Origin of the sequence: Pseudomonas sp. WSY_20 (assembly GCF_043104335.1) — a bacterium.
Lineage (GTDB): Bacteria > Pseudomonadota > Gammaproteobacteria > Pseudomonadales > Pseudomonadaceae > Aquipseudomonas > Aquipseudomonas parafulva_B.
The window spans coordinates 1-57,671 of sequence record NZ_JBICKP010000017.1 but is presented as its reverse complement, the minus strand read 5'-3'; the positions used below and the strand labels follow the sequence as shown (position 1 = coordinate 57,671).

General features: G+C 63.0%; 37 protein-coding genes and 3 pseudogenes (1 of these 40 running past the window's edge). 25 read left to right on the top strand and 15 right to left on the bottom strand.

Translation table 11 applies throughout. The features are described from left to right. The 5 genes and pseudogenes from treZ to glgX form a co-directional block, all read left to right on the top strand. Positions 1-1,589, top strand: a pseudogene (gene treZ / locus ACF8E5_RS03355) (malto-oligosyltrehalose trehalohydrolase); its annotated part reaches 145 nt to the left of the window's first position; the annotation flags it as partial. A 6-nt stretch (positions 1,590-1,595) separates the two neighbouring features. Continuing rightward, entirely contained in the window at positions 1,596-3,665 is a 2,070-nt protein-coding gene (malQ, locus tag ACF8E5_RS03350) for a 4-alpha-glucanotransferase (RefSeq protein ID WP_145254942.1), read from the top strand. Then, the gene (locus ACF8E5_RS03345; protein WP_392474909.1) at positions 3,662-6,436 is read left to right on the top strand and encodes a malto-oligosyltrehalose synthase; all 2,775 of its coding nucleotides are present in this window, start codon (positions 3,662-3,664) and stop codon (positions 6,434-6,436) included. Before malQ ends, ACF8E5_RS03345 begins: the two co-directional genes overlap by 4 nt. 16 nt (positions 6,437-6,452) lie before the next feature. Then, a complete protein-coding gene (locus tag ACF8E5_RS03340) occupies positions 6,453-6,746 on the top strand; it encodes a DUF2934 domain-containing protein (protein WP_058605048.1) in 294 nt (97 codons plus the stop codon). A 127-nt stretch (positions 6,747-6,873) separates the two neighbouring features. After that, positions 6,874-9,027: a glycogen debranching protein GlgX gene (glgX, locus tag ACF8E5_RS03335; protein ID WP_392474908.1), complete on the top strand. Its 2,154-nt coding sequence runs from the start codon at positions 6,874-6,876 to the stop codon at positions 9,025-9,027. A 213-nt stretch (positions 9,028-9,240) separates the two neighbouring features. Here the strand turns inward: glgX and glgB are convergent, their stop codons facing one another. From glgB to ACF8E5_RS03315, 4 genes are all read right to left on the bottom strand, one after another. After that, on the bottom strand, positions 9,241-11,451 hold the full coding sequence (gene glgB, locus ACF8E5_RS03330; protein ID WP_326384186.1) for a 1,4-alpha-glucan branching protein GlgB: 2,211 nt from the start codon (positions 11,449-11,451) through the stop codon (positions 9,241-9,243). Then, positions 11,448-14,768, bottom strand: coding sequence for a maltose alpha-D-glucosyltransferase (gene treS / locus ACF8E5_RS03325; protein ID WP_392474907.1), 3,321 nt, complete (start codon positions 14,766-14,768; stop codon positions 11,448-11,450). Before treS ends, glgB begins: the two co-directional genes overlap by 4 nt. Positions 14,769-14,838: 70 nt before the next feature. Next, the gene (locus ACF8E5_RS03320) at positions 14,839-16,857 is read right to left on the bottom strand and encodes an alpha-1,4-glucan--maltose-1-phosphate maltosyltransferase (RefSeq protein WP_392474906.1); all 2,019 of its coding nucleotides are present in this window, start codon (positions 16,855-16,857) and stop codon (positions 14,839-14,841) included. 454 nt (positions 16,858-17,311) lie between these two features. Further along, positions 17,312-18,988 (bottom strand): AMP-binding protein, encoded by a 1,677-nt coding sequence (locus tag ACF8E5_RS03315; RefSeq protein WP_392474904.1) that lies wholly within the window; start codon positions 18,986-18,988, stop codon positions 17,312-17,314. Positions 18,989-19,221: 233 nt separating this feature from the next. Here ACF8E5_RS03315 and ACF8E5_RS03310 point away from each other — a divergent pair, with 233 nt between their 5' ends. From ACF8E5_RS03310 to ACF8E5_RS03295, 4 genes are all read left to right on the top strand, one after another. Next, positions 19,222-20,385: an isovaleryl-CoA dehydrogenase gene (locus tag ACF8E5_RS03310; protein ID WP_196125888.1), complete on the top strand. Its 1,164-nt coding sequence runs from the start codon at positions 19,222-19,224 to the stop codon at positions 20,383-20,385. 95 nt (positions 20,386-20,480) lie between these two features. Next, the gene (locus ACF8E5_RS03305) at positions 20,481-22,088 is read left to right on the top strand and encodes a carboxyl transferase domain-containing protein (RefSeq protein ID WP_392474903.1); all 1,608 of its coding nucleotides are present in this window, start codon (positions 20,481-20,483) and stop codon (positions 22,086-22,088) included. Between the two features lie 4 nt (positions 22,089-22,092). Continuing rightward, a complete protein-coding gene (locus ACF8E5_RS03300; RefSeq protein ID WP_182138873.1) occupies positions 22,093-22,908 on the top strand; it encodes a gamma-carboxygeranoyl-CoA hydratase in 816 nt (271 codons plus the stop codon). Then, a complete protein-coding gene (locus tag ACF8E5_RS03295; protein ID WP_392474902.1) occupies positions 22,905-24,857 on the top strand; it encodes an acetyl/propionyl/methylcrotonyl-CoA carboxylase subunit alpha in 1,953 nt (650 codons plus the stop codon). The genes ACF8E5_RS03300 and ACF8E5_RS03295 overlap by 4 nt, the downstream gene beginning before the upstream one ends. 64 nt (positions 24,858-24,921) lie before the next feature. On the opposite strand, the gene ACF8E5_RS03290 is transcribed toward ACF8E5_RS03295, so the two are convergent. Then, positions 24,922-25,575, bottom strand: a complete 654-nt coding sequence (locus ACF8E5_RS03290) for a LexA family transcriptional regulator (RefSeq protein ID WP_078478325.1) — start codon at positions 25,573-25,575, stop codon at positions 24,922-24,924. 130 nt (positions 25,576-25,705) lie between these two features. Here ACF8E5_RS03290 and ACF8E5_RS03285 point away from each other — a divergent pair, with 130 nt between their 5' ends. Both ACF8E5_RS03285 and ACF8E5_RS03280 read left to right on the top strand, forming a co-directional pair. Continuing rightward, entirely contained in the window at positions 25,706-26,017 is a 312-nt protein-coding gene (locus ACF8E5_RS03285) for a DUF6124 family protein (protein WP_078478324.1), read from the top strand. Between the two features lie 435 nt (positions 26,018-26,452). Further along, positions 26,453-26,968 carry a DUF4880 domain-containing protein gene (locus tag ACF8E5_RS03280; RefSeq protein ID WP_078478323.1) on the top strand — a complete coding sequence of 172 codons (516 nt, stop codon included), beginning with the start codon at positions 26,453-26,455 and terminating at the stop codon, positions 26,966-26,968. 43 nt (positions 26,969-27,011) lie between these two features. Here ACF8E5_RS03280 and ACF8E5_RS03275 read toward each other — a convergent pair whose 3' ends face one another. The 4 genes from ACF8E5_RS03275 to ACF8E5_RS03260 all read right to left on the bottom strand — a co-directional run bounded on the left by ACF8E5_RS03275 (position 27,012) and on the right by ACF8E5_RS03260 (position 32,226). Next, positions 27,012-28,265, bottom strand: a complete 1,254-nt coding sequence (locus ACF8E5_RS03275; protein ID WP_078478322.1) for an OprD family porin — start codon at positions 28,263-28,265, stop codon at positions 27,012-27,014. Between the two features lie 66 nt (positions 28,266-28,331). Further along, entirely contained in the window at positions 28,332-29,636 is a 1,305-nt protein-coding gene (locus tag ACF8E5_RS03270; protein WP_027916232.1) for a CitMHS family transporter, read from the bottom strand. 119 nt (positions 29,637-29,755) lie between these two features. Further along, entirely contained in the window at positions 29,756-31,075 is a 1,320-nt protein-coding gene (gene dctA, locus ACF8E5_RS03265) for a C4-dicarboxylate transporter DctA (protein ID WP_058639776.1), read from the bottom strand. Positions 31,076-31,146: 71 nt separating this feature from the next. Next, positions 31,147-32,226 carry a 4-oxalomesaconate tautomerase gene (locus ACF8E5_RS03260; RefSeq protein WP_078479404.1) on the bottom strand — a complete coding sequence of 360 codons (1,080 nt, stop codon included), beginning with the start codon at positions 32,224-32,226 and terminating at the stop codon, positions 31,147-31,149. A gap of 146 nt (positions 32,227-32,372) precedes the next feature. Between ACF8E5_RS03260 and ACF8E5_RS03255 the strand changes: the two genes are divergently transcribed. The 5 genes and pseudogenes from ACF8E5_RS03255 (at position 32,373) to mobH (ending at position 38,528) form a co-directional block, all read left to right on the top strand. Continuing rightward, positions 32,373-33,266 carry a LysR family transcriptional regulator gene (locus ACF8E5_RS03255; RefSeq protein ID WP_058605064.1) on the top strand — a complete coding sequence of 298 codons (894 nt, stop codon included), beginning with the start codon at positions 32,373-32,375 and terminating at the stop codon, positions 33,264-33,266. An 81-nt stretch (positions 33,267-33,347) separates the two neighbouring features. Next, on the top strand, positions 33,348-34,142 hold the full coding sequence (locus ACF8E5_RS03250) for a substrate-binding domain-containing protein (RefSeq protein WP_078478320.1): 795 nt from the start codon (positions 33,348-33,350) through the stop codon (positions 34,140-34,142). A gap of 97 nt (positions 34,143-34,239) precedes the next feature. Next, complete coding sequence (gene glsB, locus ACF8E5_RS03245) at positions 34,240-35,160, top strand: glutaminase B (RefSeq protein WP_058639778.1); 921 nt, start codon at positions 34,240-34,242, stop codon at positions 35,158-35,160. Between the two features lie 117 nt (positions 35,161-35,277). After that, positions 35,278-36,195 (top strand): class I SAM-dependent methyltransferase, encoded by a 918-nt coding sequence (locus ACF8E5_RS03240; RefSeq protein ID WP_197843859.1) that lies wholly within the window; start codon positions 35,278-35,280, stop codon positions 36,193-36,195. A 496-nt stretch (positions 36,196-36,691) separates the two neighbouring features. Further along, a pseudogene (gene mobH, locus ACF8E5_RS03235) lies at positions 36,692-38,528 on the top strand (MobH family relaxase). Between the two features lie 153 nt (positions 38,529-38,681). On the opposite strand, the gene ACF8E5_RS03230 reads toward mobH, so the two are convergent. After that, positions 38,682-38,987: a helix-turn-helix domain-containing protein gene (locus ACF8E5_RS03230; protein ID WP_392474901.1), complete on the bottom strand. Its 306-nt coding sequence runs from the start codon at positions 38,985-38,987 to the stop codon at positions 38,682-38,684. On the opposite strand from ACF8E5_RS03230, the gene ACF8E5_RS03225 reads away from it, so the two are divergent. Beyond that, positions 38,971-39,735: a LysR substrate-binding domain-containing protein gene (locus ACF8E5_RS03225; protein ID WP_392474900.1), complete on the top strand. Its 765-nt coding sequence runs from the start codon at positions 38,971-38,973 to the stop codon at positions 39,733-39,735. The two genes, ACF8E5_RS03230 and ACF8E5_RS03225, sit on opposite strands and share 17 nt — an antisense overlap. Positions 39,736-39,782: 47 nt before the next feature. On the opposite strand, the gene tssM is transcribed toward ACF8E5_RS03225, so the two are convergent. The 5 genes from tssM to tssH are packed head-to-tail and all read right to left on the bottom strand — an operon-like array spanning position 39,783 to position 49,808. Further along, a complete protein-coding gene (tssM, locus tag ACF8E5_RS03220) occupies positions 39,783-43,451 on the bottom strand; it encodes a type VI secretion system membrane subunit TssM (protein WP_392474899.1) in 3,669 nt (1,222 codons plus the stop codon). 22 nt (positions 43,452-43,473) lie between these two features. Then, entirely contained in the window at positions 43,474-44,892 is a 1,419-nt protein-coding gene (tssA, locus tag ACF8E5_RS03215) for a type VI secretion system protein TssA (protein ID WP_392474898.1), read from the bottom strand. A gap of 20 nt (positions 44,893-44,912) precedes the next feature. Then, complete coding sequence (vasI, locus tag ACF8E5_RS03210) at positions 44,913-45,638, bottom strand: type VI secretion system-associated protein VasI (protein ID WP_196127948.1); 726 nt, start codon at positions 45,636-45,638, stop codon at positions 44,913-44,915. Then, positions 45,635-47,227, bottom strand: a complete 1,593-nt coding sequence (locus ACF8E5_RS03205; protein ID WP_392474897.1) for a sigma 54-interacting transcriptional regulator — start codon at positions 47,225-47,227, stop codon at positions 45,635-45,637. The genes vasI and ACF8E5_RS03205 overlap by 4 nt, the downstream gene beginning before the upstream one ends. Before the next feature lie 10 nt (positions 47,228-47,237). Next, the gene (tssH, locus tag ACF8E5_RS03200; RefSeq protein WP_392474896.1) at positions 47,238-49,808 is read right to left on the bottom strand and encodes a type VI secretion system ATPase TssH; all 2,571 of its coding nucleotides are present in this window, start codon (positions 49,806-49,808) and stop codon (positions 47,238-47,240) included. A gap of 284 nt (positions 49,809-50,092) precedes the next feature. Here tssH and tssB point away from each other — a divergent pair, with 284 nt between their 5' ends. From tssB to ACF8E5_RS03160, 8 genes and pseudogenes are all read left to right on the top strand, one after another. Next, entirely contained in the window at positions 50,093-50,602 is a 510-nt protein-coding gene (tssB, locus tag ACF8E5_RS03195; RefSeq protein WP_144965159.1) for a type VI secretion system contractile sheath small subunit, read from the top strand. Between the two features lie 73 nt (positions 50,603-50,675). Continuing rightward, positions 50,676-52,160, top strand: coding sequence for a type VI secretion system contractile sheath large subunit (gene tssC, locus ACF8E5_RS03190; protein ID WP_196127945.1), 1,485 nt, complete (start codon positions 50,676-50,678; stop codon positions 52,158-52,160). A gap of 17 nt (positions 52,161-52,177) precedes the next feature. Next, the gene (gene tssE / locus ACF8E5_RS03185; RefSeq protein WP_144965157.1) at positions 52,178-52,609 is read left to right on the top strand and encodes a type VI secretion system baseplate subunit TssE; all 432 of its coding nucleotides are present in this window, start codon (positions 52,178-52,180) and stop codon (positions 52,607-52,609) included. A 7-nt stretch (positions 52,610-52,616) separates the two neighbouring features. Then, positions 52,617-54,383 carry a type VI secretion system baseplate subunit TssF gene (gene tssF, locus ACF8E5_RS03180; RefSeq protein WP_196127944.1) on the top strand — a complete coding sequence of 589 codons (1,767 nt, stop codon included), beginning with the start codon at positions 52,617-52,619 and terminating at the stop codon, positions 54,381-54,383. Then, complete coding sequence (gene tssG / locus ACF8E5_RS03175; protein ID WP_196127943.1) at positions 54,347-55,366, top strand: type VI secretion system baseplate subunit TssG; 1,020 nt, start codon at positions 54,347-54,349, stop codon at positions 55,364-55,366. Before tssF ends, tssG begins: the two co-directional genes overlap by 37 nt. Then, positions 55,363-56,355 (top strand): FHA domain-containing protein, encoded by a 993-nt coding sequence (locus ACF8E5_RS03170; protein ID WP_392474895.1) that lies wholly within the window; start codon positions 55,363-55,365, stop codon positions 56,353-56,355. Before tssG ends, ACF8E5_RS03170 begins: the two co-directional genes overlap by 4 nt. Then, on the top strand, positions 56,352-57,302 hold the full coding sequence (gene tssJ, locus ACF8E5_RS03165; RefSeq protein WP_196127941.1) for a type VI secretion system lipoprotein TssJ: 951 nt from the start codon (positions 56,352-56,354) through the stop codon (positions 57,300-57,302). Before ACF8E5_RS03170 ends, tssJ begins: the two co-directional genes overlap by 4 nt. Positions 57,303-57,357: 55 nt before the next feature. After that, a pseudogene (locus ACF8E5_RS03160) lies at positions 57,358-57,671 on the top strand (hypothetical protein); the annotation flags it as partial.

Genomic DNA, 57,671 nt, shown 5'->3' with positions numbered 1-57,671 from the left:
CCGCCCCTGCCAAGCCAGGGGACTTGTACCGCTACTGCATCAATGGCGAGCTTCGCGTTGCTGACCCTGCATCGCGCTTCCAACCCGAAGGCGTTCATGGCCCCAGCCAGGTCGTGAACCTGGGCGGTTACGCCTGGCAGCATTGCTGGCAAGGCCGCCCCTGGTACGAAGCGGTGATCCAGGAGCTGCATGTGGGCGTACTTGGTGGCTATGAAGGCGTGGCAAGCCATCTGCAACGTATCGCCTCGACCGGCATTACCGCCATCGAACTGATGCCAATCAGCCAATTCCCAGGTACCCGCAACTGGGGCTACGACGGCGTGCTGCCTTATGCAGCGCAGCACAACTACGGCACTCCTGAGCAACTGTGCAGCCTGGTGGACCAGGCACACGGCCACGGGCTGATGGTGATGCTCGATGTGGTCTACAACCACTTCGGCCCGGATGGCAACTTCCTGCATGAGTACGCCAGCTCGTTCTTCCGAGAGGACCGCCACACTCCCTGGGGGGCCGCCATCGACTTCCGGCGGCCGGAAGTGCGCGAATTTTTCATCCAGAACGCGCTGATGTGGATATGCGACTACCGCATCGATGGCCTGCGACTCGATGCGGTACATGCCATCGACCAGCCGGACTTCCTCGAGGAGCTGGCCCAGCGTGTGCGCGAGGCCGTCGAGCCGGGTCGACACGTCTGGTTAGTGCTGGAAAACGAACACAACCAGGCTTTCTTGCTTGAACAAGGCTTCGACGCGCAGTGGAACGATGATGGCCACAACGCGCTGCACGTGTTGCTGACCAATGAAACCGAGGGTTACTACGAAGACTACAAGGACGACCCGATCGGCAAGCTGGCGCGCTGCCTTGGCGAGGGCTTCGTGTTCCAGGGCCAGCCCAACCGCCACGGCGAACCACGCGGCGAACCCAGCGGCCACCTGCCGCCCAGCGCCTTCGTGCTGTTTTTGCAGAACCACGATCAGATCGGCAACCGCGCCATGGGCGAGCGCCTGACCCGGCTGACTTCGCCTGCGGCCCTGCGCGCAGCGACCGGGCTGTTGCTGCTAAGCCCCATGATTCCCTTGCTGTTCATGGGCGATGACGACGGTAGCCGTGCACCCTTCCTGTTCTTCACCGATTTTCATGATGAGCTCGCTGATGCGGTGCGCGAAGGCCGGCGCGGTGAGTTCGAACATTTTGCCGCCTTTGCCGACCCCGAAAAGCGCGCGCGTATACCCGACCCCAACGCCGAGCAGACCTTCCACGCCTCCAGGCCTGACCCGCAGGACGTGATTGCCGGCTGGCATGGGCTGTACCAACAGCTGCTCACGACGCGCCGTCAGCACCTGGTCCCACGCCTGCCCGGTACCCGCCCCCTGGGCGCCGAGGTGTTGGCTGACAAGGCACTGACTGCACGCTGGCAGCTGGGCGATGGCAGCACATTGCGCATCGACCTAAACCTGGGCGACCAGTCTCTGCACCTGGAGGCTGCGCCTGCCGGCAGCTGCCTTTTCGACAGCGGCGACAAGGCGCACGCCGGCTCGACGCTTTCGCCCTACAGCTGCGTGGTCACCCTGCTACCCCCCAGACCAGAAGATGCAATGAGCGATTCCCTGCTTCACCGGCTCGCTCAGCGCGCGGGCCTTGCCCGCGACTGGGTGGATGCCAACAACAAACCGCAGCAAGTGACCGATGAGGTACTGCGCAAACTGCTTGAAGCCCTTGGCCATAGGGCTAGCGACGAGGCGCAATTGCAGGACAGCCTGTCCAGGCTCGAACGTAGCGACGACGCACAACACGTTCCGCCGCTGCTCACTGCCGACCAGGGCAAGCCGCTCGACCTCTCGCGGTATTTCCCAGCGCAGGCCGGCGTGCGCGGACAGTTGGAAGATAGCAGCAGCATCGACTTGCAGCTTGATGCCCAGGCCCACCTGCCAGGTGATTTGCCGGTCGGCTATCACCAACTGGAGGTGGCCCAGCACCGCTTTACGCTCGCTGTCGCCCCGTCCGCTTGCCCATCGCTGCATGACTTGGTTCAGGCGGCCCCCGCGCGCTGCTGGGGCTTGTCGGCGCAGCTCTACAGTCTGCGCCGCCCAGGCGATGGGGGCTACGGCGACTGCATGGCCCTCGAGCAACTGGTACGCAGTGCCGCTGAACGGGGCGCCGATGCAGTGGCGATCAGCCCTATCCATGCCTTGTCGGCCTTCGATCAGCAGCACTATAGCCCCTACTCGCCATCGAGCAGGCTGCTGCTCAATACGCTTTACGCAAGCCCGGCGGCCATCCTGGGTGAGCGCACCGTGCGCCTGGCTATCGAGGCCTGCCACCTGGAGCAGACACTGACCTCGCTCGAGCAAGAGCCTTTGGTGGACTGGCCGCGCGCAGCCGATGCCCGGTACAAGCTGCTGGACGCGCTTTACCAGCACTTCAGCCAAGGCGATCACCCGCAACGCGCCGATTTCGAAAGCTATCGCCAGGCCGCAGGCGAGGCGCTGGAGCACCATTGCCGTTTTGAAGTACTGCAAGCCGAGGCGGTCGACAAAGGCCATGGCGCTGATTGGCGCAACTGGCCAGAGGCGTGGCGCGACCCATTCGGGACCGAAGTCCGCGCCTTGGCCGAAAGTTATCCGGCCAGGGTGGAGTTTCACGCGTTCTGCCAATGGCTGACCGAGCGCAGCCTGCAGCGCGCCCAGGAGGCTGCCAAAGGCAGCGGCATGGTAGTGGGCCTGATTGCCGACCTTGCCGTTGGCGCCGATGGCGCTGGCAGCCAGGCCTGGAGCCGCCAGGACGAACTGCTGGCCAACCTTACCGTTGGCGCGCCACCTGACATCCTCAATCGCTCGGGCCAGGACTGGGGCATCTGCGGGTTCTCGCCCGAAGGGCTCAAGCGCAACGGCTACCGCGCGTTCATCGAGATGCTGCGTGCGAACCTTGCCCACGCCGGTGGTCTGCGCATCGACCATGTGATGGGTTTGCAACGGCTCTGGCTGATCCCGCGCGGCTGCAAACCCAATGAAGGCGCCTACCTGTACTACCCGCTCGAAGACATGCTGCGCTTGCTGGCGCTCGAAGCCAGCCGCCACGGTGCAATCATCCTGGGTGAAGACCTGGGCACGGTACCGGACGGTCTACGCGAGGCCTTGGCGCAGAAAAACATCCTGGGCATGCGCGTGCTGCCCTTCGAGCAGACCTCCCCAGGCCAATTCACCCCCCAGCTACAGTGGCCCGACGACGCCTTGGCGACCACCGGCACCCATGACCTGGCGACCGTGGCAGGTTGGCTGACAAACCGCGACGTCGAATGGAGCCGGCGCCTGGGTTTGATTGATGAATCCACCGAGCAGCAATGGCGCGATGACCGCCGCAAAGAACACGACGGCTTGCGCCGCACGCTTGAAACCCACTATGGCCCGCTGAAGGACGACACTGCCGTGATCGATGCCGCGATTGGTTATGTAGGCCACACCAAAGCTCCGCTGGTGCTGGTCCCGCTTGAAGACCTGCTGGGTCTGGAAGAACAGCCGAACATGCCCGGCACCACCGAAGGGCATCCCAACTGGCGCCGCCGCTTTACCGAGGCGGCAAGCCACATGCTTGACGACAAGGATGCCGCACGGCGCCTGGAAGTGCTGGCGCAAGCGCGCGAGCAGGCATGGGAGCGCGACCGATGAAACCGCTTACCGCGACCCTGCGCCTGCAGTTCCACAGCGACTTTACCCTGGACCATGCCCTGCCGTTGGTGCCGTACTTTGCCCAACTGGGCATCAGCCACCTGTACGCCTCGCCGATCCTCAAGGCCCGCGCAGGTTCGCGCCACGGCTACGACGTCGTCGATCCTACCCAGGTCAACCCGGAACTGGGCGGCGAAGCGGCGCTCGAGCGCCTGGTCAAAGCGCTGCGCCAGCATGGCATGGGCCTGATCGTGGACACCGTGTCCAACCACATGGCCGTTGGCGGCGCTGACAACCCCTGGTGGCAGAGCCTGCTGGCCTGGGGGCGCCGCAGCCCGTATGCGGAGTTCTTCGATATCCAGTGGCACTCCACCGACCCGCTGCTCGCTGGCCAATTGTTGTTGCCGTTCCTGGGCAGCGATTACGGTGTAGCGCTGAAGGAAGGCCAGATCCCCCTGGAATTCGACGCCGACCAGGGGGTACTGCAAATCGCTCACTATGAGCACCGCTTCCCGATCTGCCCGGTCGATTACGGCTGGGTGCTGGCGCTCAGCGCTGACCCGACCCTGACCAGCCTGGCCGAACAGTTCACCGCCCTTGGCGAGTCCGCCACCCCGCTTGACGATGCCGCGCCGTTGCAAGCCGAACTGGCCCGTCGGGTGCGCGAAGGCGCCGACCTGGCCTCGGCCCTGGTGGCATTCGACAGCCGCAGCGAGGCCGGCTTCAAGCGCCTTCACCTGCTGCTCGAGCGTCAGACCTATCGCCTGGCCAGCTGGCGCACCGCTGCCGACGACATCAACTGGCGGCGCTTTTTCGACATCAATGAGCTGGGCGGTTTGCGGGTCGAGCGCCCGGTGGTGTTCGAAGCCACCCATGCCAAGCTGTTCGAGTTGATTGAACGCGGCCTGGTCGATGGCCTGCGCATCGACCACATCGACGGCCTGGCAGACCCACGCGGTTATTGCCGCAAGCTGCGCCGACGCGTGGACAGCCTGATGGCCAGCCGCCCACTGGACGCTGCCGTGGAGCACTTCCCCATCTACGTCGAGAAAATCCTGGGCGTCGATGAGCATCTGCACCGCGACTGGCTCACCGATGGCACCACCGGCTACGAGTTCATGAACCAGGTCTCGCTGTTGCAGCACGACCCGGCCGGTGAGGCCCCGCTGACCGAACTGTGGTCGACGGTCAGCGAGCGCCCCGCGTTTACCGAAGAAGTGCGCCTGGCGCGCCATCTGGTGCTCAACGCAAGCCTGGCAGGTGACTGCGAATCGGTGGCGCAAGCCCTGCTGCAGGTTGCGCGCAACGACCTGATGACCCGCGATTTATCCTTGGGTGCCATTCGTCGCGCCCTGCAGGCACTGGTCGCGCACTACCCGGTTTACCGCACCTACTTCAACGCGTGCGGCCGCCCGGCCGAGGATGAGGCATTCTTCCAGCAGGCCCTGGCCGATGCCCGCCAGGACCTGAGCGAGGCCGACTGGCCCTTGCTCGAGCAACTGGAAAAATGGTTGGGCGGCGAAGGTTGGCGCCAGCTGCCACCTGGCCGTACCCGCAAGCAACTGCGCCACGCCTGCGTACGCTTCCAGCAGCTGACGGCCCCCAGCGCGGCCAAGGCCGTCGAAGACACCGCGTTCTACCGCAGCGCAAGGTTGCTCTCGCGCAACGATGTGGGCTTTGAGGCCGAACGCTTCAGCGCTCCGCTGGAGCACTTCCACAACGAGGCTCAGCGACGCCTGCGGGACTTCCCGGACAACCTGCTGGCCACCGCCACCCATGACCACAAGCGCGGTGAAGACACGCGCGCCCGCCTGGCTGTGCTGAGCGAGCGCGGGCCTTGGCTGGCCAGCCGCATGGCGCACTGGCGCGAGCTGGCAGCGCCATTGCGCACACCGCTCGAGGATGGGCTGGCGCCGAGCCCTGGTGATGAAATGCTGCTGCTCCAGACCCTGTTGGGCACCTGGCCGTTGGGCCTTGCCGTCGATGACGGCCAAGGCCTTAAGCAATACGCCGAGCGTGTCGGTCAGTGGCAACAGAAAGCGCTGCGCGAGGCCAAGCTGCGCAGCAGTTGGAACGCCCCCAACGAAGCCTACGAAAAGGGCTGTGCTCGCTATCTCGAAGGCCTACTGCTGGAGGCCGATGCCCTGCCCCTGCGCACCTCCATCGCCGAGGCGGCGCAGCTGATCAGTTGCCCGGGTGCGCTCAACAGCCTGGTGCAGGCGTTCATGCGCATGACCGTGCCAGGGGTGCCTGATCTGTATCAGGGTAACGAATACTGGGACTTCAGCCTGGTGGACCCAGACAACCGCCGGCCCGTCGACTATCCCGCTCGACGCAGCACCTTGGCAGAGGCTGCGCCGCTCGACGCGTTGTTAAGCCACTGGCATGACGGCCGGGTAAAGCAGGCGCTGGTGGCCCGCGTGCTCGACTGCCGCATGGCCAACCCGGAGCTGTTCCGCCGGGGCAGTTACCTGCCGTTGACCGTCAAGGGGCGCCATGCCGACAAGGTCGTCGCCTTCGCCCGCTTGGGCGACGCACAACGCGCCGTGATCGTCGCGCCGCGCTTGGCCAGCGGTCTGCTGGGCGCGGCACAGAGCCCTCAAGTACCCCCACAGAACTGGGAAGATACCCGGGTCGTATTGCCGTTCGACTTCTCACCTGCCAATTCGACTGGACTTTTCGGTGGGGCCGTTGTCAGCCCTGTAAGAGAGTTGATGGTGTGTGCTGTGCTGTCGGACTTTCCAGTCAATCTGTTGATCGAAGATAACTAGCATTCAGGAGCGTCATATGAGTGTCGATGATAAACGCATACGCGAGTTTGCCTACCAGATCTGGGAGTCGGAAGGTAAGCCACACGGCGAGGAAGAACGTCACTGGGACATGGCCCGCAAATTGGCGGAAGCCGAAGCCAAAGCCCCTGGGGCCAAAGCCAAGGCCCCGGCCAAGCCAAAGGCGCCTGCCAAGCCCAAGGCCGCTGCTGCACCCAAGCCTCCAGCTGACCCTAAAGTCGCTGCATTGCCAGGGGTGAAGCCTGCGGCTTCGAAGAAGCCACGCGCACCGAAAAAGCCGACCGCTAGCTGAACCATCCACGGCCCTGCCGTCTTCAGCACCGCACTGGCACCGAGCACCTCGGTTGCCAGGCCTGATGACGACAAGGCCGTTGCAGTACCCAACCTTATTTTCCAGACAAGGCCATTCGAGGATTGCCATGAGCCCGCGCACCGCAAAGAAAACCCGCTCCGTTGCACCGTCGCGCATTCGCGAAGGCTTACCCTACCCCCTCGGCGCCACCTGGGACGGCCTGGGCGTGAACTTCGCCATCTTCTCGGCGAACGCCACCAAGGTCGAGCTGTGCGTATTCGACGCCACCGGCGAGAAAGAGCTCGAGCGTATCGAGCTGCCTGAATACACCGACGAGATCTATCACGGTTATCTGCCTGACGCGCACCCGGGCCTGATCTACGGCTATCGCGTGCATGGCCCTTACGAGCCTGAAAACGGCCACCGCTTCAACCCCAACAAACTGCTGATCGATCCCTACGCCAAGCAGTTGGTCGGTGAGCTGAAATGGTCCGAGGCGCTGTTTGGCTACACCATTGGCCACCCAGACGGTGACCTGTCGTTCGACGAGCGCGACAGCGCCCCCTTCGTGCCCAAGTGCAAGGTCATCGACCCGGCGTTCACCTGGGGCCGGGACAACCGTGTCCAAACCCCTTGGGATAAGACCGTCGTGTACGAGGCCCACACCAAGGGCATCAGCAAGCGCCACCCGGCCGTGCCTGAGAACCTGCAAGGCACCTTCGCGGGCCTGGCCAACGACGAGCTGCTCAAGCACATCAAGGACCTGGGCGTCTCCAGCATCGAGCTGCTGCCCATCCATGCATTCGTCAATGACCAGCACCTGCTCGACAAGGGCCTGAACAACTATTGGGGCTACAACACCATCGCGTTCTTTGCACCGCACCCAAGCTACCTGGCCAGCGGCAAGATCGCCGAATTCAAGGAGATGGTGGCGCACCTGCACGACGCGGGCCTGGAGCTGATCCTCGATGTGGTCTACAACCACACCGCCGAAGGCAACGAGATGGGCCCCACGCTCTCCATGCGCGGCATCGACAATGCGTCGTACTACCGCCTGATGCCCGACCAGAAGCGTTACTACATCAACGACTCGGGCACCGGCAACACCTTGGACCTGAGCCATCCGTGCGTCCTGCAACTGGTGACCGATTCGCTGCGCTACTGGGCAGGCGAGATGCATGTCGACGGCTTCCGCTTCGACCTGGCGACCATTCTGGGTCGCTACCACGACGGCTACAGTGAGCGTCACAGCTTCCTCGTAGCCTGCCGCCAGGACCCGCTGCTGCGTCAGGTAAAGCTGATTGCCGAGCCATGGGACTGTGGCCCAGGTGGCTACCAAGTGGGCAATTTCGCACCGGGCTGGGCTGAGTGGAACGACCGTTTCCGTGACACCGTGCGCGCTTTCTGGAAGGGCGACGAGGGCCAACTGGCCGATTTTGCCGCCCGCATGACCGGCTCTGGCGACATGTTCAACAACCGCGGCCGCAGGCCGTATTCGTCGGTCAACTTCATCACTGCCCACGACGGCTTCACCTTGCGCGACCTGGTGTCGTACAACGAGAAGCACAACGAGGACAACGACGAGAACAACCAGGATGGCACCAGCAATAACCTGTCCTGGAACTGCGGCGCCGAAGGCCCGACCGAAGATGCGGAAATCAACGCCTTGCGCATGCGCCAGATGCGTAACTTCTTCGCGACCCTTCTGTTAGCCCAGGGCACGCCGATGATCGTGGCCGGCGATGAATTCAGCCGTACCCAGCACGGCAACAACAATGCCTATTGCCAGGACAGCGAAATCGGTTGGGTGAACTGGGATCTGGATGAAGAAGGCCAGGCACTGCTGGCGTTCGTCAAGCGCCTGACCCGTCTGCGCCAGAAGTATCCGGTGCTGCGGCGTTCAAGCTTCCTGGTGGGCGATTACAACGAGGCAATCGGCGTCAAGGACGTGACATGGCTGGCGCCCGATGGCAACGAGATGAGCGTTGAACAGTGGGAAGACCCCAACGGTCGCTGCCTGGGCATGCTGATCGATGGTCGTGCGCAGGTCAGTGGCATTGCCCGTCCAGGTTCGGAGTCCACCGTGTTGCTGATCGTCAACGCCCACCACGATACCGTGCCGTTCAAACTGCCCAGCGTTCCAGAGGGCGAACACTGGAGCTGCGTGATGGATACAGACCGGCCACAACTGCGCAAACCCGAAGACCTGCCATTCGACAGCTCGTTTGACCTGACAGGGCGCTCGGTGGCGCTGATGGTGCTCCAGCACAGCGAAGATTGATGGCAAGCGCATACGTCACGCGCAATGCGTGACGTAGTCGTCACAGACCCGCCGGGCCATCTCAGACAGGGATTGCCCGGCGGGTTTTTTCTGGTGGTTCGACTGTTACCGCTTGAGCCTGCGGCAGGCACGCTCTACACCTTCAACCGGACTATGACGGCCGGCCAGTGCGGTAAAGCCACCGCGGGCAGAACGCCCGCGGGTAGCTGACGATCAGACCGGCTTGAGCACCAGTATCGCCAGCGGAGGCAGGTTCAGCGCCAGCGACAACGGCTGACCATGGCAGGGGGTCTGCTGCGAGGCGACCGTGCCCATGTTACCCACATTGGAGCCCGCATAGGCTTCGGCATCGCTGTTGAGCAGCTCCTGCCATTGCGTCCCGAACGGCACACCGATGCGGTAGCCCTCACGCACCACGGGCGTGAAGTTGGCAACCACCAGCACTGGCTCGCCCGCGCTGCTCCAACGCAGCCAGGCGAATACGCTGTTCTGCGCATCATCCCCGATCAACCACTGGAAGCCCTCGGGCTTGCAGTCCTGCTCATGCAGGGCAGGCACATCGCGGTACAGGCGGTTCAGGTCGCCCACCAGGCGCTGTACACCCTGGTGCTCCGGATACTGCAGCAGGTACCAGTCCAGCTGGTGGTCGTGGTTCCATTCGCGCCACTGGCCGAACTCGCAGCCCATGAACAGCAATTTCTTGCCCGGGTGCATCCACATGAAGGCCAGGTAGGCACGCAGGTTGGCGAACTTCTGCCAGCGATCGCCCGGCATCTTGTCGATCAGCGAGCGCTTGCCGTGTACCACCTCGTCGTGGGAGATCGGCAGGATGAAGTGCTCGGAGTAGGCGTATACCAGGCTGAAGCTCATCTCGTTATGGTGATGAGCACGGTGCACAGGGTCGTTCTGGATGTAGCTGAGCGAGTCATGCATCCAGCCCATGTTCCACTTGTAGTGGAAACCCAGGCCGCCCTCTTCGGTTGGCTTGCTCACGCCAGGCCAGGCCGTCGATTCCTCGGCAATGATCAAGGCACCCGGCGCTTCATGCGCCGCCACGCCGTTGAGGTGGCGGATGAAGTCGATGGCCTCGAGGTTCTCACGCCCGCCATGGCGGTTGGGCACCCATTCACCGGCCTTGCGCGAGTAGTCGCGGTACAGCATCGACGCCACGGCATCTACCCGCAGCCCGTCGATGTGGAAGTGTTTGAGCCAGTGAAGCGCCGAAGCCATCATGAAGCCCCGCACCTCGTTACGGCCGAGGTTGTAGATCAGCGTGTTCCAGTCCTGGTGATAGCCTTCGAACGGGTTGTCGTATTCGTAGAGGGCCGTGCCGTCGAAGCGCGCCAGACCATGTTCGTCCGTGGGAAAATGCGCCGGCACCCAGTCCAGGATCACGCCGATGCGTGCCTGGTGGCAGGCGTCGATGAAGGCGGCGAAGTCCTCTGCCGTGCCATAGCGCGACGTCGGGGCGAACATCGACAGGGGCTGGTAGCCCCACGAGCCGCCAAAGGGGTGCTCCATGATCGGCAGCAGCTCGATATGGGTGAAACCCAGCTCCTGCACGTAGGGCACCAAGCGCTCGGCCAACTCACGCCAATTGTAGAAACGCCCCACCTCCCCAGCTTCGTCCAGCTCGCAGCGCCAGGACCCGGGGTGCAGTTCGTAGATCGACAAGGGCGCGCCGTAGGCGTGGCGCTGGGCGCGCTCGTCCATCCACTGCTGGTCGCGCCATTCATGGGCTAGCGCACCGGCCACCTTGGAAGCGGTGCTGGGCGGCAATTCGGTGGCACGGGCCAAGGGGTCGGCTTTGAGCGGCAGGATCCCATCCTTGCCCAGCACCTCGAACTTGTAGGTCTCACCCACGCCCAGGCGTGGAATGAACAGCTCCCAGACCCCGGCACCGTGGCGCAGGCGCATCGGGTGCCGACGACCGTCCCAGTTGTTGAACTCGCCCACGACCGATACCCGGCGCGCATTGGGTGCCCATACCGAGAAGCACACCCCGTCCACCCCGTCGACTTGTGCCGGCTGGGCACCAAAACGCCCTGCCAGGTCCCGGTGATTGCCCTCGGCGAACAGGTGCAGGTCGATGTCGCCAAGCTGCGGGCCGAAGCTGTAGGGGTCTTCCGTGACTTGCTCGCCGCCAGCCCAGTTGATGTGCAACTGATAGGGAAGCGCCTCGTTCAGGCGCGCGGTGAACAGGCCAGGTATCGCGCCGGGCTGCATGTCAGCCAGTACGCGCTGGTCGTCGCGCGCCAGCACGCGGGCGCCCAGTGCATTGGGCAAGTAGGCACGGATGGTCACGCCCCCTGCAGGATCGGTGTGAGGCCCCAGCACCGCAAAAGGATCGGCGTGCTCGGCGCGCGCCAGGGCATCCAGGTCCCGTTGGCCAAGACCGCCGTTTTCACGCGTTGAAACGTTCATTCTGACTCTCCCCAGGTACTGATCAGTCCATGCAGGCCATGCAAAGGCACGGCCAGCCAGCTTGGACGGTTTTCGGCTTCATAAGTTATTTCGTATGCCGCTTTTTCCAGGCAGAACAGCTCAAGTGCCGCACGCTCGCCTTCGGCGTGTTCCCAGGCGTGGGGCATGGCCGCGGTGGCCAGGCCATAAGCCTCGATGAATGCATGCCGGGACTGGTGAAGGTACTGTCGGGCCACCCGCTGCCGAGCTTGTCGCGCCGGCTCGGAAAGGTCCACGGTGGAGGCGCTGCGCAGGATCATCGCAGCAGCATAGTCGAAAGAGCGCAACACACCGCTGACATCTTTGTACGGGCTGTGCTTGGCCCGGCGCTCTTCCAGTGGCCTGGACGGTTCCCCCTCGAAGTCGATCAGGTAGGCATCGCCTTGCACCACCAGCACCTGGCCCAGGTGAAGGTCGCCATGCACACGCATCAACAGGCCGCCCTGCGCCTGCTGTGCCAGTTCGGCCACGCGCTGGGCGAGCCCGTCGCGCTGCTGCTGCAAGTCATCGACCAATGCCTGACTTTCCGCGTCGAGCTTGTCACGGTGCTGCGTCAACAGATCCAGCGCATGGGTCAGCTCTGTGCTGATCTGTGCACTCCACCGCTCGCTGTCTTCGGCAGTGCTCGGATAAGGCGCGAAAGCCTCGTCATCGGTAGGTGCCGCGAGCATCAGGTGCATCTCGCCCAGGCGCTGGCCGAGCAGGGAAGCGAAGTCGCGCAGCTCGTTGACCGCGTCGGTGTGCGGTTCACCTTCGTTGCTGGAGGGCTGCATCTGGTCGCGAATGGCGCGCTCCAGGGTGTTCTGGGACCAGGCCCAGGCATCGCCCTGATTACTCAGATAGCCTTGGGCGATCATCAACAGGTGCGGTGCGCCATGGGCATCCTCGCGACTGACCCAGGCCAGCAACGGCGAGATGTTGGCAAAGCCGGCTGCGGTGAGATAAGCACTCATTTCAAGCTCTGGATGGATGCCTGCGTTGACCCGCCGGATCAACTTGAGCACCACCGAATCGCCCACCACTACCGAACTGTTGGACTGCTCGGCGCTCAAGTAGCGCACCGGGCTGTCATCACCCAGTGCCAGGCCAGCCAACTGTTCGGTGTGGTTGAAATGCAGCTCGCCCTGATCATTCCCACAGGACAAGCGCAGGCCTTCCTGACAGGCCTTGAGCACCGCGCGAACGAACGGCTCAAGCACAAAGGCATCGGTGATCAGGCCCACTTCATTGGCCCGTCGCACGCGCGACAAGGCCAACTGCTGCGGCAATGCCGTACTGATCTGCTCCTCGGGCAGCAGGCCGAACGGCAGCTGGTAGCGGCTTGTCACCCCGTCGCTGATCACCTCGATTTCACTGAGCAGCACGGGCGTGCCGGCCGTGGTCATGCGCACGCCATAGCTCAGGTCGACCTGATCAATAGGCCCTTCCTTGCCCGCGAACCAACGCCGCTTGGGCAGGTACTGGGGCAGGATGGTGGACTGCAGGGCGTCGCGTGAAGGCGACTCGAGCAGCTCTTCCAGACGTTTGCGTAGCACTAATGTAGTCAATTCCGGTAACCCCTCGGTAGGCTGGTTATGCCAGCTGGGCATGCGATCGTGGGCAGCCAGCACGAACCAGTAAAAGCCATAAGGCGGCAAGGTCAGCAGGAACGGCAGCTGCCCGATGGGCGGGAAGGCGCTGCCCCCGATCATTTCCACGGGGACCTTGTCGGCGTATTGGGACAAGTCCAGTTCCGCAGCCTGGGCTGCGCGGGACACGTTGGCGACACAGAGAATGACCTCGGTGTGGCCATCGGCATCGGTGAACTCCCGGATGTAGGCAAGGATGCGTCGGTTGCTGGGTGTCAGGGTGCGCAGCGTGCCGCGGCCGAAGGCTTTCTGCTGCTTGCGCACGGCGAGCAGGCGACGGGTCCAGTTGAGCAGTGAATGGGGATCGTGGCTCTGCGCTTCGACGTTGACCGTCTGATAGCCGTAGAGCGGGTCCATGATCGGTGGCAGCACCAGCCGCTGTGGGTCGGCGCGGGAGAAGCCGCCGTTGCGGTCAGGCGACCACTGCATGGGCGTACGCACACCGTCGCGATCACCCAGGTAGATGTTGTCACCCATGCCCAGCTCATCGCCGTAGTACAGCGTCGGTGTACCTGGCATGGACAGCAGCAGGCTGGTGAGCAGCTCGATCCTGCGCCGGTCGCGCTGCAGCAGCGGCGCCAGGCGGCGGCGGATGCCGAGGTTGATCCGGGCGCGGCGGTCTTCGGCGTAGTAGTTCCAGAGGTAGTCGCGCTCACGGTCGGTGACCATCTCCAGGGTCAGCTCATCGTGGTTGCGCAGAAAGATGGCCCACTGGCAGTTGGCCGGAATCTCCGGGGTCTGGCGCAGGATGTCGGTGATGGGAAAGCGATCTTCCATCGCAAGCGCCATATACATGCGAGGCATCAGAGGAAAATGGAACGCCATGTGGCATTCGTCCCCGTCGCCTTCGCCGAAGTAAGGGCGGGTGTCCTCCGGCCATTGGTTGGCCTCGGCGAGCAGCATGCGGTCAGGGTAATTGGCATCGATCTCGGCCCGGATCGCCTTGAGCACACCATGGGTTTCGGGCAGGTTTTCGTTGTTGGTGCCGTCGCGCTCGATCAGGTACGGGATGGCGTCGAGCCGCAAGCCATCGACGCCCAGGTCCAGCCAGAAACGCATCACGCCGATCACAGCCTTGAGCACCTGCGGATTGTCGAAGTTCAAGTCCGGCTGATGGGAATAGAACCGGTGCCAGAAGTACTGGCCTGCCACCGGGTCCCAGGTCCAGTTGGATTTCTCGGTATCGAGGAAGATGATGCGGGTGCCGTCGTATTTGTGGTCGTCATCGGACCACACATAGAAGTCACGGGCCTTGCTGCCACGTTTGGCATGGCGGGCACGTTGAAACCACGGGTGCTGGTCGCTGGTGTGGTTGATGACCAACTCGGTGATCACCCGCAGCCCGCGCTTGTGCGCCTCGGCAATGAAGCGGCGGGCGTCGGCCAAGGTGCCATAGTCCGGATGCACCGCCTTGTATTCGGCGATGTCGTAGCCGTCGTCGCGCCGGGGCGAGGGGTAGAACGGAAGCAGCCATAAGGTGTTTACGCCCAGCTCAGCGATGTAGTCGAGCTTGCTGATCAACCCGGCAAAGTCACCGATACCGTCGTTGTTGGCATCGAAGAAGGACTTGATGTGCAACTGGTAGATCACCGCATCCTTGTACCACAGCGGGTCGTCAATGAAGGCTGCCGGGCGGGTACGCTTGGCCATGTACCATTCCTCTGAATGCTTGATCGGTAAAAACCCGTCAGAGAGCGGGCGCGCCCGCTCTCTGACACGCTCAGCTGACTTTGCTGATTCGCCAGATACCGAATGGCTGATGCCAAGGCTCGATGCGCATGAACTGGGTCTTGCCGTACCACGACCAGCGATGACCATTCATCAGGTCCTCCCCGTGGGTTTCGGCACCGTCATCAAGGCCAAGCTCCCACAACGGCAGTTCGAAATGGGCCTCCTGGGCGTTGTGCGGGTCCAGGCTCACGGCGATGAGAATGTAATTGTCACGGGCGGGGGTGCGCTTTGCGAAATACAGGATGTTGTCATTCCAGCAGTTGAGCAGCGTCAGGCCCAGGTGGCTCTGCAGGGCCGGGTTCTGCCGGCGGATACGGTTGAGCTGGGCGATCTCGGCGATGATGTTGCCCGGTTGGGTAAAGTCTCGCGGGCGGATCTCGTACTTCTCCGAGTCCAGGTATTCTTCCTTGCCCGGCAGCCCTGCCGCTTCGCACAGCTCGAAGCCCGAGTACATGCCCCACAAGCTCGACCCCATGGTCGCCAGTGCGGCCCGGATGAGGAAGCCGGCCCGGCCATTTTGCTGGAGGAAGAACGGGTTGATGTCTGGCGTGTTGACGAAGAAGTTCGGCCGGTAGCATTGGCTCCACGGCGGCTGGTTGAGCGTTTCGAAATACTCGCTCAGCTCCTGCTTGGTGTTGCGCCAGGTGAAATAGGTGTAGCTCTGCGCATAGCCGACCTTGCCCAGGCGGGCCATCATGGCGGGCTTGGTGAACGCCTCGGCCAGGAACAACACGTCCGGGTATTGACTGCGCACATTGGCGATCAGCCACTGCCAGAACGGCAGGGGTTTGGTATGCGGGTTGTCCACCCGGAACGTTTTCACGCCCTCCTCCACCCAACCGGTGATCACATCACGCAGGGCGATCCACAGCCCAGGCACGGCATCGGGCGCGTAGAAGTCGACGTTGACGATGTCCTGGTACTTCTTCGGCGGGTTCTCGGCATAGCGGATGGTGCCGTCCGGGCGCCAGCTGAACCAGCCTGGATGTTCCTGGAGCCACGGATGGTCCTGGGAGCACTGGATGGCGAAGTCCAGGGCGATTTCCAGACCGTGCTGGGCTGCCGCCGATACCAGGCGACGGAAATCTTCACGCGTGCCGAGTTCGGGGTGGATCGCATCGTGCCCACCGTCGGCACTGCCAATGGCGTAGGGGCTGCCAGGGTCCCCCGGCTGGGCCTGCAACGAATTGTTCCGGCCCTTTCTGTGCTGCATGCCAATGGGGTGAATGGGCGGGAAATACAACACATCGAAGCCCATGTCGCGAATCATCGGCAGGCGCTGGTGCACATCGTTGAAGGTGCCATGACGCTGCGGATCATCGGTGATCGAACGGGGGAACAGCTCATACCAGCTGGCGAATTGCGCGGCCGGGCGGTCCACATCCAGCGGGTAATCGCAGCTGCGGGTCAGGTAGCTGCGGTGCTCGGCGGCGGCCATCATCTGCGATGCCTCGGCGCCCAGCAGCAGGGCCACTTGTTCATCCTCGGGCAGCGTCTGCAACGTGGCTTGCAGCGCCTGTAATTGCTCGCGCAAGGCGCCGCTGCTCAATTCAATGCCCTTGCCCAGCAGCAACCGCCCTTCCTCGAGTTCAAGCTTTACGCCGACGCCGGCATTGAACTTTTTCTCCAGGTCGTAGCAGTAGGTGGCGTAGGGGTCGATCCAGGCTTCGATGCTGAACACATGCGGCCCGATTTCAGTGGGGGTGAATTCTGCCAGCCACAGGTCATTGCCGGGCGAAGTCATGGGCACGCAATGAATGCGACGGCTACCGGCCTGGCACCAGTTCAACACCACAGCCATCCGGTCGTGGCCGTCGGTGAATACCTTGGTGCTGACCGAAACCGGCTGGTTGCTGATGGCCTTGGCGGCAAAGGCGCCGCCGTCGAGCACCGGCTGGGTGTCCTCTATGGCGATACGCGGTGCCATCAAGGCCTGGGACAGGCTGATGACCTGGTCCGGATGATCATTTGCCGTGGGCACGCTTTCGAAGGGCTCGTTCAAAGACATCAGGCCTTGCTCCCTGGGACTGGTGGCGGTAAGGATTGAGAGCGCGGCGACCAAGCCTGGGTTCAAAAATGAATTGATTCGAAGCACCAGCGGTCGAACGCTGCAGGACAGGTTCACTCAACCGCAAGAGGCATGGCCATGACGCTCCCAACGCCCCCGGAAACGCCCGATCCGAACATTGACGATCCCAACCTCCCGCCCCCAGAGCCTGAGCGTGACCCGGATGACCTGCCGATTCAGCCGACCGTGCCGCCAACCGTGGGTGACCCACCCAGTCAAGAACCCCCGATAAAGGCGTAAGACTGTTCATTCAAGATCGCTGGGGCCGCTGAGCGGCTCCAGGTGAACGGCACTACGCTAACGGCGGGCGATTGAAGTCGACGACTGTCAATTTTGCCCGTGGCGCGTCGGCTGCGTTGTTTCGATCAAAAGTCACCCTGTGTCGCTGACCTTTCTACTCGACCCTGCCCAGTTCAGCCACGCTGATCTCCCGCATCCTGAACTTCTGCACCTTGCCCGTCACCGTCATGGGAAATTCATCGACGAAGCGGATATGGCGGGGCACCTTGTAGTGGGCGATACGGGATTTGCACCAGGCCTGCAGCTCCTCGGCAGTGGCCTGGTGACCTGGATGCAGCTTGACCCAGGCGACGATGTCCTCGCCGTAGCGGCTGCACGGGATACCAATGACCTGGGCATCGGCGACCGCCGGGTGGGTATAGAAGAACTCTTCTATTTCACGCGGGTAGATGTTTTCGCCACCGCGGATGATCATGTCCTTGTTGCGCCCGACGATGCGCACATAGCCCGCCTCGTCCATCACCGCCAGGTCACCGCTGTGCATCCATCCGGCCGCGTCGATGGCACTGGCCGTGGCCTCGGGGTTATCCCAGTAACCCAGCATCACGCTGTAGCCGCGCGTGCAAAGCTCCCCGGTTTCACCGCGCGCAACCGTTGCGCCTTGCGGGTCGATGATCTTGCTTTCCAGTTGCGGCTGGGTACGGCCCACAGTGGTGACGCGCAGCTCCAGGTCATCATCCGGGCCGGTTTGCAACGACACCGGGCTTGTTTCAGTCATGCCGTAAGCGATCTGCACCTGGGCCATGTGCATCTGGTCGATGACCCTGCGCATGACCTCGATCGGGCAGGTGGCGCCGGCCATGATGCCGCTGCGCAAGGACGACAGGTCCATACGCTGGCGGGCCGGATGATCGAGCATGGCGATGAACATGGTGGGCACGCCGTACAGGATGGTGCCGCGTTCCTCGGCCACGGCGCGCAAGGCCAACTCGGCGTCGAAGCCGTCGCCTGGGTAGATCATGGTGGTGCCATGGGTGATGCAGCCCAGGTTGCCCATGACCATGCCGAAACAGTGATACAAGGGCACCGGGATCACCATGCGGTCATGCGCAGTCAAGCCCAGGCTTGCGCCAACCATGAAGCCGTTGTTCAGAATGTTGTAGTGGCTGAGGGTAGCGCCCTTGGGCGCGCCGGTGGTGCCAGAGGTGTACTGGATGTTCACCGGCTGGTCGAAATGCAGGCTGTTTTGCCGAGCCGTGCACGCTTCGCGGCTTACGGACATGCCCCAAGTGGCCAGTGCCTCCCACGGCAGGAAGCCAGCAGGCGGGTCGTTGGCCAGGCTTACGACCCCGCGCAAGGCAGGCAGCGCGGCACTGCTGATCTGACCGGGTGTTGCGGTCGCCAACTCCGGCACCAAGGCATGGACCATGGCGTGGTAATCGGAATGCTTGAACGCGTCGGCACAGACCAGCCAGCTGCACCCTGACTGGCGCAGCACGTACTCAAGCTCACCCACCCGGTAAGCCGGATTGACGTTGACCAGGATGGCGCCCACCTTGGCAGTTGCCACCTGCAGGATGCACCACTGCGCGCAGTTGGGTGCCCAGATGCCCACGCGGTCACCGGTTTCGATCCCAAGGGCCATCAGCGCCCGGGCACACGACTCGACCTGCTCCGCCAGTTGCCGCCAGCTGTAGCGCAGGCGCTGGTGCCGAGCCACCAAGGCTTCCTGCTCGCCCAGGCGCGCCACGGTCGCGTCGAAGGCCTGGCCAATCGTTTGAGTAAGCAAGGGGCGGTCCTGGCGACCGCGGGTATAGCTGGGTTGGGTCATGTGCGTCCCTTCTTTTGATTGTTCTGGGTAGGGGGCCAAACGCGCGCCAATCACTTTGGCTCAGATTTACGTTTACGTAAAGGTGACGGATAAATTGACAAAAAAGCAGGTGCAGGTTTACGTTTACGTAAAGGTGATAGGCAGTTGAGCACGCTTTCGGCGTCAGCTGCCTGCCCAGGCAAGCTTGCCGCTCGCAGCGTGATCCCATTTCAAGAACAACAAGGTGCCCTCGCATGCATTACCCCAGCCTGAACTTCGCCCTGGGCGAGACCATCGACATGCTTCGCGACCAGGTGCGCACCTTCGCCGCCGCCGAGCTCGCCCCCCGCGCCGCGCAGATCGACCACGACAACCTGTTCCCTGCCGACATGTGGCGCAAGTTCGGCGACATGGGCCTGCTCGGCATCACCGTGCCGGAAGAATACGGTGGCGCAGGCTTGGGTTATCTGGCGCACGTGGTGGCGATGGAAGAAATCAGCCGCGCCTCGGCCTCGGTCGCGCTGTCCTACGGCGCCCACTCCAATTTGTGCGTCAACCAGATCAACCGTAACGGCACGCCCGCGCAAAAGGCCAAGTACCTGCCCAAGCTGGTCAGCGGCGAGCACGTCGGCGCCCTGGCGATGAGCGAACCCAATGCAGGGTCGGACGTGGTGTCGATGAAACTGCGCGCCGACAAACGCGGCGACCACTACGTGCTCAACGGCAGCAAGACGTGGATCACCAACGGGCCCGACGCCAACACCTACGTCATCTACGCCAAGACCGATCTGGAAAAAGGCCCCCATGGCATCACTGCGTTCATCGTCGAGCGCGATTGGGCAGGCTTTAGCCGCAGCAACAAGTTCGACAAGCTGGGCATGCGTGGCTCGAACACCTGCGAGCTGTTCTTCGATGACGTGCACGTGCCAGAGGACAACATCCTCGGCCAACTCAATGGCGGCGTACGGGTGTTGATGAGCGGCCTGGACTACGAGCGCGTGGTGCTCGCCGGCGGCCCTACCGGCATCATGCAGAGCTGCATGGACCTGGTGGTGCCGTACATCCATGACCGCAAGCAATTCGGGCAGAGCATCGGCGAGTTCCAGTTGATCCAGGGCAAGGTCGCCGATATGTACACCCAGCTCAACGCCAGCCGCGCTTACCTGTATGCCGTGGCCCAGGCGTGCGATCGCGGCGAAACCACCCGCAAGGACGCAGCCGGGGTGATCCTCTACACCGCCGAGCGCGCCACGCAGATGGCCCTGGAGGCGATCCAGATTCTTGGCGGCAACGGGTATATCAACGAATTTCCCGCAGGTCGCTTGCTGCGCGATGCCAAGCTGTACGAAATCGGCGCCGGCACCAGCGAAATCCGCCGGATGCTGATCGGCCGCGAGTTGTTCAACGAGACCCGCTGAACACGCTGGCGCTGCGGCCGGCTCATACGCCCGCCGTGGCCACACCGGACAACCTTGCACGGCCACGCCAAGGGCGCGCCGCTGCACCAGGAGTCATGATGATTCTGAAAACCCAAGTGAACCCCCGGTCACCCGAATTCGCCCAGTCCCAGGCGGCCATGCTGGCGCAGGTCGACAACCTGCGTGTGCTGCTTGCCCAGGTAGCCCAGGGTGGCGGCGCCAAGGCTCAGGAGCGGCACACCTCACGAGGCAAACTGCTGCCGCGCGAGCGAATCGAACGTCTGCTCGATGCCGGTTCCGCCTTTCTTGAAATCGGCCAGTTGGCTGCACACCAGGTCTACGGCGAAGACGTTCCGGCAGCCGGCCTGATCGCCGGGATCGGGCGCGTGGAAGGCGTGGAATGCATGATCGTGGCCAACGACGCGACGGTCAAAGGTGGCTCTTACTACCCGCTGACGGTGAAAAAGCACCTGCGGGCGCAGACCATTGCCTTGCAGAACCGTCTGCCGTGCATCTACCTGGTGGATTCGGGCGGCGCCAACTTGCCGCGCCAGGACGAGGTGTTTCCCGACCGTGAGCACTTCGGGCGGATTTTCTTCAACCAGGCCAACATGAGCGCACTGGGCATCGCCCAGATCGCCGTGGTGATGGGGTCATGCACCGCAGGCGGCGCCTACGTGCCGGCAATGGCGGACGAGGCGATCATGGTGCGTCAACAGGCCACCATCTTCCTGGCCGGCCCACCGCTGGTGAAGGCGGCCACAGGCGAGGTGGTGAGCGCCGAGGCGCTAGGCGGCGCCGATGTGCATTGCCGCACCAGCGGTGTAGCCGACCATTACGCCGAGAACGACGAGCATGCCCTGGCGCTGGCCAGGCGCTGCGTGGCCAATCTCAACTGGCGCAAGCTCGGTGCCCTGCAATGCGAGCCGCCGGTTGCGCCCTTGTATGCGGCGCAGGAGCTATATGGCGTGATTCCGGCTGACGCCAAGCAGCCTTTCGATGTGCGTGAAGTCATCGCACGGCTGGTCGATGGCTCGGTGTTCGATGAGTTCAAAGCCTTGTTCGGGACCACGCTGGTGTGCGGCTTCGCCCACCTGCACGGCTACCCGATCGCCATCCTGGCCAACAACGGCATCCTGTTTGCCGAGGCTGCGCAAAAAGGCGCGCACTTCATCGAGCTGGCTTGCCAGCGCGGTATCCCGCTGCTGTTCCTGCAGAACATCACGGGGTTCATGGTGGGCAAGAAGTACGAAGAAGGCGGCATCGCCAAGCATGGCGCCAAGTTGGTCACGGCCGTGGCCTGCGCGCAGGTACCCAAGTTCACGGTCATCATTGGCGGCAGTTTCGGTGCCGGCAACTACGGCATGTGCGGACGCGCCTACGACCCGCGCTTTCTCTGGATGTGGCCCAATGCGCGCATCGGGGTGATGGGCGCCGAACAGGCTGCCGGCGTGCTGGTGCAGGTCAAGCGCGAGCAGAGCGAGCGCAGCGGCGAGCCGTTTGGCGCCGAGGATGAGGCCAGGCTCAGGCAGCCGATCCTCGATCAGTACGAGCATCAGGGCCACCCCTACTACTCCAGCGCCCGCCTATGGGACGACGGCGTCATCGACCCAGCGCAGACCCGCGATGTGCTGGCCCTGGCCTTGTCTGCGGCGCTGAACGCACCGATCGAACCGAGCCGCTTCGGCATATTCAGGATGTGACCCCATGAGCGATTTCACTACGGTAGAGGTGAGCCACGATCCACGTGGCTTCGCCACCTTGTGGCTCAGCCGCGAGGACAAGCACAACGCCTTCAATGCCTTGATGATCCGCGAGCTGAACATTGCCCTGGGGCAGCTTGCCGACGACGCGGGCGTACGCTTCGTGTTGCTGCGCGGGCGGGGACGGCATTTCAGTGCCGGCGCCGACCTTGCGTGGATGCAGCAGTCGGCGCAGCTGGACTTCAACACCAACCTGGATGACGCACGCGAGCTGGGCGAGTTGATGTATGCACTGCACCGCATCAAGGTGCCGACCCTGGCAGTGGTCCAGGGCGCCGCATTCGGCGGCGCCCTGGGCCTGATCAGTTGCTGTGACATGGCCATCGGTGCCGAAGACGCCCAGCTGTGCCTGTCGGAAGTGCGCATCGGCCTGGCACCGGCGGTGATCAGTCCCTTCGTGGTCAAGGCCATCGGCGAGCGCGCCGCCCGCCGTTATGCACTCACGGCAGAGCGCTTCAGCGGGTTGCAGGCCCAGGCCCTTGGGTTGTTGGCCGAGGTGTACCCGGCCAGCCAGTTGGAGGCCAGCGTGAACCAGTGGATTGAAACCCTTCTGGCCAATAGCCCCCAGGCAATGCGTGCGACCAAGGAGCTGTTGCGCGAGGTCGACGGCGGCACCCTCAGCCCTGGCCTGCGTCGTTATTGCGAGAACGCCATCGCGCGAATCCGCGTAAGCGCCGAGGGCCAGGAAGGCCTTCGTGCGTTTCTGGAAAAACGCCAACCTGCCTGGCAGGCCGATGCAAACAAGGAGCCACGCCCATGAACCGCCCGCCATTGACAACGTTGCTGGTGGCCAACCGTGGTGAAATCGCCTGCCGGGTGATGCGCACCGCCAAGGCCATGGGCCTGACCACGGTGGCGGTGCACAGCGCCATCGACCGTAATGCCCGCCACAGCCGGGAAGCCGATGTGTGCGTGGACCTGGGCGGCAACAAGGCGGCAGACAGTTACCTGCAGATCGACAAGCTGGTGGCAGCGGCCAAGGCAAGCGGTGCCCAGGCCATTCACCCGGGCTATGGCTTTCTTTCGGAAAACGCAGATTTTGCCCGCGCAGTCGAAGCCGCTGGCTTGATGTTCCTGGGCCCACCTGCGTCGGCCATCGACGCCATGGGCAGCAAGTCGGCCGCCAAGGCCTTGATGGAGTCCGCAGGCGTGCCGCTGGTGCCGGGCTATCATGGCCAGGCCCAGGACCTGGACACCTTCAAGCAAGCCGCCCGGCACGTCGGCTACCCGGTCCTGCTCAAGGCCAGCGCCGGTGGTGGCGGCAAGGGCATGAAGGTGGTCGAGGACGAAAGCCAGTTGGCCGATGCCCTGGCGTCGGCGCAACGTGAAGCCCTGTCATCCTTTGGCGATGCGCGGATGCTGGTGGAAAAGTACGTATTGAAGCCGCGCCATGTGGAGATCCAGATTTTTGCCGATCGCCATGGCCACTGCCTGTACCTCAACGAACGGGATTGCTCGATCCAGCGGCGTCACCAGAAGGTGATCGAGGAAGCCCCTGCCCCGGGCCTTTCGGCGGACCTGCGACGCGCCATGGGCGAGGCGGCAGTACGCGCGGCGCAGGCCATCGGCTATGTCGGCGCTGGCACCGTGGAATTTCTGCTGGACGCCCGTGGCCAGTTCTTCTTCATGGAAATGAACACGCGCCTGCAGGTGGAGCACCCCGTCACCGAGGCCATCACCGGCCTGGACCTGGTGGCCTGGCAGATTCGCGTGGCCTGCGGTGAACCCCTGCCCATCACCCAGGACCAGGTACCGCTCAACGGCCATGCCATCGAAGTGCGGCTGTACGCCGAAGATCCGGCCAATGACTTCTTGCCGGCCACCGGCACCCTGACGCTTTACCGGGAACCGGCTTGCGGCCCAGGCCGGCGCGTGGACAGCGGTGTGAGCGAAGGCGATGCGGTGTCGCCCTTCTACGACCCGATGCTGGGCAAACTGATCGCCTGGGGCGAAGACCGGGAGCAGGCCCGCCTGCGCTTGCTGGCCATGCTGGATGAGTTCGCGGTAGGCGGCGTCAAGACCAACATCGCCTTCCTGCGACGTATCCTGGCCCACCCTGGGTTTGCAGCAGCCGAGCTGGATACCGGCTTCATCCCGCGTCATCAGGAAACGCTTTTGCCCGCCGCGCAGGCATTGTCGGCCGAGGGCTGGGAGGCTGCAGCCCAGGCGTGGTTGCTGAGCGAACCTGCCCGCGCACGCGTGGACGACCCACACTCCCCATGGGCCCGACAAGACGGGCTGCGCTTGGGGGCTGGAACTTCGCTGAATGTGCATCTGACCCACAATGGGCATGACCAGGCCGTTACGCTCAACCAGAAGACCCAAGGCATCTGGAGCCTGCAAGGGGATTGGCTGATGCGAGAGCAGGCAGGCCTGCGCACCCGCCACCTGGCCATTCGCAAAGGTGCCAGCCTGTATCTGCACTGGGATGGAGAACTCCACAGCCTCGAAGCATTCGACCCGCTCGCTCAGGCAGCCATCGACCTTGCCCATCAAGGCGGCCTGACCGCCCCCATGAACGGCAGCATCGTGCGGGTACTGGTCGAGGTGGGTCAGGCGGTAGAGGCAGGTGCCCCGCTGGTGGTGCTGGAGGCCATGAAGATGGAGCACAGCATTCGGGCCCCCAAGGCCACCACGGTCAAAGCCTTGCTGTGCCAGGAAGGCGACATGGTCAGCGAGGGGGCAGCGCTGGTCGAACTGGAACCGTGAAGGCCGCGGGGTCGCGGTGCCTGACGGCCTGCGGCCCTTGCCTCACCGCACGGGCCACGTGGCCTCAGAACGCCCCGTGTACCCGCACTACCACGCCCAGGAACTCACAGCCGGTTTCGCAGAGCACCGTGGGGTAACGGGTGTTCAACGGCTTGAGCATCTTGTCGCCGCCTTCTTCGACCAATTGGCGGAGCACGGGGGCTTTGCCAGGCTGGCGTGCGATCACCAACCTGCCGGGCTCCACGGGCAACCCGGTATCGACCAGCACGCGCATGCCTTCGGGCACGCTCTTGCCGCTGGCAGCGTTCATCGAGTCGTTTTCCACGGCAAGCCAGAACGCATTGCCGGCAGGCATGTAGTCGGTCTGCTCGTGCACTTCACTGGTTTCAGGCAACGGGCCCTGCAAGTCCGCCCACTTGAGCACCGGAAAGCGAAAGCTCGCATAGAGCAGGGCCTGTGCGGAAACAGGCGGCTGAGCACCGTAGCGGCCAGGTGATTCGCGCATCAGGTCGCGCTCGACCACCATGACCTGCGCCTCCAGAAAGACCAGGCCGAGCTTTTCCAGTTTTTCGTTGATGGTCTCCAACGTGGGACGACGGGTGCCGCGAAGCCAGTGCCCTACCCCACCTTGCGTCATGCCCAGGCGCTCGGCCAGTTTCAACTGGCTGAGGTTGTGTTCGCGCTTGTAGCGCTTGAGAAATGCATTCCAATTTTCCATGAGCGGCAACAATACGGACTGTATTGGAAGCAGCAATACACAATCTGAATTATTTATTTGGCGCTAGAAAATACAAATTGACCTATGCTCTGAGTTCATTGTGTTTGACGAGAACCTGGAAGGTATCGCAATGAAACATCCGAAAAACGACGAAACAGATCTCGACAGCGAAGCCGCCCGCCGCGCGCTGGATTATTACCTAAACCCCAACCCGCCCCGCCCTACGCCTGAGAACAGGATTTGGACGCTTCACGAAGGCGTCACACGTGATCAAGCACAGGAGCATGCCATTGCCCTGCTGCGCTGTGCGGCAGCAACCGCCCAGGAAACCGCCACCCACCAGCACGGTGGCCAGCGAGAGCTGCTGTTTGCCTTGATGCACATGATGGACATGGCTCGCGCGCTGCTGGAACACCAGCGCACGGCAGACCCCGCCGCTTGAGGCAGGTTGCCGTGAATGAGAGGGAACGCAGTAGGCGCTTGGCGTGTAAAGCCAAGGCCCCGCTTTGGGGGACAAGGAAGCGCAGCGGTAGATTTTCTACCGTCGTGAATAAAAAATCATTTGACTGGCAAATGATAACGATTATTATTGCACTCAGCTGATCGCGAGATCAGCTGGATAAACCGGAGCTTAGGTCGCTCTCGGATTATCTCCTCATCAGGCTAATCACGGTTTTTGACCCAGCTTTTTGCTGGGTCTTTTTTTTGGCTCTTCAGGCTAATGAAGATCGTGATGGCGGCGATGGTAGCAAAAGTGTTTCCGGGGGTGAACGGCCATTACAAAAGTTTGCCGATTCAGCACTTGAGAATCAATCTCGTTAAGCCTAAGCTCGGCTTCTACGGATGTCCCCATCTGCTCTCTAGCAAGGAACTGCTCATGACCCGCATGCTCTTGCGCCTCCATACGCCTCTGCCCGAGCACGCTGCCGATAGCGATGCTGCCCTGTTGCTCGCACTCAAGCGCCTGCCACGCGCTGCGCAACAAGTGTTTCTGCTAAGCCGTCTCGATCAGCTGGCCCAGGCCAGGGTCGCCACACGTCTAGGCTTGCCCCTACGCAGTGTCGAGCGTCTCATGGTCCAGGCGTTGCTCGCCGGTCAGCCCCGCCCCGATGGCCCAACGAGCCAGGCAGCTCGGTGGTATGTGCGTTTGCAGAGCCCGGACGTCACCGCCTGCGAGCGTATCGACTTTCGTCGCTGGCTGGACGCCTCGCCCAACCACCTGCAGGCGTTCCACGCTACTGAACTGCGCTGGCGCAGCCTTTACGCGCCTGCCCTGGCCTTGGGCCGCGATGGCTGGTATCGCAAGGGTCGCGCTGCCCTGTCGCTGGGTGGATGCTCGATTGCCGCCGCGCTGGGCATGGCCGTACTGGTCTTGCTGGGGCTGTGGACGTGAAAAGGAGCCATTGCCCGTAGCTGACGCCTGCGCTTTGAGCGCCTTACCACAGCGCGATGTCGTACGTCAGGTACAGCCGATTGCTGTCGCGTCCACGGGCAAAGTCCGACCGGTACACATAGTTGCGCAGCTTGACGCCAAGCCCTTTGGCGGGGCCTGATTGCACCACGTACGCAAGCTCTGCGTCGCGCTCCCATTCGCTCAGGCCCGCCGCGCCAGAACGGCCGTTATCGCCGCTCAGGTAACGGGTCATGAAGGTCAACCCCGGCACCCCGGCAGCGGCGAAATTGTAGACATAGCTCGCCATCCAGGTCTTTTCATCTTCTTCGATGAACTTGCCGATGCCCACGTTGCTGAATGAATACACCGTCGCGCCGCTGATGTATGGCAGTCCCGCTTTGCCATTGAGCTGCTGATAGCCTGCGCCGAACGTGTGACCGGAATGCGTGTAGGCGATTTGACCGCTGAGCATGTCATTGTCGATCGGGCCACCGTAGGCCGCGCCGGTGCTTTTGCTTTTGAAGTAACGCAGGTCCGTGGTCAGTACACCGCCAGCCAGCGCATGGTCGTGAACCAAGCCGGCGAAGTCCTGACGGTAGAAGTGCTCGAGCTGGCCGTGGTAGTAGCTCAGGCGCAGCTGTTTGCTGAAGGTGTAGTCGGCGCCGGCAAAGCTGAAGTCTCCGGCTTCGCCGCCACTGTAGCCGTCCAGGTACAGGCCGGTGCTGTTGGATGAATCGCGCTGCTTGAAACGGGTCAGGTGCCCGGCCGTGAGGGTCAGGTTATCGAGGGCGGTACTGGTGAGCTGCGTGCCTTGGTAGGTTTGCGGCATCAAGCGAGCATCGTTATGCACCAGCACTGGTAACTTCGGCAACAGGGTGCCATGCCTGACGAGGCTCTGCCCAACACGCGCCTTGACCGTAACGCCGGCACTGGCGAACGTGTCGGCGGCCCGGCCATCGTCATGCACAGGCAAAAGGCCCGTGCCACTGCGGCCACGCCCCGAATCCAGGCGCACGCCCAACAGGCCCAGTGCATCGAGCCCCAGACCCAGGGTACCGGGGGTGTAACCCGACTGGTAATCGAGCAAGAAGCCCTGCGCCCACTCGGTACGCTCGCTCTTGGCAGTGGCTGCGGCGCGGGGGCTCATACCCTGTTCGTCGCGAAAGTTCTCGTTGAAATAGACGTTGCGCAGTTGCAGCTTGAGCTTGCTGTCTTCAATGAAATCGGTAGCGCCGGCCACAGGCAGGCAGCCGCAGAGCAGGCCACAGGCGGCCCCTCGCGCGAGGGTCAAGGACATGATCGGTACTCTATTGTTGTTTTTAGGGTGTAAGCGATGGCGGGCGCCTGGCGGCGCCCGCACCGTTCAGACGAAGAACGACAGCGCGCCGGTCAACACCGCCAATGCAGTGATGACCAGCGAAGTGAGCACTGCCCACTTCACCGTGGCTTTCTGGAAGTCGCCGATGTCCTTGTCGACCATGCCCACCAGCAGCAGGGTCGAGGCGACCAACGGGCTCATCAAGTGCACCGGCTGGCCCAGCACCGAGGCGCGGGCGATCTCCACCGGGTCGATGCCATAGGCGGCGGCTGCATTGGCCAGGATCGGCACCACGCCGAAATAATAGGCATCGTTGGACAGCACGAAGGTAAGCGGCATGCTGGTCAGCGCCACCACCAGCGGGAACCAGTGGCTCCAGGCTTCCGGGATCCAGTCCACGAGGGTTTGCGCCAGGGCATCGACCATCTTGGTGCCCGAGAAGATACCGGCGAAGATACCGGCGGCGAACACCAGCAGCACCACGGTCATGGCGTTGCCCGAATGGGCCAGAATACGTTCTTTCTGCAGTTCCAGCTGCGGGTAGTTGATCATCAGCGCAGCAACGAAACCGATCATGAACAGGATCGCCGCGTGCATCAGGCCCAGCACCAGCGCGGTCATGACCACGATGACCAGCACCAGGTTCACATAGGCCAGACGCGGGCGCTTGTGGGGCGTATCACCCAGGATTTCCTTGATGTAGCAGTTGCCGCCGCCGGACTCCAGGGCCACGTTGCCAATGCGGCGTCGTTCGGCACGGCCCAGCAGGTAGGCGGTGAACACCACCCAAGCAGCCCCGCCGATCACCGTGGGCAGCATGGGAATGAAATAGTCGGTGGCATCGAGCCCAAGTGCTGCGATGGCGCGGGTGGCAGGCCCGCCCCAGGGGCTCATGCCACTCATGATGCTCAGCGACAGCATCGACACCGTTGCCAGGATCATCGGGTTCATGCCGATGCGCTTGTACAAGGGCAGCATGGCCGCGCAGGTGATCATGTAGGTGGTGGTGCCGTCGCCGTCCAGCGCCACCAGCAGCGACAGCAATGCAGTGCCAATGGCGATCTTGATGGGGTCGCCGTTGACGCGCTTGAGAATCTTGCGGATCAGAGGGTCGAACAGGCCGGCATCGATCATCAAGCCGAAAAACAGGATGGCGAACAGCAGCAAGGCGGCCGACGGGGCTACCATTTTCAGCCCATCGAGCATCATCTTGCCAAGGTCAGGTGCAAAGCCCCCCACCAGTGCGAAGACGATGGGCACGACCGTCAAGGCGACGATCGGGGACAAGCGTTTGCTCATGATCAGGTAGGTGAACGTCACCACCATGATCAGGCCCAGGAGTGCGAGCATGGCTTTTTCTCTCTTGTTTTTATCCGGTTTGGGCCGTCGATGACGCAGACGAGCCCCCTACCCGCGCGCGTTCCTGCGCGCGGGTTGCAGCGTTTTGAGGTCAGGGTGTGGCGGACGTCTTATCCGTGATGGCTTGGTTTGGCGACCCAGGTGGCGTCAGGGCCGACCGCGGCGGGTGCCGGCTCGACCACAGGCTCGCCGTTGAGGCGGCTGAGCAGTATCTGCTTGTCACACGCGTTTTCGGAAATCGACACCACCACGGTGGCCACGGCGTTGCTGGCAAGGCTCGTGAGGGCGCGAGCCTCTGACATGAAGCGGTCGATGCCGATCAGCAGGGCCAGGCCTGCCAACGGGATGTCGTGGATGACTGTCAGGGTCGAGGCCAAGGCCACGAAGCCGCTACCGGTCACGCCCGCTGCGCCTTTTGACGACAGCAGCATGATCGCCAGCATGGTCACCACCTGGCCCAGGCTCAGGTCGATGTTACAGGCCTGGGCAATGAACACGGCGGCCAAGGACAGGTAGATCGCCGTACCGTCGAGGTTGAACGAGTAGCCGGTAGGCAGTACCAGGCCAACGACCCCCTTCTTGCAGCCAAGCTTTTCGAGCTTCTCCAGCATGCGCGGCAACACAGGTTCCGTGGAAGAAGTGCCCAGCACCACCAGGAACTCTTCCCGGAAATAGCGCAGCAGCTTCCACAGGCTGAAACCATGGGCGCGGCAGATGCCGCCCAGCACGACCAGGACGAAGAACGCACAGGCAATGTAGAGCGTACCGATCAGCTTGGCGAGCGACCCCAGCGAGGTGACCCCGTACTGCCCGACCGTGAACGCCAGGGCACCGAACGCACCGACCGGTGCGAAACGCATGAGATAGCCGAAGATGCGGAACACCATGGCCGAGGCCGCTTCCAGTACGTCCAGCACCGGTTTGCCCTTCTCGCCCATGGACGACAGCGCGAAACCGCTGAGCACGGCAATGAACAGCACGGGGAGCACTTCACCCTTGTTGAACGCCCCCATGAAGGTGTCCGGGATGATGTGCATGAAAAAGTCCACCACTCCCAGTTTGGCGGCCGAGGCGGTGAACTGGGTCAAGCCTTCGGTGCTCAGGGTGGCCGGGTCGATGTTCATGCCGACCCCTGGCTTGAACAGGTACACCGCAGCCAAGCCGATGATCAGGCTGACAATGGTCAGCCCCAGGAAAAGCAATAGTGTCTTGCTCATCAAGCGCCCGAGCGAGCGCTTGTCGGTCATGCCGGCTATACCGGTGACGATGGTGCAGAACACCACGGGCGCGATCATCATCTTGACCAGCTTGATGAAGGCATCGCCCAAGGGCTTGAGCGCAACGGCCTGTTGCGCCCAGAAGTGACCGACCACTACGCCCAGCACGACGGCGCAGAGGATCTGGAAGTACAGCGATTTGGCAAGTTTCATGAGGCATCACCCATTGTTCATATTGTGCGGATGCGCTTGTTGCAAAGTACAGCGGTCGACCCTTTGGGTGGCTAGCCAGCCAACCTGCGCAAGGTAGGCGCGTAGACGAACCCTGAAAAGAGCCGCCGGGCAGTACGTACTACAGAGGCTTGCAGGGTCTTGCCATCAGCGCCGCTGCGTGACAACGCGACGTCGATGCCACCACTTGGATGCTCAAGACGAACCTGGCTCAGGTCCAAGGCTTGTTCGCCCAGCAGATCCACAATGACGCTGCCGGGGCTGACACAGGCAGTGGCCAGCCCCACAGCACCGGTGATCGCCAGGGCACGGTGGCAATTGTGCGGCATGAAGTAGCGCACCTGAAGCGTGCCGTCGTAGCGCGGCTTGGACACCAGCACCGGCTTGGGGATCACCATGCCGCTGACATCGCCAAGGCCCATGGCCTTGCCGGCTTTGAGGCGCAGGGCTTCCAGACGCTTGAGCAGAGGGCCGTTGGCGTCGAGCTCGTCCGGCGTTTCGGCGCCGGTCATGCCCAGGTCACTGGCCTGGATGACCATCATGGGCATGGCCATGTCGATACAGGTCATGGGCACGCCATCGATCACATCCTTGGCTTGCCCAGTGGGGAACAGCTTGCCGGTCTTGCTGCCAACCGCATCGAGGAAGGTCAGGTGCACCGGCGCGGCAGTGCCGGGCACGCCATCGATGGCGGTACGCCCTTCATAGCGCACGATGCCACCCGGGGTTTCCACCAGCGAGTTGACGAAGGTGCCCGTGTTCAGGTTACGAATGCGCACCAGGGTCTTGCCTTCCTGGCCCTTGACCAGCCCTTGCTCGATGGCGAAAGGACCGACCGCGCACAGCATGTTGCCGCAGTTGGGCGCAGTGTCCACGCGGCGCTGGGCGACCATCACCTGCACGAACAGGTAATCGACGTCGGCGTCGGCATGCAGCGACGGGCTGATGATCGCGACCTTGCTGGTCTGCGGGCTGCCGCCACCGATACCGTCGATCTCCAGCTCATGGCCGGACCCCATCAGGTCGATGAGCAATTCATCGCGTTCGACCACATTGGCAGGCAAGTCCCAGGCATGAAAGAACGGCCCTTTTGAGGTGCCGCCGCGCATGAGTACGCAAGGAATTCGTTGCATGATTTCGCACTCTTATTGATCAATGGACATCATTGATGCCGTGAGCAAAAGAGTGACAGGGATGGATAAATCATTCCAATGCAAATATCGTAGCGATTATTCCGTTTTACAACATAATAAAAATCGACTTCGACCTGAGGTGAATCGTGGAATATGAGCTTCAAGACATACGATCTTTCGTGAAAATCGCCGAACTCGGCAGCTTCCACGAGGCCGCCGAAGTGCTGCATCTCTCGCAGCCGGCATTGAGCCGGCGGATCAAGAAGCTGGAGGAAGGGTTAGGCACCTCGCTGTTGGAGCGCACCACCCGCCGCGTCAGCCTGACCAGCGTGGGACGCGATTTTCTGCCCAAGGCCAGGCGCCTGCTGGACGACTTCGAGGATTCGATTCTCAGCATCCGAGAGCTGGCCGAACGCCAGACCGGGCAGGTGACGCTGGCCTGCATCCCGACTGCAGCGTTCTATTTCTTGCCGTCGGTGATCCGCGACTACAACGACCAGTACCCCAAGATCCGCATTCGCCTGTTGGACCTGAGCGCCAATGACGGCCTGGAGGCCGTGCTGCGCGGGGAAGCCGATTTTGGCATCAACATGATGAGCGGCCAGCATCCGGACATCGAGTTCGTGTCCTTGGTGCAGGAGCATTTCGTGCTGGCCTGCCGGCGCGATCACCCATTGGCCAACCGCAATGCAGTGACCTGGACCGAGCTTGCCGACTATCGCTTGATCGGTGTCGGCCGATTGAGCGGCAACCGCATGTTGCTCGACCACGCTCTGGCCGGGCTGAATCTGCGGCCCAAATGGTTCTACGAAGTGCAGCACCTGTCCACGTCCCTGGGCATGGTCGAGGCCGGGCTTGGCGTATCGGCCATGCCTAGCCTGGCCATGCCCAGTGCAGACCACCCTACCCTGGTAAGCGTGCCGTTGATTGAGCCGGAGGTCACCCGCACCTTGGGGCTGGTCTACCGCCGCGGCGCCTCGCTGTCGCCGGCAGCGGAGAAGTTCGTGTCGATCCTGCTGGAGAAATGGCCGAACCGCTGAGCATGAAACATTATTAACGCCGGTTAATTCAGCGCTGGGCCCGCCTGCCAATAAGCTATGCGTTTTATTCGGAGTTTTCCCATGCTCAAGACGTTGTCCTGCACGGCACTGCTGGTCGCCACCTTTGCCTGCTCTGCCGCAGAGCCCACCCCTGACCAGGCCCCCACGCTGACCGTGCTCAGCTCCGGCGGCATCATGGGCGCCATCCGCAACGTTGCACCGGCTTATGAACACACCTACGGGGTCAAGCTCAACGTGCTCGCCGCGCCATCGATGGGCCAGACCCCGCAAGCCATCCCGAATCGGCTGCAACGGGGCGAGCCGGCCGATGTGGTGCTGATGGTGGGCTCGGCGTTGGACAAGTTGGTCACCGACGGCAAGGCCGACAAGGCCAGCCGCATCGACCTGGGCAAGTCGTTCATTGCCATGGCCGTACGCAAAGGTGAGCCCAAGCCGGCTATCGGCACAATGGGTGAGTTGCGTCAGGTGCTGCTCGATAGCCCCTCGGTTGCCTACTCCGACAGCGCCAGCGGGGTGTACCTGTCCAAAACCTTGTTCCCGAGCATGAACCTGGGCGAAGGGTTCACCCACAAAGCCCACATGATCCCTGCCGAGCCCGTCGGCAAGGTGGTCGCACGCGGCCAGGCAGCCATCGGGTTCCAGCAACTGAGCGAGCTCAAGCCGGTGGCCGGCATCGACATCGTGGGGCTGATCCCGGCCGAGGGGCAAAAGATGACGATGTATTCGGGTGCGGTGGTTGCCAACAGCCAGCACCGGGCGGCGGCCCAGGCGCTGCTTGACTACATGGCCTCTGCCCAGGCGGACGCCGCCATCGAGAAAAGCGGCCTGACCCCGCTGCCGCACACGGCCCACTAAACTTCAACCCTCGCCCGGGCACGTTGATCGAAGGCGTGCCCTGCCGGCGTGCCGCAGCGTCTGAGACCCATCCTTCCTCGTTCCCAAGGCCGTCGCGATGCAAGACATGCTGCAAGAGATCCTCGACCAGGTGCGCCCACTGCTCAGCCAGGGTCAGGTCGCGCAATACATCCCCGCCCTGGCCCAGGTCGACCCCAACCAGCTGGGTATCGCAGTGCACAGCCTCGATGGCCAGCTGCACTGCGCTGGCGATGCCTACACACCCTTTTCCATCCAGAGCATTTCCAAGGTGTTCAGCCTGGTCCAGGCGATCAACCATAGCGGCGAGGACATCTGGTCACGCCTGGGTTACGAGCCTTCGGGGCAGGCCTTCAACTCGCTGGTGCAGCTGGAGGTGGAAAAGGGTCGCCCGCGCAACCCGTTCATCAATGCTGGCGCACTGGTGATCTGCGACATCAACCAGTCACGCTTCGCCACCCCTGCCCTGTCGATGCGCGACTTCGTTCGCCGCCTGGCTGGCAACCCGCGCATCGTCAGCGACACGGTGGTGGCCGAGTCCGAATACCAGCACCGCGCACGCAATGCCGCCATGGCCTGGCTGATGACCGCGTTTGGCAACTTTCATAACGACGTGGACGCGGTGCTGAGCAGCTATTTCCATCACTGCGCGCTGTCGATGAACTGCGTCGACGTAGCGCGGGGCTTTGCGTTTCTGGCCAACAGCGGCTATTGCCCGCACAGCGGTGAACACGTGCTCAGCGCACGTCAGGCCCAGCAGGTGAACGCCATCATGGCTACCAGCGGCTTGTACGACGAAGCCGGCAATTTCGCCTATCGTGTGGGCCTGCCGGGCAAGAGTGGCGTGGGCGGCGGCATCGTGGCAGTGGTCCCCGGGCGGTACAGCATTTGCGTCTGGTCCCCAGCGCTTAACGCTTCTGGCAATTCGCTGGCAGGTATTCGCGCATTGGAATTGCTGAGCGAGCGCATTACGGGGTCGGTTTTTTCGGCGGTACCGTGAGGGCCATTTCCTACACGTCGGAACCCTTATCAGACGTGCAAACCCCTTGTTTACAGTCAAGTACGATCGTCCTAAGTAAGATCCAGATGCACATACAGGCCCTCAGGGAGAGCAGCCATGAGCATCAACAGCAAAAGACGACGTGACCTGAAAAAAGCCAAGAGAAAGCCTGCTATCGGCGGCGGCAGTGGCCTGCAGCCGTCAGCCCTCTATCAACTGAAGAGCTTTCGCAAAGCGTACATCAAGAGCTGGGGCATCAACTCCGAAGGTCACTTGGCCCAGGGCCACTATTCCTGGATGGCCGAACGCGTAAAGGGCTTCCCGCGTACCCTGGAGATTGGCTGTGGCGTCGGCCATTCCACGCTGGCGCTGCTGCAACAGGGGCATACCGTCGTGTGCGTGGAAGAGAACCCCCAGTGCATTGCGGCGACGCGCAAGCGGCTGGCCGACGAAGGCTTCTGCGTCGAGGTCATTGCCAGGGAAACGCCGGTTAGCCTGGATGAAAACGCCTACCGGCTGATCTACAGCGAAATCCCAGAAGCGCCCGAAGCGGACTGTTTGCTCATCGAGGGCGATGCCCTGAACGACCCCGCCCTGGAAGCATGGCTCGAACGTCAGCCAAAGTTCGACGCCGTCGCGTGCTGGTTGCTCGGTACCCATGATGCACGTGGGCACAACGCCGCGGTCGATCTGGCGCTGATGCCCACAGCCTATGAACATCGGATCTTCGTGCAGAACAGGGTCTACGAGATCGCTGATCGCATTCTTCGTTCTGGCGGTGTGCTGTCAGTGATCGACCGGGCTCAGACGCCGACCACACAGGATATGGTCGAGAAATTGCTGCAGCACCATCGCGAGCAGGCCAGCGTGACGTCCCTGGTGGTGCAACCTGTGGAACACACGCCGCACGTCGAGTCTGAGCAGCAAGGCGCCATGCGTATGATGACCACTAACCCCCTCGATGCTGCAATGGCATTCACGCCTGACGACCCGCCTACGATGTCGCTATGCTCGACGACGTCCGTCAAGCCATGAGGCAGGCGGCTCGTACCCAGGCCAGGTGTTCGGGGATGGATTGATCTGCAAAAAAAGATAGGGGTGTGAAAGAACTGGACCAGAGGCAGGCGCGCCCTTAGTTGTCGTTCGGTTCAGTTCCTTCACACACGGATGCAGTGTCAGGGGGTAGAGAGCCCTGCACAACTGGCAAAATTAACAGCTGTGCGGGGCTTGAACTTGCCTCTATTGTTGTATTCGTCTGACCGGTATCACTTCGGCTTTATCAAAGCTTGCCACGTGGGATCCAAGTACTGTGCTCCGCACACTGAACGCCAATCTGCAAATTGTGTTACTTGGGTGATCCGTACACGCGTGCCCTATTCCTTGTCGCACCGCAATCCGATCCGACCTATATGAAAAGGCTTTGGATAAGGGGCAAAGGGCAGGTAAGGGTCAATGGAACGGGGCAAGAGGAAAGGCCCTACCCGAAAAGGCCAAAAGGCTCTCCCGCCCAGCCCATCACCAGGATGTCGCCATGCTGTCGTTGTTCCGGCACAAACGGGCGCCGCTTGCGACCAACGCTCCCGAAGCACCTTCCACCGAACCAGCCAACAGAGACGCGGCCGGGACCGGCCGCGTCTCTGTTGGCAACACCACGTCGGCAGAAGCTTCTTGAGCACATCTGGCAGCGTACGTCGCTCTCCCGCCGACAGCTCGCGTCGCTGTACCTTGCGCCACTGGAACGCTATGCGAGCCTGGCCCAGCAGTTCCCAGCTTCTGAGAGCCACCACCATGCCTATCCCGGAGGCATGCTGGATCACGGCTTGGAGATCGCTGCCCACGCCCTCAAGCTGCGCCAGTCCTATCTTTTGCCTGCCGGCACGACGCCGGAAGATCAGGCCGCGCAGTCCGAGGCCTGGACCGCCGCCGTGGCCTACGCTGCCTTGCTCCATGACCTCGGCAAACTCGCCGTCGACCTGTACGTGGAATATGGAGACGGCACGATCTGGCACCCCTGGCACGGTCCCGTCCAGCGGCCGTATCGCTTTCGCTACCGAGAGGATCGCGAGTACCGGCTGCATGGCGCAGCCACCGGCTTGCTCTATCACCAGGTACTCGACGGGCCCATCCTCGACTGGCTCAGTGCCTATCCCGCCCTGTGGGGATCGCTACTCTACTTGCTGGCAGGCCAGTACGAGCACGCCGGCGTGCTGGGCGAACTGGTCGTACAAGCTGATCGCGCATCGGTGGCCCAGGAGCTGGGCGGCGATCCTAGCCGCGCAATGGCTGCACCCCGGCATGCTCTGCAGCGCAAGCTCATCGATGGCCTTCGCTATCTTCTGAAGGAAGAGTTGAAGCTGAACCAGCACCAGGCATCGGACGGCTGGCTGACACAAGATGCCTTGTGGCTCGTCAGCAAGACTGTTTCCGACAAGTTGCGCGCCCATCTTCTATCCCAAGGTGTCGAGGGAATACCCGCAAGCAATACGGCGGTGTTCAATGTGCTGCAAGGCCTTGGAATGTTGCAGACAAAGCCATCTGGCGCGCCACCGTGACCAGTGGCGAGTGGTCCCACAGCTTTACGTTGCTCAAGCTGTCACCCGCGCTGATCTGGGAGTACGGCGATCGGCCCGCGCCCTTCGCCGGCACTGTGACCGTCGATGCGGCACCTGCGACCGAGGAAGCGAATGCGCCTCCACCAGCCACGAGAGCTGGAGAATCCCCTATGCCCCCAACTGCGCCGCTGTCGGATCTGACCCAGGGCATGCCCACAGCAGGCCCCGACAGGGGTGCCGGATGTGATGGAGGAGCTGATATCGATGATCGAAGCACCGGAGGCCGCAGCTCTGGAGCCGCACGCGGAGCCCATGGCAGTGACGCAGCCAGCGCGTCCCTTGCAGCCTGAAGGGAGCACACAAGCGGCCATGCCTTCGCCCTCCGGCATGGGATCAAGACCGGTGCCCGGCAGCCCATCGCTCGCGACAGCACCGCCTTCTGGCGAACATTTCATTGCATGGCTGAAGCAGGGCATCGTTACCCGCCGTCTCATCATCAACGACGCAAAAGCACTGGTGCATACGGTTGGCGATACGGCCTATCTGGTCAGCCCCGGCGTGTTCCAGCGTTATGCGCAAGAGCATCCGCAGATCACCGCGCTGGCCAAGCAGGAAAAATTGCAGGAATGGCAGTGGGTGCAACGACGGTTCGAAAAGTTGCAACTACACCGTAAGCAGGACAGCGGCTTGAATAACTGGACGTGCGAAGTCAAAGGCCCGCGCAAGACGCGGCGGCTGCACGGCTACCTGCTCATCGCCCCCGAGACACTTTTCGACGACTTGCCGCCCAACAACCCCTATTTGTCGCTAGTCTGATACCAACGAGCTTGCACGATTTCTTGGCTCGGTACAGCGCAAGATCTGCACGCTGCGGCAAAAGCAGAGATTGGATGCACCGACAGGAAAAGCACTATCCTGTTGCAGAAGGGTAGTTCCTGAATTTGGTTTGCCAGCCGTCATCGCATCGGTTCAGTCTTCCCCGCAGCTCTTGTCAGTACGCTTGAGAATACGCCCTGTCTCGGCGATGAGTTCGGAGGCCGCGCAGTTCAGCGCCGACGCGAACCTCAAGATCATCACCAGTGTCGGCATATGCTCGCCGCGTTCGATTTTGCCTATATGGGAACGGTCAACGCCGGCCAGGTGGGCAAGGTTCTCTTGAGCTAGACAATTCTTGGCACGGAATGCGCGCACAGCTTTCCCGAACGCTTGGGCGGGTTCGGGTTCGTAAGTAGTGGTGCCTGTAGGTCGGCCTGATCGTATGGGACGCTTCTGCATCTACAGAAGCGTCAAGGACGGGTGCGTTTTAAACCACGGTAAGTTTAACTCATTCTGCTATTGCTTTATCCCCAGCATGCAGCCATCGGAACATCGCCATGTCTCTCGACCATGCCACTGCTCCACTGCAAATTGCTGTTTCCACCGGCATCATGCCGACTGCACTGGCACACTACTCGCCAAGCAGCGCATGGAAGAACCGGAGACACCGGTACGCCTGATAGAAACTACCGAGAAGGATCAGCACCAAGGGTTGAAGGATGGCCGCTACTGCCTGGGACTGTTCTTGTCCATGAATGAGCCGCCTCTTGCAAGAAAGGCATTCTCTCTCTGGCAAGACGAACTGGCACTGGCTCTGCCTTCGCGTTCGCCGCTACTGGCTTTGCCGAAGTTCCGCTTGGAGAAGCAGTACCGTACCCCCCTGATCATGTGGCAAAGAGGATACTGTAGCCCGCTAGGGCAGCAGATCGAATCCCTGCTGTCATCGGCTGCCAGCAAGCTCAATGTAGTTGATCGGGTGAGCTCCTTTGAGTTGATGGCGGTACTGGTAGCGTCTGGTTATGGCATCGGTCTCGCCACCAAGTCACGTATCTCCTGTTCCCGCAATCTGGACCTTGTGATGCGCCCGCTGGCAAACGGCTCTCACCAAGTGACCACCTACCTGGCTCTACCGCATTCGCCTATGCCGGCCACTGTAAAACGTCTGATTCAACGCGCCCAAGCCGTCGCGAACAACGACAGCCTTTAACCCGGCCTTCAGCACGCAGCGCCGGAAGGCGCGGGTTGTCCGCATCCTCAACCGCTGCGATCCTGTCCGACACTGGCCACCCGTACACCCGCAGAATCCTGCAGCAGGGTGCGCGGCAGCACGAAGCCATTGAACGGACGCTGGGTGAACGGGTTGTTGGCCTTCTCAGCGGTGATGCGATAGCGCATGCCGCCATCGTTGGCGGTGAAACTCAGATCCACGCTGTTGTCGGTAGCACCATTGACGCGCGCCTGCCCCAGCAGGCGGAACAGCGACCACGGCCCGCGATAGGTCAGGCTGCTGCTGTTGCCGGTGCTGTTGATCAGCGTGATGCGGCTTTCCGTGCCATCGCCCAGGCTGTTCGGCCAGATCAGGCCGACAGTGCTGCTGGGGCCATGACTGTAGGGCACCAGTTGCCCTTCGATGCCCAGTACGCTGCTACGCCGGTTCGGCGTCAGGCCAAGCGGTTCGACAGCGAACTGCACGCCGAGCGCACCCCGGTTGTTGAAGAAAGCGTCGCGGATGCGGTTAGCCGCCTCCAATTGCGCCAGCACGTCGGTGCGCACCAGGTAGCCACCCCGGCGCTCGGAGTACAGTGCATCCAGATTGTCTTCGAGGAACAGCTTGAGGTACTGCTCCCTGAACTTCTGCAACCGTCCCTGCGGGCCGAAGAACGCCTCGAAGTCCTCCAGGGACGCATCGACGCGACTGGCCGGATTGAACGGATAGCGCCCGGCCAGCCGCTGGCTGTAGAAGCCGTAGACGTCCGCATCCCAGCGCCGCTCCAACTCCCGCAAAGCCTCGATCAGCAGGATATGCGAAGACTCATCAGCCAGCTTCTTCACATGGCGGTTGAGCGGTTCCGGCAGTCCGGCGGCCACGCGCTGCAGGTTGCCGATGCTATCCGGCCCCTTGAGGGTGAAGCGGGAGAGCACGCTCTCCAGCGCCGCCTTGCCACGATCCGGGCTGTCCTGCACGGCGCGGACGGTATCATAGACATCACCAATCGCCAGCATGGTGCCGTCGAGGAAAGGCGGCGTTTCTCCCTTGGGCGTCAGCAGCCCGCTCATCGTGGCAAAGGCGCGCGAGATCACCGCAGCCTGTTCGCGGGAAACGGCCTCGCTAGACGGGATCTGCGCCTGCGCCCCCTCGCTGGTCGCAGTCGCCATCGGATAGATAGTGCTGTTGTCACGCACGATTTCCACCAGGCGGCGCAAGGGCGCAGCCGGGCTGGTGACGCTGCCCAGCACCTCGACAGCCTGCGAGATGTTGTCGAAGTCCACCACGTCGAGCTGGCCCAGCGAGCGATGCCAGGTATCGATGTAGTCGGCGTTGTAGAGTGCCCGGATACGCTGTGCCAGCGCTTGCTTGTCCGCCTCGGAGTAATCGATACGGGCACGCTCGCCGAGCGTCCACTGGTCGATCATCGCCAGTTCGGTCAGGTCGTGGCTGCGCGGCTCGAAGTAACCACGGAACCCCTTGCCCGTGAGCAAAGCGTCGATACGGGTTCCGACGTGCCCGTCCTGCTGCGCTACCGGTTTGAACAGAGTGTCAAATGCCGGCCCGACCTCGTGGCGCAGATCCAGCGGGGCATACAGTGCATCCTGCGCCTGCTGTTTCATCGCCATGTAGACCCGCTGCTGGAGCGGGATCTGCCGCAGTTGCTGCTGCACTTCCCGCACCCGCTGCCGGTACTGCGGCAGGCTGGCATCGGCGTATTTCATCGCGTATTCCAGGTGGCGCATCAGCGCACCCTGCACACGGCCTTCAGCGGGGAATGCCGTCTGCCACTGCCGGGCCATCCACTCCTCGACGATCTCCGGGCGCCGGTTCTCCCGGTCTTCGATCATGCGGTAGACACGCAGTGCCGCGAGCTGATCGGTGCTGTTGTCACCGGCCGCCTCAATGGCATTCATCGCCCCCGTGGCCAGCGCCGGCAGGTAGCGCCTGGACAGCAGTTGCAGGTATGCCTCGTCCACCTTCGGGCCGATCGTGCGCCCATGATACAAGCCCATGTCGGATACCAGTGGCCAGGCCTCCCGGTAATCGCCATAGACGGCCACCGCGCCGCGGATCTGGTCGAGCGGCTCCAGCAGGTTGCGCCCGGTCGGGTCAATACGGCCATCGATACGCGCCGCGCTGAACTCGCGGCTCTTATCCAGCACGCTGGCGGCCTTGTCGCGGTTAACCACGTAGAAGTGGTGCCAGCCAGAGGCGACCAGCACACCGCCCAGCGTGGCGGCACAACAGCCGGCTATCAGTACCCGCTTCTTGTCCGCCAGCACCTTGACGTTGTCACCGGCCAGCCCCGCTTCGGGGTAGATGATCTGCTGGAACAGGCGCTGGGCGAAGTAGACCACTGAACGCCCGTCCGGCTGCGCCCCCGGTACCGGCTCCGGCATGCCGTACGAGCGCGCAGCCGCATTGACGAAGGCATTGCACACCAGCCCCTGCTGGTACACCGAGGAGAAATAGACGCCGCGCACCAGGGCCGGCGTGGTGAAGCGGTCGCTGCCGAGGATCTCCCGCAGGAAGCCCAGCAGTACCGGACGCATACCAGCCAACTGACACACCAGCGAGAACAGTCCCTCGCGCTGCTCCTGGCTGGTCGGTTCGCCGAGCGCGTCGAAGACCTGCTCGTTGAGCCGGGAGACGAATGCGTCGTAACTGGTCGACAGCTCGCTCAGCCAGGCGTCGAAGTCGTCCATCGACTCCAACGTGAATGTGAAACCGAAGATGTCCTCGCGCACCGAGCGCGGCAGGCGGGCGAAGAACGGGCCGAAGCCTTCGAGCTGGTCGAACTTGGTCAGCGTCACGTACAGCGGCGGCCGGGTGCCGAGCTGGCTACTGAGTTCGGCCAGACGCGAGCGCAGCAGGATCGCCAGCGCCTTGCGATCGCTGGCACCACGGCCGAGCAACGCGACGATATCCACCACCAGCACCACACCGTTCAACGGCCGCCGGCTGCGGTTTCGGCCCAGCCACGACACCAGACCGTTCCACAAGCGGGCATGGGTGCCGAGCGGCAGACGGCTCTCGCCACCGTCAACACTGGACGAGGCATCCCCATCTTCGCCCTCGGCTGCTTGCGGCGGCGCACCTTCCAGGGGCGGCACATCCGACTGGCTGATGATTTCCCCAGGCGGGTCGATCAGCACAGCCTGGTCGCCAATCCACCAGTCGACCGGGTAGGCAAGATCGGGATCACCGTGTTGCCGCCGACTGCCAGCCTTGGTGATCGCGGTCAGCGAAAAATTCTGGTTGGAGCGGTTGATCAGGCTGGTCTTTCCTGCGTTCTCCTCCCCGAGTACCAGATACCAGGGCAACCGGTACAGTGCGTCGCGTCCCCCCAGGTTCTGGCGCAAGGCGGCAAGGCTGAGATCCAGCGCCCGATCCTGGGCCTCTACAAAGCGCAGCGACGGGTCTTCCTCCCGGCGTTGTGCTTGCCGCTGCGCTTCCTCGAAGCGCTGGTTGCGGCTGCGCAGCACCAGGGCCCAGATCAACGTGGGCACCAGCACCAACAGCACGGTAGCCAGCACCCGCATCGACAGCTCAGCCAGCGGCTGCTGATCGCGCCAGGTCAATTGCGGGCCAAGCCACCAGATCCCAATCAGCAGAAAACAGCAGGCCAGCAACAGCAGAACGGGCATCGCGCTGTTGAACTGGCGCACCAGCGGCAACCCGAAGCGTTTGAGATAAGTCCAGATTCTCGACATATGACGCTACTCCTTTAACCTTTCAACCCAGGCTCGTGGCAGCCTGTGGAGAAACCCGCTGCGTCAGTTGCGCATGCAGCTCCGGTTCCCATTGCTGTGCGTTGGTCGTTTCCATCAAACCGATGGCGTGCGTATAGAGATCCTCGGCCAGCCAGGACAGGCCGCGCGCCGCGAGCAAATCGGCGGCGATCACCGTGACGTGGCAGCGCTGGCGTGGCGAGCTGTCCGCCTTCTGCAAGTCCTGCAGGCGGTGCAGCACCACCTCCACGCCCTCGCTGTCGAGCTGCGCGATCAACTCCTCGCGCAAGGCGCCGTATTCCTGCCAGGCACCTCCCTGGGCCTCGTCCTCCCCGCTGGTACTGATCCAGCGGGCAGTCTCGTCATCGATGAACGGCCGGCCGTCATGGAACTTCAGCTCCAGCAACGTGGGCAGGCGGCGCACGAAACGCACTACGGCATGGCGGATCGCTTCCGCCACCTCCGTCATCTCCAGACGCCCGGCCACACTCGCGGCCAGAAAACTGCCGCGTACCCAGTAGGGCGACGACACCACACTCTTTTCGATCCGGTGCAGCAGCATGGGATCGACGACATTGGCGCCAAGCGCATCCTCGTAGTGTGCAACGGTATCGGCAGGGACACCGTGCAACTCCGTGCGGCTCTCGTGCCGGGCCGAGGGCGCCGCATGCAGATGCGCCCACAGCGCGAAGCGGCGCAACTGGTAGCCCGCAGGATCGTAGGCATCCTGCTGGTTGACGAACTCGGCGACCGTCAGCAGCGTCTTCCTGCTCTCACGCTCGTTGCCCAACTGCAGGCCGCCCGCAGAGGAAAAGAACTGCTCGGAGATCGCCTTGCCGCCCTTCTGCCCTGGCGCCGGTGAACTCTGCGCAAGCGGCGGCAGCGGCGACGTATCCTCTTCCACCCGGCGGGTAAGTTGCCCGCTCAGTTTGGTAAGCAAGCCGTCATCGAGTTGCGTCATAGCGGCACCGCTGCGCAGGTTTTCCAGCGCCTTACGGGCCATCTCGGTGTACCTGGCGGCAAAACTCGCCGGGTCGAGCTTCGGCAACGCCTCGCTCAGGCGCTCGAACAACAGGGCCACCGTACGGCGCTTGGCCAGGTAGCCGGTGGCACCTGGCTTGGGATAGGCGGACTCCCAATAGCGCTCGACCATCCCGGCCAGCAGCACCAGCGACTCGGCCCAGTCCTGCCATCCCCCCGTGCGCAACCGCGCGGTGATGAGATAACCGGCCACCCGCAGATGCTTGCACTGCCGCGTCAGGTATTCCCGCGCCGCCTCGTCGATATAGGCCCAGTCCATACCGGGTTCGTGCAGGCTGCCCAGCTTCGCCATTTCCTCCTCGATGCCCTGGAAGGTCGCATCTTCCTCGTCGAAGTAGCCCGCCGGTTGTTTCTCGTCCAGCGGCGCCAGCAGGGTTTCCATGTCCAACGCTAGGTAATCGCTCACCAGTGACAGGCCTCCCGCTGACGATCCACCAGGCCCTTCAGCCCGCTGGCATCGAACACCAGCCCGTCGAACGGGATATAGTCGCTTTCCAGACGCAAACGGGCGCCCTCGCTCACCCGCCGCAGCTGATCGATGGCGACCAGGCCGCGCCCGGCATCCACCACAGTGCCCACCTCCAGCACCTGCCAGGACACCTTCGCTGCCGTAATCGGGCGCTCGTCCAGCACCAGACGCACCGGTATCTGGTTACGCTCGATCGGCTGCTCCACCAGCAATTGCAGGCGGGTGATATTGGAGAGGCAACTGATCGCCAGATACGGCCGCTGCTCGGCCACACCCAGCGCAGGTGCGGAGATCACCACCTGCGGCTGATCCAGAACCGGATCGCTGGTTTCCGTAATCAGGAAGCGCGCATCGTCCCGGGCAGACCTGGCCGCCTCGTTGTCGCGCACCAGATCGACAATCGACGGCACCACGATACGCGGCGCCGTGTCACGATCATCAGACTGTTCACGCGACACGACAGGAAGCGGCGGCGTACCGTCCCGCTCATCGAAGCAGGCCAGCCGCTCCACCGCCGACACAATCGTAGTGCAATCGCGCAAGGAAAGATCGAGCGGCGCTACGGCCTCCGTTCCTGACTCCACTTGCCCAGTACCCTGGGCATCGCACCCCGCGCCCACCAGCAACAACACGGGCAGCAGTGGGATAAACACTTTCATGAGGAACGAACCTCCCTATCATCCAGATTCCATTGCTGGCATTTACGTGCCAAGGTGCGTTTGGGAATACCCAGGCTCAGTGCTGCGCGACTACGCGAACCGTCGAGCTGACGCAGACGGATGTCGATCATCATTCGCTCGAAAGCATCGACGGCCTCCGGCAGGTTGTCGGTTGCCAGCAGTTGCTGAACCAACGCATCCGCGTCGTCTTGGTTGTCTGTTGGTACTGCCAGGGGCGGCTCGAAGTACATCATCAGCGCGCTCACGCTCTCTGCACAGATGGCTTCGCCGTTCCCGGTACGTTCGGCGGCAGCCAGCACCAGGCTGCGCAGCTCGCGCACGTTACCGGGGAAGGTATGGGCCTCCAGCAGGCGCAAAGCATCAGGCTCAATGCCGGCTACATGCGCCTGCCGCTCCCGGTTGTGCTGGAGCAGCGCATGCGCCACCAGCGGCGCCACATCCTCGATCCGCTCGCGCAGTGCCGGAAGGTGCAGGTTCAACTGGCGGATACGGAAATACAGATCCTCGCGGAAAAGGCCATCGCGAACCATCTGCGGCAGCGGCTGATGCGTCGCGCAGATCAGGCGAAAGTCCGACGCACGCTCGTCCGTCGCGCCCACCGGCCGGTATTTCTTCTCGTTGAGCACACGCAGCAGCCTGCTCTGCAGCTCCAGCGGCATATCGCCGATCTCGTCCAGGAACAGGGTGCCGCCATCAGCCTCGGCGACCAATCCGATACGCGCCTGGGTCGCCCCGGTAAACGCCCCCCGGGTGCTGCCGAACAATTCGGCTTCGATCAGGTCTTTCGGGATTGCCGCACAGTTGACCGGTACGAACTTGCCGGCGCGCGCCGAGGCCTGATGGATCAGCCAGGCAGCGTGATCCTTGCCCGCCCCGGTTTCCCCGGTGATCAGGGCCGACAGGTGCGAATCGGCGAGATTGACCATCTCCTCGCGCACCCGCCGGGCCGCCGCACTGCTGCCGACGAACTCGGCGGCCAGCAGACGCACCGCCCGCGCCCGCCCCTGCTCGGCTTCGCGCGCCTTGCGCACCGAATGCTCGTAGCGGGCGCTCCTGTCCGCCGCCATTCGCTCGCGCAGCCGGGCAAACAACCCGGCGTACATGGCCGTCAGCGCCTGACACACGGGATCGGCACGCCAGGCATGCAAGTCATCCGGACCACCGACCCAGACCAATACCCCCTGAGCCTGCTGGCAGGCATCCAGCAGGGGCATTGCCAGCAAACCCGCCCGGCTCGGCAAACGTGCGCGCAGCGCGTCGAAGCTATCGCCAACGGCGACCAGTTGCAGCACATCGTCGATCTGGCAGGGCTGGCCCGCCAGCAGGTTGTAGACCAGCGGGTTGTCCTGCTCTCCCAGGTCAATCGCCGGTAACTCCTCGACCGCCAGTGATGCTGACGTGCTGGCAAGCGGTTGCAGCCAGCCACCTTCGGCATCGCGCTGGAAGCACAATCCCTGCTCCAGGCCATGCGCCTGCACGGCAGCCGACAGGAAAATCTGCGCCAAACGCTCCAACTGTGTCGTCGCGGCCATCTCGCCCGCCAGCCTTGCTATCTGCAACGCTTCCATGCGTCCTCCCTCAATCCAGAATCGCCCGGAACTCGCGCTCATCCCAGTCCAGACGGACACTGTAGAAAGGCTCACCGGAGGCCTGCCGCTGCAAGGTTGCCAGCGCCAGAGGCGGCAGCAGCTCACCATCGAGGCTGGCATCAAGCATGCGCGCACCGTTTTCGTGGCGGATGCAGCGGCGGCGCAGTTCCGCGCGGGCGCTCTCGTCCACCTCCAACTGCGCGCCGTAGCGCTCCTCATACTGCCGCCGGATACGCTGCAGACGCGCATCGACGATCTCGCCCAGCACCGCCTCATCCAGATAGCGGTACGGCACCACCTGCATGCGTGCCAGCAAGGCGGGCTTGAAGAAACGCATCAACCGTCCGCGCAGCGCCTCGTCATCGAGGTCGCCCAGGCTATCGTCCTGCTGGTCGAACCCGAGGTTCGAGGTCAGGAAAAACAGAATGTTCTTGCAGTCGATCAGGCGCCCCTCACCATCGGCCAGCTCGCCCTTGTCGAACGCCTGATAGAAGATGTTGAGCACTTCCGGGTGGGCCTTCTCCACCTCATCCAGCAACACCACCGAATACGGCCGCTGGCGGATCGCCTCAGTCAGCACGCCCCCCTCGCCGTAACCGACATAGCCTGGCGGCGCGCCGAGCAGACGCGCAACGGTATGCTTCTCCTGATACTCGGACATATTGATGGTGGTCAGGAACTGCTTGCCGCCGAACAGGTTGTCAGCCACCGCCAGCGCGGTCTCGGTCTTGCCGACACCGCTTGGCCCCACCAGCAGGAAAGCCCCCAGCGGCGTACCGGGCCGGCGCAGATCGGCCAGCGCGGTCAACAGATAGCGGTGCACCCGCTCGATGGCCGCATCCTGGCCACGCACGCGTTCGCGCAGCACCAACGGCAGGCTGCCCAGGCGCTCCACCCGGTCGCTGGTGATGGTATTGACCGGAATCCCGGTCCAGTCCGCAATCACCTGCGCCACCTGCTCCCGCCCCACGTCCGCATGCAGCAGCGCGCCTTCGCGCTGCAACAGGGTCAATTCGTCTACTTTGGCGACAAGCTGTTCACGTACCAGAACATCGTCCTTCGCCTCGGCCCGCAATGTCAGGATCTCATCCACCAGCGCCCGCTGCTGCCCCCAGGCCGCCTGCAGCTGGGCCATACGCGTTTGCACCTCGTCGCGCGCCGTATGCAGAGCTTCCAGACGAGAGATATCGACATTCCGGCCGGCCTGGCGATCCTGCTGCAGGTGCTCGAGTTCCGCGTCGACCTGCAGCAGCTCACTGCCGAGCGCAGACAGCGGCCGGGGCGGCTCGGCCAGCGCCGTTGCCACCCGCGAGCAGGCGGTATCAAGCACATCGATGGCCTTGTCCGGCAACTGCCGGCCGGACAGATAGCGCGCCGATAGCGCCGCCGCGGCCTGCAGCGCGTCGTCGCCGATATACACGCGATGGGCCTGCTCGTAGACCGGGCGCAACCCACGCAGGATATGCACCGCCTGCTCCGGGCTCGGCTCGTCCAGCTTAACCAACTGGAAGCGCCGCGACAGCGCGGGGTCTTTCTCGAAATACTTCGTGTACTCGCTCCAGGTCGTGGCCGCGATGGTGCGCAGCTCACCGCGCGCCAGCGCCGGCTTGAGCAGGTTCGCCGCATCGCTGCCACCGGCGGCATTACCCGCACCGATCAGGGTATGCGCCTCGTCGATGAACAGGATGATCGGCTTCGCGGACGCCTTGACCTCCTCAATCACCATTTTCAGGCGCTTCTCGAACTCGCCTTTCACCGAGGCTCCGGCCTGCAATGCCCCCAGATCGAGGCTCCATAAGGCCACCTGGCGCAGCGGCTCAGGCACGCGTCCCTGCACGATGCGCAGCGCCAACCCTTCCACTACGGCGCTCTTACCGACACCGGCATCGCCGACCACAATGGGATTGTTCTTGCGCCGCCGAGACAGGATGTCGGTGGCCAGATCGATCTCCGCATCACGGCACAGCACCGGATCGATGCGCCCCTCGCGGGCCTGGGCGGTGATGTCCTGACCGTACTTGGCCAGGCCAGATTCGGCTGCCGCAGTTGGGGATACCGCAGCGCCCGCCTCCGAGTCCTGCGGGGTCTCGGAGGAGTTGGCCAGCAAAGCGTTGAACTGCTTGCGCAGCGTCTCGCGGTTGATGTCTTCAAGCAGCCGAATGGCCTGCAGGGGCAGATAGCGGCCGGGATTCATCAGCACGGCCAGCAGCAGGCTGCCACCACGGATGACGTCCTGCTTCGCTTCCAGCGAGCCGAGCAGCCAAGCCTCCTGCAACAACTCGATCAGCAGCGGAGAGAACGACGGGTACTGGTCATTACCGTCGTCCCGCCCGGCGAACGCAGACGAGAGCGCCTGCCTTGCGGCATCCACATCGATACCGCCGTCCTTGAGCAGTATCCGCACGTCACCCAAGGGGTTATCCAGGAGCTTGAATAACAGATGCGGCACCGTCACTTCTGCGCCGCGATGTGTGATGCACAGGCTGGAAGCTTCTTCCAGGCCATGCCGGCAAGCCGGATTCAGGCGTTCGAAAAGCGCCGGCAGATCAATCCTGATCATCTCAGGGAACAACTCCTTAGATACTTGCGGCCATCCAACCGGGGCCGCCACCTGATCCCTGCGCCTGATGCGCACCGTGCAGTTTCCTGACGACACATCCTGCGCTTGCAAATAAAAACACCCAAGAGTCTGACCAGATAATCACATGCCTAACAATCAGACTTTTCTGATTTTAGGGACATACTTCAGCTTTTTAGGCTGAGCTGGTTTTTTGATTGACACAATAGAAAAGCACTCGTCATCCTCGCCGCGGTTTGAGTGGTTTTTGAAAAAGGAGTTTTAGCATGTCGAGCAAACCAGGATCTGTCGCCCCGCAGGAACGCATCAATATCAAATACGTTCCCGCCACCGGCGACCAGCAAGCGGAAATAGAACTGCCCCTGAAACTGCTGGTAACCGGCGACTTCAAGGGACACGGGGAAGAACAGGCGCTGGAAGAGCGCCAGGCCGTCAGGATCGACAAGGACACCTTCGATGCCGTGTTGTCCAAGGCCGAACTGAAGCTCGACCTGGAAGTGCCGTCCATCCTCGGTGATGGCGACAAAGGCGACACCCTGGCCTTCAACCTGCAATTCAAATCGATGAGCGACTTCTCGCCCGACGCCATCGCCAAGCAGGTTCCCGCCCTCAACAATCTTCTGGAACTGCGCGAAGCACTGGTTGCCCTCAAAGGGCCGCTGGGCAATGCGCCGGCCTTCCGCAAGCAGTTGCAAACACTGCTAGCCAATGAAGAGGCCCGCAACAAACTGACCCAGGAACTCGGCCTGCAGCCGGATCAACCCCTGAACTCTTGATCGGCAGTCCTGGCACTGCCGCTCGGGACAGCCGTCCCGGGTCTTCCTTCGCGTACTGACAAGGAGTCACATCATGACCCAAGAAAACGCAGCGCTCGTCGACGCTGAGCGCGCCACCGATTCTTCCAGCCTTCTCGACCAGATCATGGCCCAGACGCGTATCGCGCCCGACCAGGAAGGCTATGCCATCGCCGAACGCGGCGTGGCCGCTTTCATCACCGAAATGCTCAAGTCCGACGACCGCGAGCAACCGGTCAACAAAGTGCTGGTCGACCAGATGATCGCCGAGCTCGACCACCAGCTCAGCCAGCAGATGGACATCATCCTGCACCAGCCGCCGTTGCAGGAGCTTGAATCCGCCTGGCGCGGCCTGAAGCTGCTGGTGGATCGCACCGACTTCCGCGAGAACATCAAGATCGAAGTGCTCCACGTCACCAAGGACGAGTTGCTGGAAGACTTCGAGAGCGCCGGCGACATCACCCGCAGCGGCCTGTACAAGCACGTCTACACCGCAGGCTACGGCCAGTTCGGCGGCGAACCGACCGCGACCATCGTCGGCAACTACACCTTCGGCCCCGCCGCGCCGGACATCAAGCTGCTGCGCTACGTCGCCTCAGTCGGTGCCATGGCCCACTCGCCCTTCCTCGCAGCGGCCGGCCCGGAGTTCTTCAACCTCGACGACTTCCAGGGCCTGCCCGACCTCAAGGAAGTCAAAGACATTTTCGAAGGCCCGCGCTTCGCCAAGTGGCGTGGCCTGCGCGAAACCGAAGATGCGCGCTACCTCGGCCTGACCTTGCCGCGCTTCCTGCTGCGTCAGCCCTATGACCCGCTGGAGAACCCGGTGCGCAGCTTCACCTACCGGGAAGGCATAGACGGCGATCACGCCAACTACCTGTGGGGCAACACCGCCTACCTGCTGGCCAGCCGCATCACCGAGAGCTTCGCCCGCTACCGCTGGTGCCCGAACATCATCGGCCCGCAGTCCGGCGGCGCGGTCGACGACCTGCCCGTGCACCTGTACGAGTCCCTGGGGCAACTGCAGGCCAAGATCCCGACCGAAGTGCTGGTCTCCGACCGCAAGGAATTCGAACTGTCGGAAGAAGGCTTCATCCCGTTGACCATGCGCAAGGACAGCGATAACGCCTCCTTCTTCTCGGCCAACTCCGTGCAGAAACCGAAGATCTTCCCCAAGACACCGGAAGGCCTGCAAGCGCAGACCAACTACAAACTCGGCACGCAACTGCCCTACATGTTCATCATCAACCGCCTGGCCCACTACATCAAAGTGCTGCAGCGAGAACAGATCGGCAGTTGGAAAGAACGCCAGGATCTGGAGCGTGAGCTCAACATGTGGCTCAAGCAGTACATCGCCGACCAGGAAAGCCCGTCCGCCGACGTGCGCAGCCGCCGTCCGCTGCGTGCAGCCCACATCGAGGTGCAGGACGTCGCCGGCAATCCGGGCTGGTACCAGGTCTCGATGGCCGTGCGGCCGCACTTCAAGTACATGGGCGCCAACTTCGAACTGTCCCTCGTGGGCCGTCTCGACAAGGATCAGTGAAGTAAGGAGGAGTACCCATGCCAAGATCGGCGGGTCTAGGGAGTCTGTTCGAGCGGCTTGACCCCGACGTTCCTCTCCTGCGCATCCTGTCTCGGCAGGAACAGGTACAGGAGCGCATCCGGGGGATCAAGCAGAACCTTGAACGCATTCTCAACACCCGCCAGGGCTGCTCCGCGAGCAGCCCTGAGCTGGGCCTGCGGGACTTCAACAACGCCTCACTAGGCAGCACTGACCTGCAACAGCGGGTCGGCGCAGACATACGCCGCTCGATCGCGGCCCATGAGCCGCGCATCAAGGTTGTCAGCGTGCGCGTGCAGCCTGACGCCACCCAGCCCCTGAACCTGCATATCAGGCTCGATTGCCTGGTGCCCCTGCAGGGGATGGAAGAACAGATGGAGATCGACCTGGTCGTCAACGGACTGGATCGGCTCATAAGGATATCGGGATGAGGCAGGTATGCCGTTACGCACCAAATTCCGCGACGAACTGAACCTGCTGCGCCGGCTCGGCAGCCAGTTCGCTCTCGAAAACCCTCAGCTTGCACGCTTTCTGGGCGACCAGACGGCCGATCCGGACGTAGAACGCCTGATCGAAGGCTTCGCCTTCCTCACCGCCAAGCTGCGGCTGAAGATCGAGGACGACCTTCCCGAGCTCACCCACTCGCTGCTGCAATTGTTGTGGCCGAACTACCTGCGCCCGCTGCCCAGCGCCACCATCATGCGCTTCGATCCGATCGAGCGGGCCGTCAGCGAACGCCAGGTGATCCCCAAGGGCACCCGCATGCTGTCCCGGCCCGTCTCCGGCGTATCCTGCGAGTTCCGCACCTGCACCGACGTCGTGCTCTATCCACTGCGCCTGCGCGAGGTCAGCGACGCACACACCCGGGAAAAGTCCATCGTCCGCATCGACCTGCAGTCCATCACTGACAACCCGCTCGATGCCATCGATTGCGACCGGCTGGACTTCCACCTCAGCGGCGACGGCACCACCGCGCAGACGCTCTACCTGTGGCTGTCCAGATACCTCAGCGGCATCACCGTGGAATGCGACGGCCAGGTACGCCATCTGTCCCCCAGGCAGGTGGCGTTTCCCGGTTTCGATCCGGACGAAGCGCTGCTGCCCTACTCGAAGAACGCCTTCGATGGCTACCGTATCCTGCAGGAATACTTCGTCTTCCCGCAGCGCTTCCACTTCTTCAGCCTGACCGGTCTGCGCGCGCTCTGGCCCGCCCAGGCTACCGAACACATCCGCTTCGAGTTGCATTTCTCGCGGCCAATGCCCGCCGACATTCGCCTGCGCACCGCTGACATCGCGCTGTATTGCACCCCGTCAGTCAACCTCTTCCCCCACGATGCCGAACCGGTTCGCCTCGACGGGCGCAGGGTCGATCAACGGCTGATGCCCACCGGCCAGCGCCCCGAATACTTTGAGATTTTCAGCATCGACAACGTCAGCGGCTGGCGGGTCAAGTCCGACGGCCAGCGCGGCGAACGCTTGCGTACCTTTCATCCGTTCGAGTCGTTCCAGCACGAAATCGAACATGCCCACGGGCGCACCGCGCTCTACTACCGCAGCCGCATCGAGCCCGCGCTAATCCAGGATGGCGTCGTCCATCGGATCGCCTTCGTGCGCGGCGACGAAACCGACTACATCGGCCATAGCGAAACCGTCTCGATCTCACTCACCTGCACCAACCGCAACCTGCCGCTGGCCCTCGGCGCTGGCGATATCTGCCTGCCCACCCAGAGCACGCCGAGGTTCGCTACCTACGCCAACATCACGCGCCCCACCCCCTCGTACCGCCCGGTATTGGACGGCGCACTGCAATGGACACTGATCTCCAACCTGTCGCTGAACTACCTGTCGCTGCTCTCGGCCGAGCCGCTGAAGGCCGTCATTCGCGCCTACGACTTCGCCGCACTGCATGACATCCAGCAAGCCCGTAGCACCCGCAAGCGCCTCGACGGCATCGGCGAAGCGATCACCACCCCGGCCGACGTACTGATGAAAGGCCTGCCCATCCGCGGCCTGCAGACCCTGCTCAAGCTCGACCAGAGCGCCTTCCTGTGTGAAGGCGACCTCTACCTGTTCGGCACCGTACTCAGCCACTTCTTCGGCCTGTACGCCAGCATCAACTCATTCCATCAACTGCAAGTCCTCAACACCACCAACAACGAGCGCTACGAATGGCCATTGCAGACCGGCAAGCAACCGCTGATCTAGCCGATGCCCTGCTGGCCGAGGCAAGGAACTACGATTTCTTCCGGCTATTGGAGCATCTGCACCACCTGCACGAGGACGACCTCGAAGCAGCGGACACCTTCGACCCGGACAACCTGCGCGTGCGTCTGGCCAGCTATCCGGGCCTGGGTTTTCCTGCCTCCGACGTCGCCCTGGCCGAGCGCATGCCGCCCCATGTCCAGGGCGATTACCGCGTCCAGGCCACCTTCCTCGGCATGCACGGGCCGGACTCCCCGCTGCCCGGCTACTACCTGGACAGGCTCGCCTACGAACACGCGCAGGGCATCGGCATCCGCCCGGCCTTCCTCGACTTCTTCAACCACCGCCTGCTCACCCTGCTGCACCAGACCTGGCGCAAATACCGCTACTACGTGCGTTTCCGGCGCGAAGCCAAGGATCGCTTCTCGCGCTACGTGTTCTCCCTCATGGGCCTCAACGACGAAGAACTGCGCGGCACCACGCCCATCGCCTGGAGCCGCCTGCTCAGCTATGCCGGCCTGATCGCCAGCCGCAGCCGCTCGCCCACCGTCGTCTCCGGCATCATTGCCCACTGCTTCGACCTCACCGACGTCAGCATCCGCGAGTTCGAGCAACGCTACATGGACATCCCGCAGCCCCAGCGCCTGGCGCTGGGCGAGCGCAACGGCACCCTGGGCGACAGCTTCGTCCTCGGCGGCCGGGTGCGCACACGCGCCAGCAAGTTCACCCTGGTCATCCGCGATCTGAATCAAGAACGCTTCCGCCAGTTCCTGCCCAGCGGCGAGAACTTCGCCCGGCTGCGCAAACTGATCGACTTCCTGCTGCCCGACCCGACCGCCTACGACCTGGAGCTGGGGCTGCGTCAGGAAGAAGTACCGCCTTTCAACCTCAAGCGCAGCAACGGCACCCATCTGGGCTGGACGAGCTTCATGGATCGCCAGAGCCTGCGCAGCCAATCCACCGTCCGCATCAGGGTGCGCTCATGAACCGGCCCGCCAACACACCGCGCATTGCCCTGGTGGTCGTCAACCCGCAGATACTGCGTCAGGGCTGCGCGCCCAGCTACAGTTTCGAGGCGGCGGGCGGCACTATCGGCAGCCACGGCACCGACTGGCTGCTCAGCGACAACCGCGAGCGCATTCTCCCCGTGCACTGCGAAATCGTGCTCGACGAAGGCCTGTTCTGCGTCGTCGACCGCTCAGGCCTCACGCGCCTGAACGGCAGCGACGTCGCCCTGGGTCTGCACGTCAGCGCCCGCCTGGCCGAAGGCGACATCCTGCACATCGGCCCGTACCGGGTATCCGCTCATCTGCACGACCAGCAGCATGCACTGCTCGACCCGTCGCGCCATCTCATCCAGTACGACTTGGGCGAACTGCTCAACCTCCAGGACGAACGCCTTGACCTGTTCGAGCCACTATCACTGGATGCCACGCCCGACAGCCTGCCCACGGCAGAGAAAGACCTCCTGCAAGCCTGGCTGGAAGGTGCAGAAGGGCGCAGCGGCGATCTCGACCCACTGCTGGCCCTCAATGCCGGCCACGCAATCGAAGAAACGCACCAGTACAGCCTCATCGAAGACATCCACCACGGCATGACGCCAGCCAGCACCCAGCCGGATCTGGCCGCCACCCGCTTCGAAGCCATCAGCGGGTTGCCCGTCGCACGGCCCGAAGCCGCCGTCAGCTCCTACCTGGTGGCAGAGCTGCCGCCCGCACCGGCCTGCACCGCCGGGCCATTGCTCGACATCCTCCAGCCTTCGGCGCCGACGACATACAGCGCCACAGCCACCCAAACCGCCATGAACCCGGCACAGGCACAACAGCCCGACGCCCTCCTCACCCATGCCATCACGATAGGGCTCGACGCTATGTTGCCGTCCGCACCGTCCAGCGCCGAACTGGAAAGATTCTGGCAGGCATTCAACCAGGCCTACGACCAGGCACAGCGCACACAAGAGATGGAAGCGCAATGAAACTCAAACCACACCTCGCACTCCTGCTCGCCGCCGCGAGCCTGCCCGGCTGCAGCTTGCTCGGCTTCGGCGAAGACGAAGAGCCCCTGGGGCCGACCACGCAAGTGGCGTTCAGCCTTTACGCCAGCCCCAGCGTCAACCCCAACCCGAACACCCCACAGGCCGAAGCGGACGCCACCGTCCACACTCCGTCCGTGGCCACGCCCATCGGCGTGGACGGAGCCGGACAGGCGCTCTACCAGATCAACCTGACGGGCAGTGACCAGCTCGACCTGATCGACAAACTCAGCATTCTGCTCAACCAGTTGCAGTCCGGTGGTTCGGGCGACGCGCCTGCACGTCTGGCAGAAGGCATTCCCTTCGACCCTTCGCTGCAGATACCCAAGGCCGATGGCACGCCCGCCACGCCGGCCCTGTCCCGTATCCCCGACCTGGAAGCGCTGGCGCGGCGCACCTATGACGTACCCCTGGTGCCAAACACCCTCGACGACCGCGCTCCTGCCTGGCTCGACGCGGCCACCGACGCCTGGCAGCACGCTGGCACCGCCCCGGCCGAAAGCGCCGCCAGCCCCGCGCCCGAGGCCGTGGCCACGCCCATCACCTTCAAGATCCTGCAGCTCAAGGACGACTCGCTGTTCCTCAACGCCGACCTCGACCTGCTCACCCAGAACCTCAAGAAAGCCCTCGGCAAAACCTATCTGGAAGACGACGACTACATCCTGCTGCCCGGCCAGTTCAAGTTTATCGACTACGCGGATATCCACGAGGACACCCGCTACCTCGCCGTCTTCGCCAACTTCCACGACCAGAACGGCGCCACCTGGAAACAGGTACTGCGCCTGGAGCCCAACGGGCACAAGTACGCCCTGCTGGTCACCCTCCACGACAACGCGGTCGCCATCACCGAAGAGCGCTACCGCCAGCCGAAACCGAGACCGATGAAATGACATCGAGACAGGAAGTCGCCCTCAACTCACAGGCATACGAGCGGGAGGCTACGGTATGAACACTAAGACCATTATCAGGCAGGCCGAAACCGACACCCTCGCCGAAATTCTCACCTGGGTACGGGAAGTCGTCGAAGGCCGTGGCCAGTCCGTCAGCCAGATGGTCGTCACCGTCGTGCTCGGCTGCATTCCCGGCGTCGGTCAGGCGCTCGACGCCTACAACATCCTGCGCGCCCTCCATTCGCTGACCCGCGACAGCGACAACGCCGACAATTGGATCGAACTGGTGCTCTGCCTGATCGCCCTGGTGCCGCTGTTTGGCGACGCGCTCAAGAACGTCTTCCGCATGCTGCGCAGCGGCATGCCCAT

Bases quoted from the DNA above. Each gene is read 5' to 3' on its own strand.
- vasI (WP_196127948.1), bottom strand. From the start codon at position 45,638: ATGAAAGTGTTTATCCCACTGCTGCCCGTGTTGTTGCTGGTGGGCGCG.
- tssE (WP_144965157.1), top strand. From the start codon at position 52,178: ATGCCAAGATCGGCGGGTCTAGGGAGTCTGTTCGAGCGGCTTGACCCC.
- ACF8E5_RS03250 (WP_078478320.1), top strand. From the start codon at position 33,348: ATGCTCAAGACGTTGTCCTGCACGGCACTGCTGGTCGCCACCTTTGCC.
- tssG (WP_196127943.1), top strand. From the start codon at position 54,347: ATGGCCATTGCAGACCGGCAAGCAACCGCTGATCTAGCCGATGCCCTG.
- ACF8E5_RS03170 (WP_392474895.1), top strand. From the start codon at position 55,363: ATGAACCGGCCCGCCAACACACCGCGCATTGCCCTGGTGGTCGTCAAC.
- ACF8E5_RS03225 (WP_392474900.1), top strand. From the start codon at position 38,971: ATGGGACGCTTCTGCATCTACAGAAGCGTCAAGGACGGGTGCGTTTTA.
- ACF8E5_RS03295 (WP_392474902.1), top strand. From the start codon at position 22,905: ATGAACCGCCCGCCATTGACAACGTTGCTGGTGGCCAACCGTGGTGAA.
- ACF8E5_RS03260 (WP_078479404.1), bottom strand. From the start codon at position 32,226: ATGCAACGAATTCCTTGCGTACTCATGCGCGGCGGCACCTCAAAAGGG.
- ACF8E5_RS03345 (WP_392474909.1), top strand. From the start codon at position 3,662: ATGAAACCGCTTACCGCGACCCTGCGCCTGCAGTTCCACAGCGACTTT.
- ACF8E5_RS03285 (WP_078478324.1), top strand. From the start codon at position 25,706: ATGAAACATCCGAAAAACGACGAAACAGATCTCGACAGCGAAGCCGCC.
- ACF8E5_RS03230 (WP_392474901.1), bottom strand. From the start codon at position 38,987: ATGCAGAAGCGTCCCATACGATCAGGCCGACCTACAGGCACCACTACT.
- ACF8E5_RS03305 (WP_392474903.1), top strand. From the start codon at position 20,481: ATGATGATTCTGAAAACCCAAGTGAACCCCCGGTCACCCGAATTCGCC.
- treS (WP_392474907.1), bottom strand. From the start codon at position 14,768: ATGGCCAAGCGTACCCGCCCGGCAGCCTTCATTGACGACCCGCTGTGG.
- ACF8E5_RS03205 (WP_392474897.1), bottom strand. From the start codon at position 47,227: ATGGAAGCGTTGCAGATAGCAAGGCTGGCGGGCGAGATGGCCGCGACG.
- ACF8E5_RS03290 (WP_078478325.1), bottom strand. From the start codon at position 25,575: ATGGAAAATTGGAATGCATTTCTCAAGCGCTACAAGCGCGAACACAAC.
- ACF8E5_RS03320 (WP_392474906.1), bottom strand. From the start codon at position 16,857: ATGTCTTTGAACGAGCCCTTCGAAAGCGTGCCCACGGCAAATGATCAT.
- tssB (WP_144965159.1), top strand. From the start codon at position 50,093: ATGTCGAGCAAACCAGGATCTGTCGCCCCGCAGGAACGCATCAATATC.
- ACF8E5_RS03310 (WP_196125888.1), top strand. From the start codon at position 19,222: ATGCATTACCCCAGCCTGAACTTCGCCCTGGGCGAGACCATCGACATG.
- ACF8E5_RS03300 (WP_182138873.1), top strand. From the start codon at position 22,093: ATGAGCGATTTCACTACGGTAGAGGTGAGCCACGATCCACGTGGCTTC.
- ACF8E5_RS03340 (WP_058605048.1), top strand. From the start codon at position 6,453: ATGAGTGTCGATGATAAACGCATACGCGAGTTTGCCTACCAGATCTGG.
- ACF8E5_RS03275 (WP_078478322.1), bottom strand. From the start codon at position 28,265: ATGTCCTTGACCCTCGCGCGAGGGGCCGCCTGTGGCCTGCTCTGCGGC.
- ACF8E5_RS03240 (WP_197843859.1), top strand. From the start codon at position 35,278: ATGAGCATCAACAGCAAAAGACGACGTGACCTGAAAAAAGCCAAGAGA.
- ACF8E5_RS03270 (WP_027916232.1), bottom strand. From the start codon at position 29,636: ATGCTCGCACTCCTGGGCCTGATCATGGTGGTGACGTTCACCTACCTG.
- glgB (WP_326384186.1), bottom strand. From the start codon at position 11,451: ATGAACGTTTCAACGCGTGAAAACGGCGGTCTTGGCCAACGGGACCTG.
- glsB (WP_058639778.1), top strand. From the start codon at position 34,240: ATGCAAGACATGCTGCAAGAGATCCTCGACCAGGTGCGCCCACTGCTC.
- ACF8E5_RS03280 (WP_078478323.1), top strand. From the start codon at position 26,453: ATGACCCGCATGCTCTTGCGCCTCCATACGCCTCTGCCCGAGCACGCT.
- tssM (WP_392474899.1), bottom strand. From the start codon at position 43,451: ATGTCGAGAATCTGGACTTATCTCAAACGCTTCGGGTTGCCGCTGGTG.
- tssC (WP_196127945.1), top strand. From the start codon at position 50,676: ATGACCCAAGAAAACGCAGCGCTCGTCGACGCTGAGCGCGCCACCGAT.
- tssA (WP_392474898.1), bottom strand. From the start codon at position 44,892: ATGGAAACCCTGCTGGCGCCGCTGGACGAGAAACAACCGGCGGGCTAC.
- tssH (WP_392474896.1), bottom strand. From the start codon at position 49,808: ATGATCAGGATTGATCTGCCGGCGCTTTTCGAACGCCTGAATCCGGCT.
- glgX (WP_392474908.1), top strand. From the start codon at position 6,874: ATGAGCCCGCGCACCGCAAAGAAAACCCGCTCCGTTGCACCGTCGCGC.
- ACF8E5_RS03315 (WP_392474904.1), bottom strand. From the start codon at position 18,988: ATGACCCAACCCAGCTATACCCGCGGTCGCCAGGACCGCCCCTTGCTT.
- tssF (WP_196127944.1), top strand. From the start codon at position 52,617: ATGCCGTTACGCACCAAATTCCGCGACGAACTGAACCTGCTGCGCCGG.
- tssJ (WP_196127941.1), top strand. From the start codon at position 56,352: ATGAAACTCAAACCACACCTCGCACTCCTGCTCGCCGCCGCGAGCCTG.
- malQ (WP_145254942.1), top strand. From the start codon at position 1,596: ATGAGCGATTCCCTGCTTCACCGGCTCGCTCAGCGCGCGGGCCTTGCC.
- dctA (WP_058639776.1), bottom strand. From the start codon at position 31,075: ATGAAACTTGCCAAATCGCTGTACTTCCAGATCCTCTGCGCCGTCGTG.